The sequence below is a fragment of the Acidovorax sp. A1169 genome (assembly GCF_030704685.1).
In the GTDB taxonomy this organism is placed as follows: Bacteria; Pseudomonadota; Gammaproteobacteria; order Burkholderiales; family Burkholderiaceae_C; genus Acidovorax.
The window spans coordinates 113,704-154,641 of sequence record NZ_JAUZDX010000017.1 but is presented as its reverse complement, the minus strand read 5'-3'; the positions used below and the strand labels follow the sequence as shown (position 1 = coordinate 154,641).

The following is a 40,938-nucleotide window of genomic DNA, read 5'->3' as shown; positions in this document are numbered from 1 at the left end:
CTTGCTAGTTCAGCGTGCGAACACTCTGGACTATGTCGGCGTAAGTGCGATTTTTGAAGGCCCGTCGAAGACTTTCATCTATCCAGACCTCATGATGAAATGTCGGCCCAGGGACGATATACGTGCGAAATTTCTTTACTACGCACTAAGTTCGGACAGCGTCAGAAAGTACTTCCGGGACAACGCAACAGGTACCGCCGGCAACATGCCGAAGATTAACCAGCAGACAGTTATGTCGGCACCATTAGTTATACCGTCCCTTGCTATTCAAGACGAAATAGTAGAGCGCGCAGAATCATTGCTCAGAATGGCTGAACGCATTGAACGCAGCTATGTTGCAATAAGGCAAAAAACTGACCGCATAGCCCCACTTACGCTCGCCAAGGCCTTTCGCGGCGAGTTGGTTCCTCAAGATCCCGGAGACGAACCCGCTAGTGCCCTACTTGAACGCCTAGCAGCCGAGCGCAGCCAAGCCGGTGCAGCACCTAAGGTGCAGAAAGCACGCGCCTCGCGCTCTGGGCAAACTCCTCAATCAAAGTCCTATTCCAGCAAAACCATGCCCACCAAGAGCCGCCAAGACGAAGACGTGAGGGGCCAGCCTTATCTCGCTGGCCATCTGCGTCGTCTGAGCCAGCCTGTTGACGCCAAGACCTTGTACGAAGCCTCTGAGCTACCGGTAGTCGACTTCTACAAGCAACTCGCTTGGGAAATCGCCCAAGGCCATGTGAACGATGCCGAACCGCTGCTGGAGCCCGCCCGCCATGCGGCTTGATCGTGTTTGCATCGATGGCTTCAAGAACCTGAAGGGTTTGGCGTTGGACCTGGATGAGCGCCAGCTCACCACGGTGCTGATCGGCCAGAATGGAGCGGGGAAATCCAATCTGATAGAGGCCTTGGTGCAGGTTTTTCGCTGGGTGGATCTGCGTCGCCAAGCGCCTCTTTTTCGTTACCGGGTGGACTACCGTATCCGGTCGCAGGACCGCGCTGGCGTCGTCAACGAACCCCTGCGCATCACGCTGAGCAACCACCTCGGCGAGCCAGAGTTGGCTGTAGAGGGACGCGCTGTTACGCGCGCCGAATTCGAGCGCAACAAGACCCACTGGTTCCCTGACCTCGTGTTTGGCTACTATTCGGGCGGTAGTCGGCGATTGGAGTCGCTGTTTGACGCGCACCAGCGGCGTTATTACGACGCGATCAAGCTGGAGGATGACCCGATGCTGTGCGCAGCCGCTCAGAGTGAGCGGCGACTATTTTATTGCCGGCCCATTCACGGCGTGCTGGCACTGATCGCTTTGTTCGCTTTTCCCGACGAGGCAGTCACGCGTGAGCTGGGCGACCGGCTGGGCATTGAGGGGTTTCACTCGTCGTTGGCGCATTTGCGCCAACCTTGGTTTGCGAAGAGCAAGAGCAAGGGGGCGGACCGGTCCGCCGATAACCTGTGGGGCGCATCGGGGCCGGCAGGGCGTACAGCTCGTGCGTTCAAAGCTTCGGCCTTTCACCCGTTCGCCCTGCAGGGCAACGCGATTGACGACTACCGTGACAAGCAACAGAGTGAATCGCAGTACGCGGCTTATCTGCGCTCACCCACCGCCCTGAGCGAGTTCGCCAAGAACTTCCGAAGTGAACGTGAGCTGTTCTATGCGCTGGAAGCCATGGACATCTCGGACCTCATTCGCGACATGCTGGTGTGGGTGGTGCGCGGCAATGACGCATCGGGCGACGTGGGCTTTGCCGATCTGTCTGATGGTGAACGCCAGCTTCTGATGGTGCTGGGCTTGATCCGCGTCTCCAGTGGACAGAGGGCGCTCTTCCTGTTGGACGAGCCGGACACCCACCTCAACCCGCATTGGCAACACAGCTACTTGAAGTTGATCCAGGACTGGACTGGCATTGCGTCAGATGCAGACAACTGCCACATCGTATTGACCTCGCACAACCCGCTGACGATCTCGGCGCTGACGCGCGACGAGGTGCGGGTGATTACGCAAGAGGCTGATGGACGGGTTACGGCCGCCCCACCTTACGCGGACCCGAAGGGCATGGGTTTTACCGCGACGTTGACAGAAATATTTGGTCTCTCAACCAGTCTGGATGTGGAAACGCAGCGCCAAGTGGATGAGCGCAATGAGTTGGCTCATAAGGAGGTGCTGACCGACCAAGAGGCTCTTCGCTTGGCTGAACTGAATGTTGCACTAGCCAAGCTGGGCTTTCTCTTCGACAGCCGGGAGCCCCTCTACAAGGACTTTTTGCGTAGCTGGCATGACCTGCGTTATGCAGATCGCCCGCCACTCACTGCCGAGCAGGCGCTGGCCAGGCGGAATGCAATGAAGGTATTGCTGCAGCAACTGATTAACAGGGAGGTAGAGCGTTGATACTAGTGCGACGAGATCCCAGTCTGATTCCTATCAAATTGCTGGCGGTGGCACAGCGAGCGCAAGCCGAACTCGAAAGAGCACTACCAGCTGACCGCAAGGAATTGATAGAGCGCAAAGGCTACATCTGGCGCCGCTTCGGCCGCTACCTAAGCACGATGTCTTACGGCAAATGCTGGTACTCCGAGAGCAAGGACGTACACGCGTTCATGGATGTCGACCATTTCAGGCCAAAGAAGTCCGCCAAGCGCTCTGAGGACGATACCGACGACGGCTACGCATGGCTTGCTTTTGACTGGGAGAACTTTCGGTACTCATCACAGAGGTCGAATCGACTGAGTGCCGACGAAGACACCGAAGAAACGCACGGCAAAGGCGATTGGTTCCCAATAATGCCGAACAGCAAGACTGCCACATGGGCTGATAGGTGCGTGGCGGAGGAGAGGCCGTTGCTGCTGGACCCGACGAGGCTGGAGGATGTGCGCTTGATCGAGGTGAAGGCCTCCGGCCTTATGGGCCCGAGCCGGCTGTGCATGGGCGTGGCTCAGCGCGACCGAGTCAATAGAAGCATCAAACTGTTAGGGCTGGACTTGCCGGGAATCGTCGAGGCCAGGCAGGTCGCCATGCGGGCTGCCGATGCCTTGCTGAACGACGTTGAGAAAGCCGTTGAGACAGCCGATCTTCTCGGTGAAGCTGGGGCGATATTGGCAGAGAACATGCCCGTCGTGCCAAAGGTGCTTGAACTGCAGGAGATGACCCGGCCGAAGACACCCTATGCCGCAGCGGTGAGAGCGCAGCTCAGAGAGCGAGGCTTTGCCGAGTACTGTCTGCGCGAAGAAGAGATGGGGCATTGAACGATGAGCGATATCAAGCTCTTCCGCCTCCAGTCGGGGCATGCCACCGAGCTTCAAGGCGACGCCTCGGATTTGGAAAAGCCGCTGCAGAACCTCATTGAGGCCAACCTGGAAGTTCTGCTGGGCATCCGCTTCCTGGCTACCGAGTACTCCACCGGCAAGACGCATGGCGGTCGCATCGATACGCTGGGCCTGGACGAAAACGACTGCCCGGTCATCCTCGAATACAAGCGCTCGGTGGGAGAGAACGTTATCAACCAAGGCCTGTTCTACTTGGATTGGTTGATGGACCACCAGGCCGAGTTCAAGCTGCTGGTGCTGGAGAAGTTCGGCAAGGCGGCCGCAGACGGAATTGACTGGAGCGCCCCACGCTTAGTGTGCATTGCCGCGGATTTCACGAAGTACGACGGCCATGCAGTGCAGCAGATCAATCGCAATATCGAGTTGATTCGCTATCGTCGATTTGGCGACGAACTCTTGCTGTTTGAATTGGCGAACGCATCGTCAGCCTCTGCGTCAAAAACTGCAGCTACAAAGATCACGAAGGCGCCGAAGGATCTGAAGGAAGCGGTATCAGAAGAGAAAGCCGTTGGTCCCGACAAGGCATATTCAGAAATCGTGGCAGCCCTGCCGCAGGGGCTCATAGACCTGCTTACCTCATTGGAAGACTACACCTTGTCTTTGGGCGACGATGTGCAGCGCAAGGAATTGCGGCTGTACATCGCTTTCAAGCGGCTCAAGAACTTTGCGACGTTAGTCGCGCAGCGTGGGCGCTTGCTGCTGTATCTGCATCTTGATCCAGCCAGGGTGGTCACGGCTTTGCCAATAGCGAGAGATGTTTCGCAAAAAGGCCACTGGGGCACTGGCGATGTGGAGATTGCGTTGACCACGCTGGCTGATTTGGAGGCTGCAAAGCCTTTTATTGTCGAAGCCTACGAAGGCCGTTCGCAGACCAAGGTCAGCAAGATCATTTCTGAAGCTGCGGTCGATGCTCTGGACACTCTAAAGGGCTCAACGTCTCTTGAATAGAATTTGTGAAGCGTCTCAATTTCCGCTGGCGCTTCTTTCTTTGAATGGCACGCGGACTACAGTGCGCCGTACTTCCGGCTGTTGCCCGTCGCTTGGTTCGCAGGGTATTTCTGCCCATTGATCTCCACCTTCGCATTCGCCGCCCCGATCAAATCCACATCCAGCGCCGTGGCCATCTGCACCAGGTACAGCAGCACATCCGCCATCTCATGCGCAACGGCTTGCTTCTTGTCCGCCGGCAGGTTGCGGCTCTGCTCCTCGGTCAGCCACTGAAAGTGCTCCAGCAGCTCAGCAGTCTCCACGATCAGGGCCGAGGCTAAATTCTTGGGCGAATGGAACTGGCCCCAGTCGCGCTGCTGCGCAAACTCCTGCAGGCGCAGGGCCAGTTGCTGGAGTGATGCGGGGTCTTGGGACTGGGGCATGCCGAGTGATCGTCTTTCTCCGCGTCAGCGGCAGTTCTCCGCCACGTCACGCTGTGCCGCAGCCATTTCCGATTGGCGCTTGCTGTCTTCTAGGTACTGCTTGTCGCCCTTGTTGTCGTACTGGAACACGGGGCGCGCTGTCTTGAGGGCGCCCAGGTTGCGGCGCGCAGTGTTGCAGCGCGATGAGCGGTTGTACGCCTCGGCCTGCTGGCGTGCCTGTTGCGCGGCCTGGGCGTCGGCGGTTTGCGTGCTGCCCGTGCCGGCGCCGGTGCTGCCTGCGTAAGGCGAGCGCTGCCGCGCAGGCGGGGCGCTGGGTGGAAGGGGGTCGCTGGAGGGCGGGGTGACCTTGATGTTCACACTGCCCCCGGTGCCGCCGCTCATGTGGCAGGGCTGGTCCTGGAAGGCGGTCTTGCCGTCAGGCTGGGTGCATTTGTACGTTTGCGCCCAGGCGGGCGATGCGGCGGCGGTCAGTGCCAGTGCGGCAACAGCGGCAGCGATGGTGGTGAGTGGCTTGGGCATGGTGGCGAGTCGAATGATGGGGGTGGCCAACAAGGTCGAGGTCGAGACGGGCCTATTACAGCACCAGAAAGAAGAACGCCCGGCATGGGCCGGGCGTTTTCAGGTCAAGCGGTACTTGATGGGTGTTGATCGGATAGCTAACTATCCAACTATCAAACGTCGATGTTGCCAGCGCGCAGCGCGTTGGTCTCGATGAAGTCGCGGCGCGGCTCCACCTCGTCGCCCATGAGCATGGTGAACACGCGGTCGGCCTCGATGGCGTCGTCGATCTGCACACGCAGCAGGCGGCGCACGTTGGGGTCCATCGTGGTTTCCCACAGCTGCTCGGGGTTCATCTCGCCCAGGCCCTTGTAGCGCTGGCGGCTGGTGCTGCGCTCGGCTTCGCTGATCAGCCATTTCATGGCCTGGCGGAAGTCGCCCACTTTTTCTTCCTTGCGCTTTTCGCCTTCGCCGCGCAGGGCCTTGGCGCCCTCGCCCAGCAGGCCGCGGAAGGTGTTGGCGGCCAGTGCCAGGGCGCCGTAGTCGGCACCGTGCACAAAGTCTTGCGTGATCACGCTGCTCTTGATGTTGCCGTGGTGGCGGCGGCTGATGCGCAGCACGTGCTTGTCGGTGCGTTCGTCGAACTCGCTGGCCACTTCGGCCGGGGCGCCGGTGGTGTTCAGCTCGCGCAGCTTGGCTTGCAGGGCCACGGCGCTGGCTTCGGATTCGGCGGCCGCATCCAGGTTCAGGGCCACGCCGTCGGCAATGGCGCGCAGGGCCTCGGGGTCCATGAAGTTGCTCAGGCGTGCGATCACGCTCTCGGCCACCTGGTGCTTGGTGGCCAGGTCGGTCAGGGTGTCGCCGCTCAGCGTTTGCGGGTTGTCGCCGCCGGTGCTCACGCTGGCGTGGTTCAGCGCAATGCGCAGCAAAAAGCCGTCGAGCGCGGGCGCGTCCTTCAGGTACAGCTCTTCCTTGCCGGCCTTCACCTTGTACAGCGGTGGCTGGGCAATGTAGATGTGGCCGCGCTCCACCAGCTCGGGCATCTGGCGGTAGAAGAAGGTGAGCAGCAGGGTGCGGATGTGGGCGCCGTCAACGTCGGCGTCGGTCATGATGATGATGCGGTGGTAGCGCAGCTTGGCCACGTCGAAATCATCGCCCCCGGTGGTGCCGCCGGCCTTGCCGATGCCGGTGCCCAGGGCGGTGATCAGCGTCAAAATTTCGTTGCTGGTCAGCAGCTTTTCGTAGCGGGCCTTTTCCACGTTCAAAATCTTGCCGCGCAGCGGCAAGATCGCCTGGAACTTGCGGTCACGCCCTTGCTTGGCAGACCCACCGGCGGAGTCACCCTCCACGATGTAGATTTCGCACAGCGAGGGGTCTTTTTCCTGGCAGTCGGCCAGTTTGCCGGGCAGGCCCATGCCGTCGAGCACGCCCTTGCGGCGGGTCATTTCGCGGGCCTTGCGGGCGGCTTCGCGGGCACGGGCGGCCTCCACGATCTTGCCGCAGATGATTTTTGCGTCGGCCGGGCGCTCCTGCAGGTAGTCCGTCAGCAGCTTGCCCACGATGTCTTCCACCGGGGCGCGCACTTCGCTCGACACCAGCTTGTCCTTGGTCTGGCTGCTGAACTTGGGCTCGGGCACCTTCACGCTCAGCACGCAGCACAGGCCTTCGCGCATGTCGTCGCCGGTGACTTCGACCTTGGCCTTCTTGGCGAACTCGTGCTCTTCGATGTACTTGTTGATGACGCGGGTCATCGCGGCGCGCAGGCCGGTCAGGTGGGTGCCGCCGTCACGTTGGGGGATGTTGTTGGTGAAGCACAGCACCTGCTCGCTGTAGGCGCTGTTCCACTGCATGGCCACTTCCACGCCGATGTGCGTGCCGGGGATGCCGCCGTAGGTCTCGGCCGGGCGCTCGCCTGCGGCGTAGAACGAGTTGGGGTGCAGTACCGTCTTGCCCTTGTTGATGAACTCGACAAAGCCGCGCACGCCACCGGCGCCCGAGAAGTCGTCTTCCTTGCCGGTGCGTTCGTCCTTGAGGCGAATGCGCACGCCGTTGTTCAAGAAGGACAGTTCGCGCAGGCGCTTGGCCAAAATCTCGTAGTGGTAATCGTTGTTCTCTTTGAAGATCTCGGTGTCGGGCAAAAAGTGCACTTCGGTGCCGCGCTTTTCGGTATCGCCCGTCACCCGCATGGGCGACACTTCGATGCCGTCAATTTTGTCGAGCAGGCGGTCTTGCACGAAGCCGCGCGAAAACTCGATCTGGTGCACCTTGCCTTCGCGGCGCACGGTCAGGCGCAGCCATATGCTGAGCGCGTTCACGCAGCTCACGCCCACGCCGTGCAGGCCGCCCGATACCTTGTAGCTGTTCTGGTTGAACTTGCCGCCGGCGTGCAGCTCGGTCAGTGCGATCTCGGCGGCGCTGCGCTTGGGCTCGTGCTTGTCGTCCATCTTCACCCCGGTGGGGATGCCGCGGCCGTTGTCGGTCACGCTGATGGAGTTGTCGGAGTGGATGGTGACGACGATGTCGTCACAGTGGCCGGCCAGGGCCTCGTCGATGGAGTTGTCGACCACCTCGAATACCAGGTGGTGCAGGCCGGTGCCGTCGCTCGTGTCGCCGATGTACATGCCGGGGCGCTTGCGCACGGCCTCCAGGCCTTCGAGGATGGTGATGGAGCCTTCGCCGTAGCTTTCGCTGGCGCCAGCCTGGTTGGTGTCGATCTTGTGCGGAACGGGCTCACCAGTGCCGGTAGGTTCTTCTTGCTCGGGCAGGTTGTTGTCAGCGGTCATGGTGGGCCTTGGGATCCGGGGAAGCCGGGGTCGGCTTCCAATGTGTCTGTCGAAAAAGGTTCAAATAGGGCTCTGGTCCCCATCATGTGGGGGCGAGCAGCTATCAAATCAATAGCTCATGCGGGGTGCCCGGCGCGCAATGCGGGGGCACGGCGCAGGGCTAGATGCGCATCGGCATCACCACGTACTTGAAGCTTTCGTTGTCGGGGATGGTCAGCAGCGCGGAGCTGTTGCCGTCCGAGAGCTCCACCTTCACCATGTCCTGGCCCATGTTGGCCAGGGCGTCGATGAGGTAGGTCACGTTGAAGCCGATCTCGATGGTGTCGCCACCGTAGTCGATGTCGAGCTCGTCCACGGCCTCTTCCTGCTCGGCGTTGTTGGACGCCACGCGCAGGGTGCCGGGCTCCAGGTTCAGGCGCACACCCTTGAACTTGTCGCTGGTCATGATGGCGGTGCGCTGCAGGCTGGCCAGCAGCGGGGCACGGCCCAGGGTGATGCTGTTCTTGTGGTTCTTGGGGATGACGCGGTTGTAGTCGGGGAACTTGCCCTCGACCAGCTTGGTCACGAACTCCATGCCGCCGAAGGTGAACTTGGCCTGGTTGTTGGCGAACTGCATCTCGATGTGGGGCTGGTTCTCGCCGCCGGCGTCGGACAGCAGGCGCTGCAGCTCGATCACGGTTTTGCGCGGCAGGATGACTTCCTGCTTGGGCACTTCCACATCGAGCGTGGCGCTGGCGAAGGCCAGGCGGTGGCCGTCGGTGGCCACCAGGCTCAGCTGTTTGCCCTCGGCCACGAACAAAATGCCGTTGAGGTAGTAGCGGATGTCCTGCACGGCCATGGCAAACGACACCTGGCCCAGCAGGTCCTTCAGGGTCTTTTGCGGCACGGCGAACACGGGGCCGAAGGCGGCCGACTCCTGCACCAGCGGGAAGTCCTCGGCCGGCAGGCTTTGCAGGGTGAAGCGGCTCTTGCCACCCTTGAGGATCAGCTTGGACTGGGCGGATTCGAGGCTCACCGTCTGGTCGCTGGGCATGGTGCGCAGGATGTCGATGAGCTTGCGCGCACCCACGGTGGTGGTGAAGTCGCCCGTGTCGCCACCCAGCTCTGCGGTGGTGCGGATCTGGATCTCAAGGTCGCTGGTCGTCAGCTGCAGCGCGTTGCCGGTCTTGCGGATCAGCACGTTGGCCAAAATGGGCAAGGTGTGGCGGCGCTCCACGATGCCAGCCACCGATTGCAGAACCGCGAGTACCTTGTCTTGTGTTGCCTTCAGGACGATCATGTCATCAACCCCTTGCTTGTGGATCTTTTTTGGAACGGTGCGGGCAGCGGCACGGGTTGTGCCCCCCTGCTGCCCATAACCCCCCATTTTGCCTTGTAAGGACGTGTTCTATTTGTCCGTGTGGCGCGGAACAGGTTCTTACAAAAACGGGCTGGGCGTATTGCACGGTCATCAGCCCTTGAGGGTCTGTTCCAGCACGTGCAACTGCTGATTCAGCTCGGTCAGCTGCTGGCGCTCGCCCGAAATCTTGCGCACGGCGTGCAGCACGGTGGTGTGGTCGCGCCCGCCGAACAGCTCGCCGATCTCGGGCAGGCTCTTTTGCGTCAGCTCCTTGGCCAGGTACATGGCAATCTGGCGCGGGCGGGCAATGCTGGCCGGGCGCTTCTTGCTGTACATGTCCGCCACCTTGATCTTGTAGTAGTCGGCAACGGTCTTCTGGATGTTTTCCACAGAGATCTGGCGGTTCTGGATGGAGAGCAGGTCGCGCAGCGCCTCGCGGGCCAGCTGGATGGAAATCTCTTTCTGATTGAAGCGCGAGTACGCCAGGATCTTGCGCAGCGCGCCTTCGAGCTCGCGCACGTTGGAGCGCACGTTCTTGGCCACAAAGAAGGCGACTTCCTCGGGCATCTCGGTGCCTTCGACGCGGGCCTTGTTGATCAAAATGGCCACGCGCATCTCGAGCTCGGGCGGCTCGATGGCCACCGTGAGGCCCGAGTCGAAGCGCGAAACCAGCCGCTCGTGGATGTTGGCCAGGCCCTTGGGGTAGGTGTCGCTGGTCATCACGATGTGGCTCTTCTTGGCCAGCAGGGCTTCGAAGGCGTTGAAGAATTCTTCCTGCGTGCGGTCCTTGTTGGCAAAGAACTGCACGTCGTCGATGAGCAGCAGGTCCAGCGAGTGGTAGCGCTCCTTGAATTCGTCGAAGGTGCGGCGCTGGTAGGCCTTGACCACATCCGACACGAATTGCTCAGCGTGGATGTAGAGAATTTTGGCGTCGGGCTTGTCGGCCAGCAGGCGGTTGCCCACAGCGTGCACCAAGTGGGTCTTGCCCAGGCCGACGCCGCCGTAGATGAACAGCGGGTTGTACAGGTGGCCGGGCATGCCCGCCACGTGCATGGCGGCCGAGCGTGCCATGCGGTTGGCCGTGCCCTCCACCAGGGTTTCGAAGGTCAGGCCGGCGTTCAGGCGGTTGCGGAAGGCACCGGCCGATTCGTCGGAGGTGCTGCTGCCGCTGTTGCTACTGTTGCCGTTGCCGGAGCTGTTGTTGTTGCTATGGCTGCCCTGCCCCTGGCCCTGCTGGTCATTGTGGGAAACCGGGGTCTGCGTGCCCGCAGCGTTGGGCCGCACATAAGTGCGGGTAACGGCCTCACGCTGAGCGAGCGCTAACTCCAGCGTGACGGGCTGGCCGTACAGGTCTTCGAGCAGCAGCGAGATGCGCTTGCCGTACTGCGCACGGATCCAGTCGAGCTTGAAGCGGTTGGCGACGAACAGCGTCACCTTGGAGAAGTCTTCGGTCACCTGGGCCACCAGGGGCTTGATCCAGGTGTTGAACTGCTGCTCGGGCAGGTCTTGCGCCAGTTGTTCGATACAGGCCTGCCACAGGCCCTGGCCGGCGTCTGCCCCGGGGTTGGATGCGGAGCTGCTGGAGGGTTCCTCGGTCATTTATAGGCGGATTCTTGTTGTGGATAGGAGGAACGGAGCTTGGCCTCGCATTGTAGCTTGTCAAGGAGTTATCCACAATTTGGAAAGGCCCCCTGACAGAGGGGATCAGGGCCCTGGGGAGGCGGGCCAAAAGCACATTCTGAACCCCTGATTCGGGCACGCCACAGGGTCTTCCCGCAGAGGGGCATTGCCAGCACTGAAGAAGCCTGCGATAATTTTGGGTTTCCCTGAATGTGTTCAGGGTGATTTGACCCGGCGTGCCGCTATTTCTGCGCAACAGTCCGGAACTGAACCTCAAGGAATAGAGCACCATGAAACGTACTTACCAACCCTCCAAGACCCGCCGCGCGCGCACCCACGGCTTCCTCGTTCGCATGAAAACCCGCGGTGGCCGTGCCGTTATCAACGCACGCCGCGCCAAGGGCCGCAAGCGCCTGGCCGTCTAAGGCCGGCCAGGTCTGGGTCTGCACTTCGCTGCACCCCGGTTTGCACCGTCAGGTACCAAACGGGGCGTTTGCATGCAACGGCTGAAAACCCGTCCGCAGTTCCAGGCCGCCATGGCGGGGGGCACCGTTTCCCGTACCGCCCATTTTGCGCTGCACCGTCTGGTGTTGGGCGCCGACGGCACTGCCACGACTGGCGGTGCCGTTGTTGCGTCTGGCGATACCAGGGCGGCATCGGTGACCCCGGTTGCCGATGCAACAGCAGCCGCAGCAGCTAAAGCCGCAAAGACGGAATCCCCTTCAGGGCCCGGCGCTTCGCCGCAGGCCCTGTTTGCCGTTCCCGACGTGTGGCTGGGCGCCATGGTGCCCAAGCGCTGGGCGCGCCGCGCGGTCACGCGCAACGCCATCAAGCGGCAGATCTACACCGTGGGCGCCACCTTCGAGGAGCGCCTGCCCCAGGCCGCGCACGTGGTGCGCCTGCGCAGCACGTTCGACCGCAAGCAGTTCATCAGCGCCACGTCCGATCAGCTCAAAGAGGCGGTGCGGGCCGAGTTGCTGCAGTTGTTCGGCTACGCCGCCAAGCGTTCGGGCCATGGCCAAGGTAGTGGCCAGGGCACCGGTGGCGAGGCCGGCAAAGCCAGCGGCGCTAGCAGAACCGACAAAAGCCCCAGCGCGCCACGGGTGTCGGTGACTGCGCCATGATGCGTGCGCTGCTCATCGGGGTGGTCAAGGGCTACCGCCTGTTTCTGAGCCCCTGGCTGGGCTCGGCCTGCCGCTTCGAGCCGACCTGCTCCGTCTACTCGCTGCAGGCGCTGGAGCAGTATGGCGCGGCGGCCGGCAGTTATCTCACGGTGCGCAGGCTGGTACGCTGCCACCCCTGGTGTGACGGGGGCCATGACCCGGTCCCGCAGGAATTGCCGCGCAGCATGCGGTTGTTCTCGCGGCTTCAACCTTCCACATCATCTTCACCAAAGAAGTCTTCATGAACGACATTCGCCGCACCATACTGTGGGTGATTTTTGGCTTTTCCATGGTTCTGCTGTGGGACAAGTGGCAGTTGCACAACGGCAACAAGGCCACCTTCTTCCCCACCGCAGCACCCGTGGTCGCGCCTGCACCTGCGGGCACCGCCTCTGCCGCATCGGCAGGCGCTGCGAGCGTGCCTGCCACCACCAATGCATCGGCGCCTGCAACCGCATCGGCCCAGGGCGCATCGGCCGTACCCGGCCAGCCCGCTCCCACGGCAGCCCCTGCCACCCGTGAGCGTGTGCAGGTGACGACCGACGTCTACCGCCTGACCTTCGACAGCGAAGGCGGCTCGCTGACCCACGCGGAGCTGCTCAAGCACGCCGACATCGGCGACAAGAGCGGCAAGAACTTCCTGCTGCTCGACGAAAGCGCGAACCGTGTGTACGTGGCGCAGACCGGCCTGATCGGCGGCAACTTCCCCACGCACAAGACGTTGATGACGGCCGTGGCCGGCCCGCGCGAGCTGACGGACGGGCAGGACGAGCTGACCATCCGCTTCGAGTCGCCCGAGCAGGGCGGCGTGAAGCTGGTCAAGACCTGGACGGTGAAGCGCGGCGCCTACGACATCGCTGTGAAGCATGAAGTGGTGAACACCGGCACGGCCCCCGTGTCGCCCGAGCTGTACCTGCAGCTGGTGCGCGACGGCAACAAGCCGCCAGGCGAGTCGTCGTTCTACTCGACCTTCACCGGCCCTGCGGTCTACACCGAGGCCAAGAAGTACCAGAAGGTCGAGTTCAAGGACATCGAGGCCGGCAAGGTCGACATCCAGAAGGATGCGACCAACGGCTACGCCGCCATGGTGCAGCATTACTTCGCCACCGCCTGGCTGCTGGCCGATGGCGTGCCGCGCAACCTGTTCATGCGCAAGGTGGACACCAACCTGTACTCGGTGGGCATGATCACCCAGCTGGGCGCCATTGCCCCCGGCGCCACCAAGACCCTGGACGCGCGCCTGTTCGCCGGCCCGCAGATCGAAAAGACGCTGGAATCCCTGAGCCCCGGCCTGGAACTGGTGAAGGACTATGGCTGGCTGACCATCCTGTCCAAGCCGCTGTACTGGCTGCTGGACCAGCTGCACAAGATTCTGGGCAACTGGGGCTGGGCCATCGTGGCGCTGGTGCTGCTGCTCAAGATCGCCTTCTACTGGCTCAACGCCAAGGCCTATTCGAGCATGGCCAAGATGAAGGCCATCAACCCCAAGATCATGGAGATGCGCGAGCGCCTGAAGGACAAGCCGCAGCAGATGCAGCAGGAGATGATGCGCATCTACCGCGAGGAGAAGGTCAACCCCATGGGCGGTTGCTTCCCCATCATGATCCAGATCCCGGTGTTCATTGCGCTGTACTGGGTGCTGCTGTCCAGCGTGGAAATGCGCAACGCGCCGTGGATTCTCTGGATCCGCGACCTGTCGGCACCGGACCCGTTCTTCATCCTGCCCCTGCTGATGACCGTCAGTTCGCTGCTGCAGACCGCCCTGAACCCCGCGCCACCCGATCCGCTGCAGGCCAAGATGATGTGGTTCATGCCGCTGATCTTCAGCGTGATGTTCTTCTTCTTCCCGGCCGGCCTGGTGCTGTACTGGCTGACGAACAACATTCTGTCCATCGCGCAGCAGTGGCTCATCAACACCCGCATGGGCGTGCCGCCGCAGTTCAACCTGCCCAAGTTCAAGTGATCACTGCTGATTGCTGATTCCCCCGAAAGGCCGCGCAAGCGGCCTTTTTCAATCCTGCCCTGTAAAGTCCTGTCCTATGCTTGCCCGCCACGCCGACCCCATCGTTGCCATTGCCACTGCCCCGGGGCGCGGCGCCGTGGGCATCGTGCGCGTGTCGGGCAAGGGCATCGCGCCTCTGGTGCAGGCCTTGTGCGGGCGCGACCTGCGCCCGCGCGAGGCGCACTACCTGCCGTTTCGCGATGCCGACGGCCAGGCCATAGACCAGGGGCTGGCGCTGTACTTCCCCGCGCCGCACTCGTACACCGGCGAAGACGTGCTGGAGCTGCAGGCCCATGGCGGCCCGGTGGTGCTGCAGCTGCTGGTGGCGCACTGCCTGGAGGCGGCGGCTGCCGTGCAGGCCGATGGGGGCGCGGCGGTGCTGGCAGGCCTGCGTGTAGCCGAGCCGGGTGAATTCACCGAGCGCGCCTTCCTCAACGACAAGATCGACCTGGCCCAGGCCGAGGCGATTGCCGACCTGATCGACGCCTCCACCTCGGCGGCGGCGCGCAGTGCGAGCCGCTCGCTCACGGGCGCCTTCTCGAACGAGATCCACGCGCTGCGCGATGCGCTGATCCACCTGCGCATGCTGGTGGAGGCGACGCTGGACTTCCCCGAGGAGGACATCGACTTTTTGAAACAGGCCGACGCCCAGGGCCAACTCGACCGCCTGCAGCAGACCCTGGCCCGCGTGCGCCAGCGCGCGCAGCAGGGCGCTCTGCTGCGCGAGGGCATCAAGGTGGTGATCGCCGGCCAGCCGAATGCGGGCAAGAGCTCGCTGCTCAACGCGCTGGCGGGGGCGGAGCTGGCCATCGTCACCCCCATTGCCGGTACCACGCGTGACAAGGTGCAGCAGACCATCCAGATCGAGGGGGTGCCCCTGCACGTGATCGACACCGCCGGCCTGCGCGACAGCGAGGACGAGGTGGAGCGCATCGGCATCGCCCGCGCCTGGGACGAGATCGCGGGGGCCGATGCGGTGCTGTTCCTGCACGACCTGTCGCGCGCCGACACGGCGGACTACGCGGCCAGCGATGCAGCGATTTCCAGGGACATGGCCGGGCGGCTGCCCGCTTCGGTGCCGGTGATCGACGTGTGGAACAAGACCGACTGCGTGGACGCGGCCACGGTGGCCCGGCTGCAGGGCGAGGGCCGCTCCGTACGGCTGTCGGCGCGCACAGGAGCGGGCCTGGAAGAATTGCGCCGCACGCTGCTGGAAGTGGCGGGCTGGCAGTCGGCACCCGAGGGCGTGTACATTGCCCGCGCCCGCCACGTGCAGGCGCTGCAGGCGGTGGCCGCCCACCTGGGCGAAGCGCATGCGCAGTTACAGGCGAAAGCCCCCGCGCTGGACATCCTGGCCGAGGAGCTGCGCCTGGCCCAGAACGCGCTGGGCGCCATTACCGGCGAGTTCACGTCCGATGACCTGCTGGGCGTGATTTTTTCGAGCTTTTGCATCGGCAAGTAGCGGGGTGCGGTGTGCCGGGCACCTTCTTTTGTTGTAAACGGACGTAAACAGCGCTTGTGCGCAACCTGTAACAAGGTTACTTTAAGGTGACCATGAATGTCCTTTCCCCCGCTGCCACCAAAGCCGATCTGCAGGGCCTGATCGATGCCATCGCCCAGGCCAGCGCAGACGACAGCATGACCAACCCGCTGACGCCCGCGCAGTGGGATGTTGTCGCCTCTTACCTGCTGCCCTGCATCATCCCCATGGGCCACGTGCTGTTCACCCAGGGCACGACCGACCGCACCCTGTACTTCGTGGAGAGCGGCAGCCTGAGCGTGCACTTCCAGGATGAGAAAGAGCGCCTGCGCCTGGCCATCGTCGGCCCGGGTTCGGTGCTGGGCGAAGGCGCCTTCTTTTCGCACCGGGCCCGCAGTGCCACGGTGCAGGCCAGCGGGCCGTGCAAGCTGTGGAGCCTGACGGCCATCCGCTTCACCGAGCTGACCAACCGGCAGCCTGCGATTGCGTTGGGCCTGGCCATGGCGGCCGGCTCCGTACTGGCCAAGCGCCTGGGCAATCGCCGCCGGCGCGTTGCTGCGACCTGACATCCCTGTCAGCCGGCAGCCCTTTCGGTACCGGTGGCGTCGCTGGGGGTGCAGTGCTCGCGGTACACTCGAATCGGACAACTCAATGCAGGCGCACCCCGAGGAAAGCAAGCCATGTCACTGTTCAGCTGGTTCAGCCGCAAACCGGCACCGCCCAAGCCCCGGCCCAATGCGGCATCGGAGACTTCGGGTCTGCTCAACGCCGATGCCACTGTGCCTTTTCCCGCAGGCCGCCAGGGCAAGCCCATGCTCGAACCGGTGCCGCCCGAGCACGCCGCCAACCGCAAGAACGAGCGCATGGAGCGGCGCGAGCTGCTGTACACCGTGGTGCGCGATGCCATGGTGCGGGCGGGTGTGCTTTCGGCCAGTTACAAGTTCAAGGTGCTTTCGCTGGACCAGCGCGGCCGCCAGTTCCTGGTGATGATGGACCTGGCGCGCGAGTACGGCGGCGAGACCGTGCGCCTGTCCGAGATCGAGGCGCTGATCGCGCAGACCGCGAAGACCCGCTACGACATCCTGGTGACTGCCGTGTACTGGCGCATCAATGACCATGTGGCGGTGGGCATTCCACAAAAGGGCATTGCCCCGCTGGGCGCAGCCCTGCCTCTGGGTACGCAGCAGGCCCCTGCTGCTGCCGTGCGGCGCCCGCTGCCACCGGTGTCGGCCCCTGCCCCGCTGACCGCCACGGCTGCTGCTCCCCTCTCGCGCCCGGCGCCCTTGCGGTCTGCAGCCCCCGTGGCAACGGCCCCGGCCCCGCTGACGGGAACGATCGCACCGCGCCCCCCCGCGCCGGTGGACTACGAAGCCACGCGCCCCGTGCCTCGCTTCGAGCCCATCGAGGCCGACGAAGTGGCCGCCTTCAAGCGCGCCCTGGCCGATGCCGCTGGCACCAACCCTGCGCCAGTCGTCCCGGCACGCCCCGGCGGCGCCCCGGTGCGCTCGGGCCCCATCCGCCCCCGGCCGCCCAATGCGACGGGCTTCGAGGATACGGAGATGCCCGGTGCCGAAGAGCGCGGCCCGGACCTGAGCAGCACGCAGTACGGTGAGTTGCGCTGAGGATCTTTCGCACAGCGGAAAAACAAAGGCGGCCTTCGAGGCCGCCTTTTTCATTTGGGAGGATGGATCGCTCAGGCTTTGACGTCGAGCAACGAGCCCATCATCTGGTCCTGGGTCTTCACCACCTGCAGGCTGGCCTTGAAGGCGTAGGTGGCCGAGATCTGCTCGACGGCTTCCTTCTCCAGCGCCACGCCCTCTTCCTGGCTGCGGCGCACGGAGCCGGTCACGCCGGCACCGCCCGGGGCGGCTTGCTGGTCCACCACCTCGCTTTTGTAGCGAGGCGTGTTCATGTTGGCCACGTTGTTGGCCGAGGCATCGAGCCGCAACTGGGCGGCCTGCATGCCGGAAGAACCGATCGAGGAAATGGAGGCCATGGTGGAGTGCTCGCGGTGGCGAAAAATGGCTGGATTATCCAGCGCCACCCGATTTCGCGCACGACCACCCATCTTGCCGTAATGGTCACTGGCCCCAGAAGTGGTCCTCTTGCTCCGGGTCGCTGGAGAAAAGAAACACCTCGGCGACCTGGCCATCCGCGATGCGCAGCAGGTCCACGCCCGTCTGGTCCAGGCTCGCGCCTGCGCGCTCGCCCCGGAAGGCGGTGGTGACGGCAACCCAGTCCCCGTTTTGCATGTAGTGCCGGGCCTCTGTGATGGCAAATGTCCCTTGGGAGACTTCCATCATCTTGCCGATCATCGCTCCCACGGCGGCCAGGCCCTGGTGGGTGCCGGAAAACCGGTTGGCGCCGGGCTGGTGCCAGACCACGGTGGGCGATACGGTACTGGCCAGCAGGGCCTGATCGCCCGTCTGGGCGGCTCGGATGTAATTCTTGGCGATGTCGATGGGGGACATGGAGGCTTTCTGTAGGTGTTGAAGATGGGGTAATTATTGGACTCCGGGTGCGAGAAAGCACGATAGCTCCAAGCCGTAGAAAGATACTTATCGGACAAAATGCAGTGAGCATCCAACCAAGGAACGTGATGACCCCGAAGCAGGCATGGAACGCCGACATCGAACGGTTCGACTACCGGCCGCCCGGGGCCTACGGGCTGGACTTGGAGGTCTTCCCGATGTCCGATCTGAGCCAGCGCGGCCCCGAAGGCGAGGTCCACCGCACCCACCGCTATGCCTTCCACATGCTGGTGCTGGTCACCCGGGGAAGCTGCACGCAGGTGGTGGATTTCGAGCCTGTGCCCTGTGCACCCGGATCGCTGCTGGCCATCCGGCCCGGGCAGGCCCACAACTTCGGGCTGGCAGAGGATTGGGAGGGGTGGGTCATGCTGCTGCGCCCGGAATTCCTGCTTGCGGCCGGTGCTGCGCCGGCCAGTGACCTGCGCCTGGTGGTCGGGCTGGAGCGGTTTCCCGTGCACCTGGCCCTGGGCGACGGGGAGGCCCGCACGGTGGCGGATGCCATCGTGCAGATGCGCGAGGACGCGGCGGCCGATGCGCCAGCGCAGGACCTGCATGCGCTGCTGCGCTACCAGCTCTATGCCCTGCTCACGCGGCTGGCCATCGCCCACAACCAGCTCAGCCAGCGCGGTGGCAACCGAGAGCCTGCGAACCACCGCGCCATGCAGCGTTTCGAGCATTTTCGGCAATTGCTGGAGCAGCGGTTCGCCGAATGGCACCAGGTGGCGGACTACGCCGGCCCGTTGGGGTGCACGGAAAAGAGCCTGGCGCGCGCCACCAGCGCTGCGGCCGGCACCAGTGCCAAGGCCTTCATCGCCGCGCGCATCTGCCTGGAAGCCAAGCGCCTGCTGCTGCACACCGGCGTGCCCGTGGCGCGCATTGCCGAGCGCCTGGGCTTCGACGAGGCGACCAATTTCAGCAAGTTCTTCCGGCGCGAAACGGGCTGCACCCCGGCGGAGTTCCGCCGGCAGCAGGTGCCTGCACCCGGCAGTTGATGAAAGCCCGCAGTCAGCCCACGCCGTGGGCCTGCACCAGGCATTGCTGGAACGCCTGCGCCGCGCGCGAGGGCTCGGGCGAGCGGCGCAGCAGGCCCACGAACTGGCAGCTGTAGCGCAGCAGCGCGGGCTGCACCGCCTGCATCAGGCCGCGCCGCTCGTAGACCTCGGCATAGTGGTCGGGCAGAAAACCGAGGTAGCGGCCCGAGAGGATGAGCGTGGCGATCGACTCCTGGTCGAAGCCCGTGGCGGTGCGTGACAGGCGCGCCTGGTGGCTCAACTCCATGTTGGGCGAGTGGTAGCCCAGCCCGGCGAAGGGCTGGTTGCGCAGTGCCTCCCAGTCGAGCGAGGCATCGCTGGTGCCGAACAGCGGGTGGCCTACACCGCAGTACAGCAGCATGGTCTCGTTGAACAGGTCGGTGTACAGCAGGCTTTGCGAGGCGCGGTGCGCCGGGATGATGCCGACCTGGTAGGTGCCGTCGATCACCCCGCGTTCGATGGCGTTGATGGTGCCCACGTGCATCTGCAGGTGCACGCCGGGCGCCTGCTGCGCAAATGCGGCGATGGCCTGGCCGATGCGGGCGGCGGGGTTGGTGGCCGTCTTGTCGAACACGGCCACGGCGAGCTGCCCGCCCATGCGCGCATGGATGTCGTCTACCGCATTGCGAAAGCCCTCCACCGAGGCCAGCAGGCGCAGCGTCTCGTCGTACACGCGCTGGCCCTCAGGGGTGAGGGCGAAACCGGCGCGCCCGCGCCGGCACAGGGTCAGGCCCAGGCGGGTCTCCAGGTCCTTGACGTGGCGGCTCACGGTGCTGGTGCCGATGTTCAGCTCCAGCTCGGCGGCCGACATGCCGCCGCACTCGGCCACGGCCTTGAACACCTGCAACAGGCGCAGGTCCATGTCGCTGAGCTGGCCGAGCACGGCGCGGTTTTTGGTGGTGGTCATCGTTCAGGGTCTTTACTTGCATAAATCAGCAAGTAAACATTGATATTGCTCTCTTTGAGAGATTAACACCGGGGACAACAATCCGCACCGAGACCTGCTTTTTTGCCCGGCCTGCTCCTGCCTTTGCGGCCGTTTTTTGCACTGGAGATTCCCATGAGCTTCGTCAACATCGAAAAACCCGCTTCCGACGCTGGCGGCGACCGCCTGGACGCTGCCTGGCTCGACGCGCACTGGATGCCCTACACGGCCAACCGCCAGTTCAAGGCGGCACCGCGCATGATCGTGGAAGGCAGCGGCGCCTACTACACCGATTCGGACGGCCGCAAGATCTTCGACGGCCTGTCGGGCCTGTGGTGCACGGGCCTGGGCCACGGCCGCCGCGAAATCGCCGAGGCCATTGGCAAGCAGGCGATGAAGCTCGACTACGCGCCAGCGTTCCAGTTCGGCCACCCGCTCTCGTTCGAGCTGGCCAACCGCATCAAGGCCATCACGCCCGACGGCCTCGATTACGTGTTCTTCACCGGCTCGGGTTCCGAGTCGGCCGACACCTCGTTGAAGATGGCACGCGCCTACTGGCGCGCCAAGGGCCTGGCCAGCAAGACGCGCCTGATCGGCCGCGAAAAGGGCTACCACGGCGTGAACTTCGGCGGCATCTCTGTGGGCGGCATCGTTGCCAACCGCAAACTCTTCGGCCAGGGCATCGAAGCCGACCACCTGCCCCATACACAGCCCGCAGCCGGCTCCTTCCACAAGGGGATGCCGCCCACCGGCAAGGAACTGGCCGACCGCCTGCTGGACGTGATCGCGCTGCACGACGCATCGAACATCGCGGCGGTGATCGTCGAGCCTTTCTCCGGTTCGGCCGGCGTGGTGATCCCGCCCGTGGGCTACCTGCAGCGCCTGCGCGAGATCTGCACGCAGAACAATATCCTGTTGATTTTTGACGAAGTGATCACGGCGTTTGGCCGCTCGGGCGCCTGGACGGGTGCCGAGGCGTTCGGCGTGACGCCGGACATCCTGAACTTCGCCAAGCAGGTCACCAACGGCGCGCAGCCCCTGGGCGGCGTGGTGGCCAGCAAGGACATCTACGACACGTTCATGGCCGCGGGTGGCCCCGAGTACATGCTTGAGTTTCCGCACGGCTACACCTACTCGGCCCACCCCGTGGCCTGCGCCGCCGGCATCGCCGCGCTGGACCTGCTGCAGAGCGAAGACGCCATCGGCCGTGTGAACGCGCTGAGCCCGCATTTCGAGCAGGCCGTGCACAGCCTCAAGGGCAGCAAGCATGTGCTGGACATCCGCAACTACGGCCTGGCCGCAGGCATCACCATCGCCCCGCTGCCGGGCGAGCCGGCACGCCGCCCCTACGAGATCGCGATGAACTGCTGGAAGAAGGGCTTTTACGTGCGCTACGGTGGCGACACCATCCAGCTGGCACCGCCCTTCATCAGCGAGAAGGCCGAGATCGACCGCCTGGTCAACGCCCTGGGCGATGCCCTGGCCGAGACCGCTTGAGCCTGCCACTTTCCATCCCAATATTGTTGCCATGAACCACGACAAGAACGTCACCACCACCGTCGGCCACCTGATCGACGGCCAGATCGTTGCCGACACCGAGCGCACGCAGCCGGTCTTCAACCCGGCCACGGGCCAGTCCACCACCAACGTCGCTTTGGCCAGCAAGGCCACGGTGGAGCGCGCCATCGCCTCGGCCGAGGCAGCCTTCCCGGCCTGGCGCAACACGCCTCCGCTCAAGCGCGCCCGCGTCATGGGCAAGCTCAAGGTGCTGCTCGAAGAGAACGCCGACAAGATCGCCGCCATGATCACGGCCGAGCACGGCAAGGTGCTTAGCGATGCGCACGGCGAGCTGCAGCGCGGCATCGAGAACGTGGAGTACGCCAGCTACGCGCCCGAGCTGCTCAAGGGTGAGCACAGCCGCAACGTCGGCCCTGGCATCGACTCGTGGAGCGAGTTCCAGGCACTGGGCGTGGCGGCGGGCATCACGCCCTTCAACTTTCCGGCCATGGTGCCGCTGTGGATGTGGCCCATGGCCGTGGCCTGCGGCAACACCTTCGTGCTCAAGCCCTCCGAGCGCGACCCGAGCAGCACGCTGTTCATCGCCCAGCTGGCGCTGGAGGCCGGCCTGCCCCCGGGCGTGCTGAACGTCGTCAACGGTGACAAGCTGGCCGTGGACACGCTGCTGCAGGATGCGCGCATCAAGGCCGTGAGCTTTGTCGGCTCCACCCCCATCGCCGAATACATCTATGCCGAAGGCTGCAAGAACGGCAAGCGCGTGCAGGCCCTGGGCGGCGCCAAGAACCACGCCATCGTGATGCCCGACGCCGACATCGGCAACGCCGTGAGCGCCCTCATGGGCGCCGCCTACGGCAGCTGCGGCGAGCGCTGCATGGCCATCCCCCTGGTGGTGGCCGTGGGTGACGAGGCCGGTGACGCGGTGGTGGCGGGCCTCAAGGTGGAGATCGCCAAGATGAAGGTCGGCCCCGGCACCGACAACGGCAACGACATGGGCCCGCTGGTGACGAAGCCCCACTTCGAAAAGGTCAAGGCCTATGTGGACAGCGGTGTGGCCGAAGGCGCCACGCTGGTGGTGGACGGCCGCGGCGTGACGGTGCCCGGCCATGAGGAGGGCTACTTCCTGGGTGCCTGTCTGTTCGACAACGTCAAGCCCGGGATGAAGATCTACCAGGAAGAAATCTTCGGCCCCGTGCTCGGCGTGGTGCGCGTGAAGACGCTGCAGGAAGCCATGAAGCTCATCGACGAGCACGAGTACGGCAACGGCACCTGCATCTTCACGCGCGACGGCGAGGCTGCACGCTATTTCACCGACCACATCCAGGTCGGCATGGTGGGCGTGAACGTGCCCCTGCCCGTGCCGGTGGCCTACCACTCGTTCGGCGGCTGGAAGCGCAGCCTGTTCGGCGACCTGCACGCCTACGGCCCCGACGCCGTGCGCTTCTATACCAAGCGCAAGACCATCACCCAGCGCTGGCCCTCGGCCGGTGTGCGCGAAGGCGCGGTGTTCGCCTTCCCCAGCAGCCGCTGATCCCGGCGTGCCCACGCAAGAACGGCCCCTCGGGGCCGTTTTTCATGGGCGGTTTGCTTAGCAGGCGCTGCGACAGCGCTTGCCGTCGGTCCAGGTAGCACCTTCGAGCAAGGCGGCGTCCAGGTCCACGTTGACCATCTTCGCGCCCGAGAGGTTGGCGCCGCGCAGGTCGGCCTGCTCCAGGCTCACGTTGACCAGCTCGGCGCCGCGCAGGTCGGCGCCCGAGAGGTTGGCGCGCGACAGGTCCACGTTGGTGAACTTGCGGCCGGCCAGCTGGGCGCCCGCGAAGTTGCGGCCCGAGAGGTCGCTGTTCACGTAGTCCCCGTTCTTGCCGCCCTTGCCGGGCTTGGCATTGGAGGACGTGGTCACCGTGGTCGACGCCCCCTGCACCACCACGCGGCCGCTGCCGCCGCCGATGGTGGTTTCCACGCGGGCGTTGCCGTCCGTGGCGGTGATGATCTGCTGGCCGTTGACCACCACCGAGGCGTTGTTGTCGCCGGCGATCACCGTACCAGAGCCATTGGAGGCCAGGTTGCGCTGTGCGTGGGCCATGGGCACGCAGGCGGCCAGGGCGGCCAGGCCGACCAGTGCGTTGGCAAAGGTGTTGTTCGTCATGTGTCGGTTTCCTTCCGTCGGTTGTTCGATGGGCCAGTGTTCAGGCCCGCTCCCACCCAGGAGCGCGGGCTGGACTTTAAGGCGGTGTGGCTGCTTCGCCGGTAACAGGCGGTGTCCAACGTAAGCTGGTGAGATTCCACAGCGGGTCTTCGCTGCGCCGGGGGCGGTCGGACATCAGATCCCGGCCGTCCTTGCCGCCCGTGCCATCGGTCCTGGCGCTGATGCGTGCGGCCAGTTCCTCCATCCAGGCGGCGTCCACGCCGCGCGCCGAGTTGTCGCGCGAGGAGCGGCTGAATACCAGCGCCAGGAATTCGCGGGCGCTGCGCGAACCACCGTCGGCCGCGCGCCGGTACAGCTGGATGGCCTGGGCGAAGTCACGCTGCACGCCGCCCTTGCCCTGGTGGTACAGCTGGGCCAGCTGCAGCGTGGCATCGGCGTTGCCGTCGTCCGACAGGGTGCGCAGCCGGGCCAGCGTGGCCGATTCGCTGGAGCGGTTCTGCCGCTCCAGGCGCAGGTAGTTGGCGCGGGCCGGGTTGTACCCCTGTGCCGCCGACAGCACATACATCTCGCGCGCCCGCTCCACGCTGCCGTCGAGCTCCCAGGCCACGGCCAGGTCGTTCATGGCCAGGGGGTCGCCGTCCTGGGCGGCCTGCTCCAGCAGGCGGCGAGCGTCGCGCAGCTTGCGCGGGCCGGTGATCTGGCCTTCGAGCAGCGACTCAATGTAGGTGGCGCGCACCAGGCCGGCAGCGCGGGCCTTTTGCAGCCATTCGCGGGCCACCGACAGGTCGCGCTGGCCGCCGGCATTGTCCACGCCCAGCAGGTAGCCATAGCCGGCCATGCCGCGCACGTCGCCGGCATCGGCGGCGCGGCTCCACCAGCGCCGTGCGGTAGCCGCAGCCTGGGGCAGGCCAGGGTTGGCGTGGTAGTACATGCCCACCTGCACCATGGCGTCGGCATCACCGGCGTTGGCAGCCTCGATCAGGCTGTTGAGCACCTGTTCGGTGTTGGCCGAGGGCAGTCGCAGAGAGCCGCCGGGGGTTTGGGGCGTGCGGCTCGCGCCGCCCTGGGCGGCTGCGGCGGGCTGCGAGGGCAGCTGGATCACCGCATGCGCGGCGCCGGCGGCGGCCACGCAGCAGGCGGCCAGGGACCAGCGCAGGGCCGTCCTGCGTGCCCGGTCGGCGGGCGCGCCCTGGGGTTGCAGTGGGGCGGTTTTCATTTGCGGGGCCGGTTCGGGGTGTTGCCGCGGATGGGCTCTGCGGCCGGGGCCTGCACGTTCCAGTCGAGCGAGGTGCTCATCACGCCGACGCCGGCCTGTTCGAAGGCGCCTTGCACCTGGGCCAGGCTGGTCACGCTCTTGATCGGCTCCAGATTGGCGCTGGTCAGGGCGGCAGGGATCTGGCCCTTGAGCGGCTGGGCCGTCATGGCGCAGAACATGTTCTCGGTGCCGCCACGCGCCGTCTCGATCAGGAAGGAGTTGGGCTTGCTGATGTCGGGAATCAGCACGCTGGTGCGCCCCTGCACGGTGGCCGACGGCTGCATCGGGTTCGGGTAGACCTGGCTGATGGAGCCGCCCGCGTCCTGGTAGTAGCAGTACAGGTAGCCGGTGCGCGGCGGTACCACCCGCACCACGATGGATTCGCCGACCTTGAGGTCGCGGTCCTTGCGGCCAACCATGCTCAGCGCGATGCTGCGCGGGTCGGGCTCGTTGGCCGGCAGGCCGCTGGGGCGCACCACCAGCTTGTCATTGGCGTACTCGGGCTTGCGCAGCTTGCCTTCGGCCGACATGCCCACGAAGCTGCGCATCAGCCGGGTGTAGGTCTCGAAGTTGACCACGCCCACGGGGGTCAGGTCCTGCGAGGCCTGGTACTGGGTGACAGCCTTGCGAAAGGCAGGCGAATCCGTGCCGTCGGCCGTGCCGTTCCAGATGCCATGGGTCTGCAGCACGCGCTGCGCCAGGGTCCAGCGCTCGGCCACGCTGGCCTCGTCGAACCAGGCGCGCATCTGGCGCAGGAACTCGGGGTGGTTCTGCTCGTAGTCGATGCAGTCCCAGTACGGCACCTTGGCCCACTTGCCCACCAGTTCGATGGCGGCCAGGTCCACCAGCAGGCGGATGGCGGCACCGGCGCCCTGGTTGTTGTCGGCAGCCACTTCGTACTGCACGCCCACGCGGTAGATGTGCTTGGGCAGGCCCGTGGCCTTGGCGCCGATCTCCACCGCCTTGCCGCCGGTGGCCACAATGAGCTCGTTGGCCGACTCGATGCCCGAGTACAGCGTGCGCGTGTTCATGTCCCCCAAGTGCAGGTCCAGCCCGACTGCGCTACCCAGCACGTCCCAGCTGTAGCCGGTGTCGGTGGCGGCGGTGGAAATCCCCAGGCTCTGGCGCTTGGAGACCACGGTCTTGTCGCCGAAGCTGATGGCGCCCGAGATGTAGATCTGTGGCTTGCGCAGCTCCATCTGGTTGTTGTTGAGCAGCAGGCTGGTGAGGGTCTGCACCGTGTCCTGGCGCAGTGCGTCCACCTCGTAATCCACCACGCGGAAGGCCTGGCTGGTGCGCGACATGCGCGACAGGGCCGTGATCAGCATCTCCTTGGTGCCTGTGCTGAAAAGGCCCGACGGGTCGGGGATGGATTTGACGGCGATCAGTGTGGTGGGCGTGTTCTCGGCGGCCAGCATGCGGTCCATGCAGGCCAGGCCTTCGCGCAGCACGGAGCCCGATTTGCTCGGGGTGACCAGGGGCGCCTGCTCCACGGTGCCCTGCTCGATGATGTTCACGCGGTCGCTCACGTTGGGCTGGATCGCGCAGCCGGAAATCAGGAGCGCCAGGGTCGACAGGGTCAGAAGGTGGCGCGGGCGGCGCGGGTGGTGGGTGCTGTTGTTGTTCTTCATGCTGGAAACCGATGGTGGTGGGGTTATTTGCAGAGATTGATCACGGGGCCTTGCACCACGATGACCTGGTCGTTGTTGGCAGTGCCGAAGCGGTTGCCGATGCCGCTGTCGCCCTCGGGCACCTTGGGCGCGCCGATGTTGGTGGCGCAGCTGCTGCCGCTGGGGCCGGTGACGAGCTTGCGGTCGACGGTGGCCAGGGTGTCCTCGGCATCGATGCGGGTGCGCGAGAGCACATTGGTGACCTTGGTGCGAGAGGCCGGGTCCAGGCCGCTGCGCCCGGCTGGGGGCTTCTGGACGGGCGTCTGGGCCAGAACGGACAAAGATGCGGCGGCGGCGCAGGCGCCTGCCAGGCACAGCGCAGCGAGACGATGGGTTTTCATGGTTGTTTCTCCTCTTTGGTACCTGTGCAAAGCCCTCGGCACCCGGGTCGATGCCTGGGCAAAAAGGCTTTGGACAGGTAGGCCAAGGGCGCGCAGCAGCGCTACTGCGCGCCTTGTTCTTCTGTCTTGAGATCAGGGCGACGAACGCGCCCTGGAATTACTTGCCGTCGTTGGAGGCGAGGTTCTGTTCGGCCTTGGAAGCACCGAAGGCCATGTTGGCGACGGCGCCGTTCTTCACGGAGACTTCCTGGTTGTTGTTGCCGCCGATCTTGACGTTGCCCTTGTTGGAAGCCAGGTTCTGCTTGGCAGTGGAAGCACCGAAGGCCATGTTGGCGACGGCGCCGTTTTGCACGGTTACCTTCTGGTTGTTGTTGCCGCCGATTTTCACTTCTGCGTGGGCAGCGCCAGCGACGAGGACCAGAGCGGAAATAGCCAGTGCGAAAGTCTTTTGCATAATGAACTCCATTGATAACGATAAAAGAAAGGCGCCAAATAGATAATGGCTGCCACGGGGAAATCCGGTTGATCTTAAATAACCTACCGGAGGTTTTGACGGGATTACCTCCCGCCAATATTCACGACACTTCTCACACCCTTGCCAGCGGCCTGGTTGACGACGGGGCCCTGGATTGATATGACCTGGCTGCCGGAGCCGGCACCGGGCCCCGTGCGGGAGGCGATATTCAATTCGCTGTGGGCACCGAAGGTCGCGGCATTCAGGACGGCGCCGCGCACCACAACCTGCTGCGAATTGCCGCTGATGACCTGGGCGCCCTGGGTCGACGAAATATTCATCACGGCGGTGCCGCCCGTAGCGGCCACGTTCGCGGCGCCGCCGCTCAAATCGACCGTCTGTTGATTGCCGCCGCTGTAGGCGAATACGGGGGTCAATGCCACTGCCGCGATCCAGGGAGAAATCAGATGCTTCATTCCAGATGTCCAATCCACTGATGTTCTGCTTGCTGTTAATCGCATTCAGGTCGCTGCCTGTTTTTGTGCCGCGCTGTGTTTGCGATTTGTTGGACGAAGATTAACAAGGAACTTTTTGATCTGTTCATGTCCAAGGGCAGTTTCCAGCCCGTTCGTGACAAATTCATTAAATTCGCACGGTTTTCGCAGAAGTCCCTCTATTTGCGGAAAACTTCTCGAAATCAGTCGATACGCCCCATTTGCGTTGAAACATATGCAACAAAATGAAAGAAAAACGCAATATCCATTAGGTCAAACAAACGTCTGGATGCAACTCACAAAAATACATACATATGTGACAACTGCATCTCGCGGCTTTGGGGCGCTTTCGCACAGGGGCTGCTCCCCTCATCTGTCGCAAAAAATCTTTGCGTCAGCTTTCGTCGGCGATCTGCGGGGGGCGTGGCGCACCGGAGGCCGGTCCGGCGAGGGGGCGTGGCACTGCCCGGCCGATAAGGTCAATGGGCGGGGGTGGCCGGCTATGCGTGGTGGGCGAAAGCACCCCGACCCTCCTTCGCGGTTCACCGGCGTGGTGGGGCATGGGCCTTTGCACGGTCGAATGCATGCATTGCAATTTGGCAATTTCTTCGTTGACCGTACGCACGCCAGCGCCATAGCATCCGGCGCCTCTCACCCACTTTATTGAAGGAGCCTTCATGGATGCATTTATGGGCATGATCATGCCGGTCGCGTTCCAATACGCGCCGCGCGGCTGGATGTTCTGCAATGGCCAAACGGTGCCCATTGCCCAGAATTCCGCGCTGTTTGCACTGCTGGGGACGATGTATGGCGGTGATGGTCAGAACACCTTTGGCTTGCCGGATCTGCGGGGGAGGGTTCCTGTCGGCTCCCAGGGCCCCGGACCGGGCATTGCCACCGTCGCCCAGGGCGAAAAGGCGGGAACCAACAATGTCACCGTAATTGCCACCGGCGCGGCGACGGTGACGTTGGCCATTGCCAATCTGCCTGCCCACGACCATACGGCCACCGTGAATCCGACAGCGATCAAAACCACCTTGCAGGCATCCACCGGCACGACCGGTACCAGCACCTCTCCGGCCAATGGCTCCTACCTGAGTGCGTCGCCCGGCGGCCCCGGCAGTGCCTCCATTTACTGCCCTACTGTGACCGGGCCGGTCAACCTGGGTGGCGTCAGCACAGCGGCCGAGACGGGCGCTGTGACCGTGGGCTCTACGGGGGGCGGCCAGGCGCTGCAGGCACCCGTGCAGACGAGCGCAACGGCATCCATCATGCAGCCTTACCTGGGTCTCAACTACATCATCTGCGTGGAAGGCATCTTCCCGTCCCGCAACTGAGGACGGTCGGCGCCAGGCCTGGCATTCAGCCCGGGCTGCGCGCCAGTCGCCATTGCTCCAGTTGCTGGTAGCACCTGGTCGCCTCGTCCAGGCGCTCGGGTGTGGGCGGGCTCGGTGCGGCGCTCGCTTGCGCAGGGTCTCCCTGGAACCGGCTGCCCGAATGTTTGGAGTGAAAGCCTGAGCGCGCCTGCAGCGTGGCCAGTTCAGTGGGGGTGCACTCCATCCCCAGGATGTCCAGCAGCCCGTTCCAGATCACGTGGGGAAGCTGCCCATAGTCCATCAGCACCAGGTCCGAGGCGGCTGACATCTCCAGCCCGCAGCGGTACAGGCTTTCGAGCACCCGTGTCGCATGGCCGTCCAGGTCTCCGGGCGCCAGTTCCAGAGCGCCGGGCCGCTGCACCAGGTCCGCCAACCGCGACAGATCGATCAGCCCCGGCACCATCTGCCGGCCGCGCTGGCGGCGGTGGGAGGCGAGCACTTCGCTGGGCTCGCGGTACAGGAACACGATGGGAGTGCCTGGAAAAGCCGCCTGCACGAAGGGAATCCAGGGCAGGTGCCAGCAGTCGAACTTGATGACCAGGTGCCGCTCGGCCGGGTGGCGCTTTTGCCCCAGGGCCGCCACCAACCGCCTCAGCGTGTGCGTGCCGCCGCTGTGCTCCGGGTGCCGGTGGTGCAGCCGGAAGAAGGCGTCGAGCGCCGGGGGCTCCGACATCACGATGCACTGCGGCAAGGTGGCCAGTGCCTGCGTGAGCAGCGTGGAGCCGCAGCGCGAGACGTGGAAGATGAAGGCTGCCGGCGGCACGCTCTCGGGCAGATCGTCCAGCGCGGACAGGGGGGTGGTGCAGACCCTGCGGTCCTGCACGGCCTGCGAGGCCAGGCTGTCTTCAAAGAAGGGGGCCGTGAACCGCTGGCCACCCAGAAAGCGCCACCAGACCGTGGCCGGGTCGTGCTGCAGGCTCACCGGGAACCAGCCGTGCAGCGACTGCCTCTCGGCCGGGCCCACCTCACGGCCGCGCAGCAGTGCCTGTTCTGCGAGCATGGGTTTCCTGCAATCGGGTGGCCAGTTGCACACCGGCGGCATGGCCGCTGGCGCGCAGCCCGGCAATCACCTGTAGCACGTTGCCGTCATCGATGTTGGCATCGCCATACGGCGGGCTTTCGCGCAGGACCCCGCCAGCTGCATGGAACAGCTGCGTGAGCCACGGGTTGGTCACGCAGTCGATCATGAGGTGGATGCGGGCCTGCGGGCTGCGGTTTTCGGCGCCATGCAGGCAGGCGGCATTGAGGTACCAGGCATGGCCCGCCGAGAAATGGACTTCTTCCCCGTCGATGCGGAAGGTGGCCAGCGGGGAGGTCTGCAGGGGAATGTGCAGGCGGGTCAGGCCGTCCTCCAGGGCGCCGCCTTCGTCACGGTGCTCATGGATCACCGCTGCGGCCTCCAGCCCCATCAGGCGCACGGAGGTCTTCTCGCACTGGAAATGGTCGATGGCCTGCCGGAAGTACGGACAGCGGGCGAGGATGGGGGTGTCCTCGAAGCGGCCGCCATTCACCGGCATGATGTGGTCCGTGCGGCCGTCGACGGAGCGCAGCGGGACGCAGCCCCAGCCTTTTTCGTAGGCCGAGGTGTTGAAGTGGCCGATCCAGTCCGCAGGGGCGATGCGCCGCAGATCTTCCTGCAACCGGGCCAGGTCGAAGGCAATGGGCAGCTTCAGGTAGCGGGTGGGTTCCATGGCGGCAGTCATGCAGGTGCCCCCTGCCAGACCATCTGCGCGAGCAAATCGTCTTCGGATGCGGTGGCGAATCCCCGCTTGCGGTACAGGCTTTGCGCTGCGTGGTTGGTGTGGGCCACGGCCAGGCACAGCGGCAGCCCCTGTGCCAAGGCATGGGCCTGCAAGGCCGCCAGCACGGCGGTGGCAGCGCCGCTGCGGCGGGCTTGCGGGGTGATGGCGATGTCCACCAGGCGCAGGGCATGCTGCCCTGTGTCCACCACCACACGGCCGATGGGCAGGCCCGAGCGCAGCAGCAGGAGCTGGCGGGCCTGGGGAAACCGGTAGCGGAACCCGGTTTCCTGCGCGGTCTGCTGCATGGCCACCAGCTGCTGCAGCAGCGCGGGGTCCGGCAGGGCCTGCTGCAGGTCTTCGCGGGTGGAGAGGTACAGCGCCTGCAGGAAGGCATGGTCCGCCTCGGTCCTGTCCCTCAGGGCAAATGGTTCTGGCAATGGGTACACAGTGGGTTACCGGCGGTACGATGTTTGGGCAGATCGTGGAAACCTGCCCATTCTGGCAAGGGAATGGCCGGTGTCCAAATTTTGAATCACTCTCCTACGGACGCAACCGATGAGTACCACTTTTGAACCTGTCAGCGCCGTGGTGGGCAGCCGCTTCGTCGCGCATACCCAGCATGGCCCCGTGGAACTGGTCCTGACAGAGGCCACGGAACGCGAACGCGGCCATCTGCCCGAGCAGTTTCGCACCCCATTCTCCCTGCTGTTCCATGGCCCCGACGAGCCCAGGCTGTCGCAGGACACCTACACACTGGACCACCCGGAGCTGGGGCGATTGCAGTGGATGCTGGTGCCGGTCATGCCCGATACCAGGGCGCCGAACGTGCCGCGCTATGAGGCGCTGTTTGGCTAGACAGCATTGGCTTGTCCCAGCGGCGCGCAGGGATTTGGGGTGATCCCGCGCCCCAGGGGGACGACCGCTTTCCAACCTGGATCGCAAAGCTGTCTCACCCAACTAAGCAGATTCGCTTACTAGGGTTTTTACCGAACGCGGCCTACAATCCCTTCCCCCGGAACGTGTAAGCATGTTCCTACAAGAGCTGACTGACCCCTTGCGCACCCCCCAAGCTGGAGACAATTGAATGCCCGAGAACACCACGGCCGAGAACAACAACAACCATCCTGACAAGCGCGCCCAGCTGCGCCGCGCCGCTCTCGAGTACCACGAGTTTCCCAAGCCCGGCAAGATCGCGATCGCTGCCACCAAGCAGATGATCAACCAGCACGATCTGGCGCTGGCCTACTCGCCCGGCGTGGCCTCGCCCTGCGAAGAGATCGTCAAGGACCCCAATGCCGCCTTCAAGTACACCGCGCGGGGCAACCTCGTCGGCGTGGTGACCAACGGCACGGCCGTGCTGGGCCTCGGTGACATTGGACCGCTGGCGGGCAAGCCGGTGATGGAGGGCAAGGCCGTCCTGTTCAAGAAGTTCTCGGGCATCGACGTGTTCGACATCGAAATCAACGAGAAAGACCCCGAGAAGCTGGTCGAGATCATTGCCAGCCTGGAGCCCACCTTCGGCGGCATCAACCTCGAAGACATCAAGGCGCCCGACTGCTTCTACGTCGAGCGCAAGCTGCGCGAGCGCATGAAGATCCCGGTCTTTCACGATGACCAGCACGGCACGGCCATCGTGGTCGGCGCGGCCATCCTCAACGGCCTGAAGGTGGCCGGCAAGGACCCCAAGACCGTCAAGCTCGTGACTTCGGGCGCCGGTGCCGCCGCCCTGGCCTGCCTGGGCCTGCTGGTCAAGCTCGGTATCCCGCGCGAGAACATCTGGGTGACCGACCTGGCCGGCGTGGTCTACGAAGGCCGTACCGAGCTCATGGACGAGGACAAGATCCAGTTCGTGCAGAAGACCTCGGCGCGCACGCTCAGCGAAGTGATCGAGAACGCCGACATCTTCCTGGGCCTGTCGGCCGGCGGTGTGCTCAAGCAGGACATGGTGCGCAAGATGGCACCGCGTCCGCTGATCTTTGCACTGGCCAACCCCAACCCCGAGATCCAGCCCGAAGACGTGAAGGCCGTGCGCGACGACGCCATCATGGCCACCGGCCGCACCGACTACCCCAACCAGGTCAACAACGTCCTGTGCTTCCCCTACATCTTCCGCGGGGCGCTGGACAGCGGCGCCACCACCATCACGCTGGAGATGGAGATCGCCGCAGTGCACGCCATCGCCCAGCTGGCCCAGGCCGAGCAGAGCGAGGTGGTGGCCGCTGCCTATGTGGGTGAGCAACTGGCCTTTGGCCCCGAGTACCTGATCCCCAAGCCGTTCGATCCGCGCCTGATGATGATGATCGCCCCGGCCGTGGCCCAGGCCGCCGCCGACAGTGGCGTGGCCCTGCGCCCCATCACCGACATGGATGCCTACCGGGACCAGCTGCAAAGCTTCGTCTACGCCTCGGGCACCATGATGAAGCCGATCTTCGCTGCCGCCAAGGCCGCCACGAAGAAGCGCGTGGCCTATGCCGAAGGCGAGGAAGAACGCGTGCTGCGTGCCGCCCAGATCGTGGTGGACGAGCGCATCGCACGCCCCACGCTGATCGGCCGCCCCGCCATCATTGCGGAGCGCATCGAGAAGTTCGGCCTGCGCCTGCGCGAAGGGACGGATTACGACATCGTCAACGTCGAGCAGGACCACCGCTACCGTGACTTCTGGCAGACCTACCACCGCATGACCGAGCGCAAGGGCGTGACGGTGCAGATCGCCAAGATCGAGATGCGCCGACGCCTGGCGCTGATCGGTTCCATGCTGCTGCACAAGGGCGAGGTCGACGGCCTGATCGTGGGCACCTGGGGCCACACCGCCCTGCACCTGAACTACATCGACCAGGTGATCGGCAAGCGCGCCGGCGTGTGCACCTATGCCTGCATGAACGGCCTGCTGCTGCCCGACCGCCAGGTGTTCCTGGTGGACACGCACGTCAACTACGACCCCACGGCCGAGCAACTGGCCGAGATCACCGTGATGGCGGCCGAAGAGATGATGCGCTTTGGCATCAAGCCGCGCGCCGCCCTGCTGTCGCACTCCAATTTTGGCAGCAGCAACCAGCCCAGCGCCGTGAAGATGCGCCAGACCCTGGAGCTGCTGCGCGTGCAGGCCCCCTGGCTCGAAGTCGATGGCGAGATGCACGGCGACGTGGCCCTGGACGGCAAGGCCCGCGCAGCCATCATGCCGCACAGCGATCTCATTGGCGACGCCAATCTGCTTGTGCTGCCCAATATTGATGCGGCCAATATTTCCTACAACCTGCTCAAGACGGCGGCGGGTGGCAACATCGCCATTGGCCCCGTGCTGCTGGGTGCCGCCCAGCCGGTGCACATCCTGACGGCGAGCACCACCGTGCGCCGTATCGTGAACATGACAGCACTTACCGTGGCCGATGCGAACGCATCGCGATAAGCCACGAATCGATAGCAGGCACTAACTTATATTGCTTGTAACACCCCCCAGCGCCTGCCCAATCTTTGTGCAGGCGCTTGCTTTTTGGGGATCATTGAGTCACACTACGGGCTCGAAATTTCGGGTTAACCCGTAGTTTCTGAAAGGTGTTGTTGATGCTGAAGGCTGTAGCCACCCGGGCGCGCAAAGCAGGGTTTTTGTGTGTGGTGGGTGTTGCGTTTGCTCTTTCCCCGATGGTGGGGCAGGCCCGCCAATCCCCCTCCACCCACGGTTCGACCACCCCTATCGCACTGGCCGACTTGCCGCCCCAGGGGCGTGCTACGTATGCGCTGATCCGTGAAGGAGGCCCGTTTCCGTACGACAAGGACGGATCGGTTTTCGGCAATCGAGAACGGCTGTTGCCCGCCCAAAAGCGCGGCCACTACCGTGAGTACACCGTCAGAACACCAGGTTCGCGCGACCGGGGAGCCCGGCGTATCGTGTGTGGCGGCAAGCCCCGGGTACCGGACGCCTGCTATTACACCAGCGACCACTACGCCAGTTTTCGCGAAATCATCGAAAAATGACGCCCGACGCACCACGTACCGGCCGGTCTTTCCGGCGGTGAGCGGTGCGCGCTCTTGAATCCCCCAACCGGCAGTCGGCCCCCGTGGACTGGCGGATACCCCAAGTTTTTGGACTTTATTAAGAAAGAGTAGCGGAGATGCAGACGCCACTTCGTAAAGACCTGGAAACGCCCCTTCGTGGCGTGCGCACCAACATCGTGCAGTCCATCCGCGCCTTCCGCGTGCAGGACCTGCAGGATGCGGCCACTTCCCTGGGTCAACATTTCCTTTATGCCAATCTGGCCCACGCGCAGTCCAAGCAGGATGTGCTGGACCTGATTGCAGGACAGTTCACCTTCCCGTCGCACTTCGGCAAGAACTTCGATGCGTTGTACGACTGCATGACGGATCCCTTGCACAAATCGGGCCCGCAGCCCGGCTTCATCGTAGTGCTGGAGCAGATTCCGGCCACGGGTAAGTTCGACAAGGAAGCGCGTGAGCAGCTTCTGGACATCTTCCGTGACGCTGCCGACTACTGGGGCGACCGCAAGATCCCGTTCCGCTGTTTCTATTCTTTTCTGTAGCCCGTTCTGCATCCACCAGCCAAGCAGAACGGGCGAACGAGGCTAACGAAGCACAGACCAAGGTCCAGGGCATCGAGATCCCCGCCGACCCCGCCGCCGAAACGATGCCCACTGACAAGTTGGTGGACGTGTCCCCCCTGGCGCTGCGCATGAGCAGCCCCTTCAACGCGGGCTACTGGCTCAGCGCGGCATGATTCCTGCCGCCTCAGGCGGCAGTTCCTCAGCACCCCACCCCGACGCCTGCAAAGCAGGCCTGGGTGCGGTGTGTCCAATCAGGTGCTCTGGCCCATCGCGGCAGCCAGGGCCACAAACTCGGCCACAGGCACCTCTTCGGCGCGGCGCTGCACGTCGAACACGCCCGGGTAAGCCTTGGCTTCGAGCCAGCGGCCCAGTGTGTGGCGCAGCAGCTTGCGGCGCTGGCTGAAGGCGACCTGCACCAGTTCTTCCAGCAGGCGCTCGTTCAGGGGCACCGGTGCCTCCCGGGGCACCATGCGCACCACGGCGCTGTCCACGCGCGGGGGCGGGTCGAAGCTCTCGGGCGGCACGAACAGCACGTTCTCCATGGCGTAGCGCCACTGCAGCATCACCGACAGGCGGCCATAGTCCGAGGTGGAAGGATGGGCCACCATGCGGTCGATGACTTCCTTTTGCAGCATGAAATGCTGGTCTTCGATCACCGCCACATGCTCCAGCAGGTGGAACAGGATGGGCGTGGAGATGTTGTAGGGCAGATTGCCCACCACCCGCAGCTTCAGGGCCGGCTGCTCCACGCGCGCACGCCAGTCCTGGGCGAGCTGCGTGAAATCCACCTTGAGCACGTCTGACTCGATCACCTCGAGCTGCCCGTGTAGGCGCAGCCGCAGCGCCAGGTCGCGGTCGAGCTCGATCACCGTCAGGCGCCCCAGCCGCTCCACCAGCGGCTGCGTCAGCGCCGCCAGCCCGGGCCCGATCTCCACCATGGGCTGGCCCGCCTGCGGCGCAATCGCGTCCACGATGCCATCGATGATGCCCTTGTCGGACAGAAAATGCTGGCCGAAGCGCTTGCGGGGAATGTGTTTCATATCAGGTCCGCAAGGCGTATGCGCCCAGCATAGGGAAGGATTCGAAAAGCAGCGCGTCCGATGGGAACGCTGCCGTCGAGGGGGGAATGTTCGCACCTTCTGTGGGTGCCCAAAGCTGGCGGCTCCGCCGCCGCGCCGGGCCGCCCCAAGCAAGGCGCGGCCCCATCGGGGGGCCGCGAACCACACGCAGTGGGGAGCGTGGGGGCCTTATTGCGGTGGGTCGCGGAACTCGACATAGGCGCGGCCGCGCAGCTCCTGCGCCCACGTGGCGTAGGCCTCGTCCAGCTTCTTTTCGCGCACGGCGTCGCGCACCATGTCGCGCTGTTCGCGCTGCGTGAGCTTGGCTTCGCGGCGTTCCATGAGCTGGATCAGGTGCACCCCGAAGCGTGAGACCAAGGGTTCGCTGATGTCGCCGGGCTTGAGGGTGCTGAGCGCCTGCTCGAACTCGGGCACATAGCGGCCGGGGCTGGCCCAGCCCAGGTCGCCGCCCTGCTTGGCGCTGCCATCCACCGAATTGTCGCGCGCCAGGGCCGCAAAGTCGGCCTGGCCGGCCAGAATGCGGCGGCGGTAGTCGGACAGCCGGGCTGCGGCGGCGGCCTCGGTCAGCTGCGCGCTGGGGCGCAGCAGGATGTGGCGCGCATGGTTCTGCACCACGGTCGATGGCAGGCCGGCGACATTGCGCTCCACCACCTTGAGGATGTGAAAGCCTGCCGGCGAGCGCACGGGGCCCACGATGCCGCCCACGGGCAGGCCCTGCACGGAATTGACGAACAGGTCGGGGTAGCGGTCGGCCGGGCGCAGGCCGAGCAGGCCACCGGCACGCTTGCCTTCGGGTGCATCGGAGAATTCGGCCGCCACGGCGGCAAAGTCGCTGCCTGCGGCACGCGCCTTGTCGGCCGCGCTCTGCGCGCGGGCCTGCAGCTGTGCCGCCTGGGTGGGCGTGGCGTTCTCGGGCACCAGGATCAGCACGTGGCCCAGGTTGATTTCCATGGCCGAGGCGTCGACGCCCGATTGCTGCTCGCGCAGGAACTGGTCGATGTCCTGGTCGCTGACCTTGACCTTGGCATCCACATCGCGCTCGCGCAGGCGCTGAATCAGCAGCTGGCTGCGCAGCTCTTCGCGAAAGCGCTCTTTGCTCGTGCCATCGCGGGCCAGGCGCCGGTGCATGTCTTCCAGCGTCATCCCGTTCTGCTGGGCAATGTTCTGCTCGGCCTGGTTAAGGGCGAAATCCTCCACCTTCACGCCGCTTTCCTTGGCCAACTGCATCTGGGCCTTCTCGATGATCAGGCGTTCGAGCACCTCGCGCGCCAGCAGCTCGCGCGGCGGGCGGTTGCCGCCCTGCTGCTGCGCCAGTTGCTGTTCAGCCCGCGCCAGGCGCGAGCGCACTTCGTTGTTGGTGACGGGCTCGGAATTGACCACCGCCACGATGAAGTCGGCCGATTGCGGCCCCTGCGCCGTTGCGGGTGCCGGCAGGCTCAATGCCGGGGCGGCAGCCGGGCGGCCTATGCCGGCCCCGGCGCTGCCCGGCATGCGCAGGCCCTGCGCGAATGCGCCCCCGCAGGCGAGGGTGGTCAGGCAGGCAAGTGCCAGTGCAGATACACGGTGGTTCATGGCGGTGTCAGTCAGTCGTAGTTGCTGAAGCGGCTGGGCGAGCCAACCTGGTCGCGCAGGTTCTGGTAGCGCGGCACATTCTGCTTGAAGGTATCGAGGGGGCTGGAGCCCAGGCTGAGGCGGGAGAACCCGACGAACTCGATCTGGAACAACAGGCGGGTGTTGGAGGTGGAAACGCTGTTCTGCAGGCGTTCCAGCACCACGCGGCCGATCCAGCAGCAGCCGTCGTATTCGAGACCGACCACGCTGTCCACCAGCTTGCGGTCCTGCATGCTGAAGTTCAGGCGGCCGATGGTGTACCAGCGGCCGGGGCCCTGGCCGCGGCCGGGCCCGAGGTCCTTGCCCTTGTCGCCCCACAGGTCGTTGAGCGGCCACTGCCAGCCGATGTCGATCTGCTCGCTGGTGCCGCGCTGGAAGCGGTAGGCGGTGCTGATGGTGCGGTAGTTGCCCGGGCTGTAGCGTGCGCCGACGGTGGAGCGGATGGAGCGCCGCGTCTTGGGGTTGTACTGCACCGTGGAGTCGTAGGCCCAGTTCTTGGTCCAGTTGATGCCGGCGCCCACCAGGATGTCCGAAAGGCGGTCGTTCACCGGCGCGGCGCCCGGCAGAGTCACCTGCTGGTCGGTGAAGCGCACGCGCTGCGCCACCCCGAAGCGCGCAGCCTCGGCGCCCGAGTCGGGGTCGATCAGGCGCGTGGTCACGCCCATGGTCAGGAGGTTGTTGTCCGCCAGCCGGTCATTGCCGCCGAACGAGTTCTCGGTGTAGATGGTGGCAAAGTTGAAGTCGTTGAGCGCCGTGTCGTACAACGGCAGCTTGCTCTGGTCGCGGTAGGGCGTGTAGGTATAGAACGCCCGGGGCTCCAGCGTCTGCAGGAACGAGCGGCCAAAGAAGCTCGCATCGCGCTCGAACACCAGGCCGCTGTCCAGGCTGAAGGTCGGCAGCGTGCGGTTGGCCGAGCGCGAGCCATCGCTGAGCGGGCCGTCGAACTGGTACTGCGTGGTGTGCAGCTGCAGGCGCGGCGTGATGAAGCCGGCGGGCGCAAGGAACGGCCGGCTGATCTGCGCCACCGCGAACGAGCGGTTGGCATCGGGCTGCTTGGTCAAGAAGCGGTCGGCCTGGAAGCGCGTGGCATCAAGCTCCACACTGGCGTCGAAGCCGCCGGGCAGCATGCTCGGCTCGTAGCGCCATACCAATTGCGGCATGCGGTCGTACGGCGGCACGATGGGCGCCGACACGTCCTGCAGCGTCTGCCACTTGAGGGCCCGGGCCCGCACCGACATGTCGCCGGCGCCCCAGCTCAGCGTGGCATCGCCGGGCAGCAGGCGCTGGCGCAGCGGCTCGGAGACGCGGCCGAAGTCGCGCCAGTAGTTGTCGTCGCTCACCCGGTTCAGGTTCAGGCTCAGGTTCAGGCCGCCCACGGGGGAGGCGATCAGCGCGTCGTGCTTGCCCGTGAAGCCCCAGCGGTCGCGGTCGCGCAGGCGGTCCGACGGCATGTAGTCACCGCTGATCTCGCCCTTGTAGGTGGGTTCCAGGTAGCGGAACTCGCCGCCCAGGTTGGCGCCGCGCTTGGACAGCAGGGCCGCGCGCAGCGTGGCATCGCGGTTGGGCGCGATGTTCCAGTAATAGGGCTGCGAGTAGGCCACGCCATCGCGGCTGTCCAGCCCGAAGGACGGGGGCAGCAGGCCCGACTTGCGCTTGTCCGACAGCGGGAAGGTGATGCGCGGGATCGGCAGCAGCGGGATGCCTTTGAACTCCAGCACCGCATTCTCGGCCGTGCCCACTTCCTCTTCGCGGTCGATGCGGATGGTCTTGGCGCGCAGCACCCAGTCGGGCTGCCAGGAGGCCTCGTCGCCCTTCTGGCAGGTGGTGTAGGTGGCGTCGTGGACGATGGAGCGCTGGCGGTCGATGAAATCCACGCGCGAGGCGTCCCCATGGGCCTGCGTGGCCAGGAAGCGGTAGCGCGCGTCGTTGAAGAAGCCCTCGAAGGCCTCCACCCGCAGGTCGAGCGCCGTGCCTTCGTAGACGTTGCCGGCGCGGTTGATGCGCACCGAGCCGCGCGCCTTGGCCAGGTCCTCGGGCACGTCATAGTCCAGGCGGTCGGCGCGGATGACCGTGTCACCCCGGCGCAGCTCGGCGTTGCCTTCGATGGTGGCGTTCAGGTCCGTCTGTCCGCTGATGTGGTCGCCGGTGACGAAGATCGGCAACTGCGGCCGCACGGGCTCGGGAATGTTTTCCTGCAGCAGGGGCGAACTGCGCAGGGCCGGTGGGGCATCCCAGGCACTGGGCGTGGCGTTCTGTGCCTGGACGGCCAGCGGCAGGCCGCACCAGGCCAGCGCCACACCATAGGCCAGGGCACGCGGCACGGGGCGGCGCAGCCGCTCCCCGGGTGCCGTGGCGGGCCGGGTCCGGGAGGAAGGGGTCTGCACGGTGGGGGGCTTGCGGCGTGGCACGTGGGACGGTATGGGCTGAATCAGAAGAGGGGAACCCGTGCCAGGGAACGGGTTTGTAAAATCGGATTATCCATGAGCCACCCTTTCCCCCCATCTTCCTCTTCCCCACCCACCGGTGCGGCGGCGGCAACGCCCTCTTCTTCCACCGTCACCTGGCCTGACGCCGAACGCCAGCGCGCCTTCGACGCCTGGCTGGTGCCCCTGGTGGGAGGCCACCAGCTCAAGCCCGAAACGCTGCGCCC

40 protein-coding genes (1 of these 40 only partly in view) are annotated in these 40,938 nt (G+C 64.9%); 20 read left to right on the top strand and 20 right to left on the bottom strand.

Annotation, left to right across the window (positions count from 1 at the left end; all coding sequences use genetic code 11):
• From QYL93_RS23845 to QYL93_RS23830, 4 genes are all read left to right on the top strand, one after another.
• On the top strand, positions 1-772 hold a 772-nt coding region (locus QYL93_RS23845), incomplete at its 5' end, for a restriction endonuclease subunit S (protein WP_305745979.1).
• Positions 762-2,372, top strand: a complete 1,611-nt coding sequence (locus QYL93_RS23840; RefSeq protein WP_305745978.1) for an AAA family ATPase — start codon at positions 762-764, stop codon at positions 2,370-2,372. The genes QYL93_RS23845 and QYL93_RS23840, both read left to right, overlap by 11 nt.
• 158 nt (positions 2,373-2,530) lie before the next feature.
• A complete protein-coding gene (locus QYL93_RS23835) occupies positions 2,531-3,226 on the top strand; it encodes a hypothetical protein (protein ID WP_305745977.1) in 696 nt (231 codons plus the stop codon).
• Between the two features lie 3 nt (positions 3,227-3,229).
• On the top strand, positions 3,230-4,255 hold the full coding sequence (locus QYL93_RS23830) for a DUF5655 domain-containing protein (protein WP_305745976.1): 1,026 nt from the start codon (positions 3,230-3,232) through the stop codon (positions 4,253-4,255).
• 56 nt (positions 4,256-4,311) lie between these two features.
• On the opposite strand, the gene QYL93_RS23825 is transcribed toward QYL93_RS23830, so the two are convergent.
• The 5 genes from QYL93_RS23825 to dnaA form a co-directional block, all read right to left on the bottom strand.
• Positions 4,312-4,677 carry a nucleotide pyrophosphohydrolase gene (locus tag QYL93_RS23825; protein ID WP_305745975.1) on the bottom strand — a complete coding sequence of 122 codons (366 nt, stop codon included), beginning with the start codon at positions 4,675-4,677 and terminating at the stop codon, positions 4,312-4,314.
• Between the two features lie 24 nt (positions 4,678-4,701).
• Complete coding sequence (locus QYL93_RS23820) at positions 4,702-5,196, bottom strand: DUF4124 domain-containing protein (RefSeq protein ID WP_305745974.1); 495 nt, start codon at positions 5,194-5,196, stop codon at positions 4,702-4,704.
• 152 nt (positions 5,197-5,348) lie between these two features.
• Positions 5,349-7,958 carry a DNA topoisomerase (ATP-hydrolyzing) subunit B gene (gene gyrB / locus QYL93_RS23815; RefSeq protein ID WP_179682796.1) on the bottom strand — a complete coding sequence of 870 codons (2,610 nt, stop codon included), beginning with the start codon at positions 7,956-7,958 and terminating at the stop codon, positions 5,349-5,351.
• 160 nt (positions 7,959-8,118) lie between these two features.
• Positions 8,119-9,237 (bottom strand): DNA polymerase III subunit beta, encoded by a 1,119-nt coding sequence (dnaN, locus tag QYL93_RS23810; protein WP_007854794.1) that lies wholly within the window; start codon positions 9,235-9,237, stop codon positions 8,119-8,121.
• 171 nt (positions 9,238-9,408) lie between these two features.
• Entirely contained in the window at positions 9,409-10,896 is a 1,488-nt protein-coding gene (gene dnaA, locus QYL93_RS23805; protein WP_305745973.1) for a chromosomal replication initiator protein DnaA, read from the bottom strand.
• A gap of 311 nt (positions 10,897-11,207) precedes the next feature.
• Here dnaA and rpmH point away from each other — a divergent pair, with 311 nt between their 5' ends.
• The 7 genes from rpmH (at position 11,208) to QYL93_RS23770 (ending at position 17,184) form a co-directional block, all read left to right on the top strand.
• Positions 11,208-11,342, top strand: coding sequence for a 50S ribosomal protein L34 (gene rpmH / locus QYL93_RS23800; RefSeq protein WP_005798102.1), 135 nt, complete (start codon positions 11,208-11,210; stop codon positions 11,340-11,342).
• A 72-nt stretch (positions 11,343-11,414) separates the two neighbouring features.
• Positions 11,415-12,041 carry a ribonuclease P protein component gene (locus QYL93_RS23795; protein WP_305745972.1) on the top strand — a complete coding sequence of 209 codons (627 nt, stop codon included), beginning with the start codon at positions 11,415-11,417 and terminating at the stop codon, positions 12,039-12,041.
• Positions 12,038-12,325, top strand: coding sequence for a membrane protein insertion efficiency factor YidD (yidD, locus tag QYL93_RS23790; RefSeq protein ID WP_057266919.1), 288 nt, complete (start codon positions 12,038-12,040; stop codon positions 12,323-12,325). The genes QYL93_RS23795 and yidD overlap by 4 nt, the downstream gene beginning before the upstream one ends.
• Positions 12,322-14,043 carry a membrane protein insertase YidC gene (gene yidC / locus QYL93_RS23785; protein ID WP_305745971.1) on the top strand — a complete coding sequence of 574 codons (1,722 nt, stop codon included), beginning with the start codon at positions 12,322-12,324 and terminating at the stop codon, positions 14,041-14,043. The genes yidD and yidC overlap by 4 nt, the downstream gene beginning before the upstream one ends.
• 76 nt (positions 14,044-14,119) lie before the next feature.
• Positions 14,120-15,544, top strand: coding sequence for a tRNA uridine-5-carboxymethylaminomethyl(34) synthesis GTPase MnmE (gene mnmE / locus QYL93_RS23780; RefSeq protein ID WP_305745970.1), 1,425 nt, complete (start codon positions 14,120-14,122; stop codon positions 15,542-15,544).
• A gap of 92 nt (positions 15,545-15,636) precedes the next feature.
• A complete protein-coding gene (locus QYL93_RS23775) occupies positions 15,637-16,128 on the top strand; it encodes a Crp/Fnr family transcriptional regulator (RefSeq protein WP_057200494.1) in 492 nt (163 codons plus the stop codon).
• A gap of 114 nt (positions 16,129-16,242) precedes the next feature.
• On the top strand, positions 16,243-17,184 hold the full coding sequence (locus QYL93_RS23770) for a hypothetical protein (RefSeq protein ID WP_305745969.1): 942 nt from the start codon (positions 16,243-16,245) through the stop codon (positions 17,182-17,184).
• A 71-nt stretch (positions 17,185-17,255) separates the two neighbouring features.
• On the opposite strand, the gene QYL93_RS23765 is transcribed toward QYL93_RS23770, so the two are convergent.
• Together QYL93_RS23765 and QYL93_RS23760 are read right to left on the bottom strand one after the other, a co-directional pair.
• Complete coding sequence (locus QYL93_RS23765) at positions 17,256-17,558, bottom strand: flagellar basal body protein (protein ID WP_179682802.1); 303 nt, start codon at positions 17,556-17,558, stop codon at positions 17,256-17,258.
• Positions 17,559-17,643: 85 nt separating this feature from the next.
• Positions 17,644-18,033 (bottom strand): nuclear transport factor 2 family protein, encoded by a 390-nt coding sequence (locus QYL93_RS23760; protein ID WP_305745968.1) that lies wholly within the window; start codon positions 18,031-18,033, stop codon positions 17,644-17,646.
• A 128-nt stretch (positions 18,034-18,161) separates the two neighbouring features.
• On the opposite strand from QYL93_RS23760, the gene QYL93_RS23755 reads away from it, so the two are divergent.
• Positions 18,162-19,085 (top strand): AraC family transcriptional regulator, encoded by a 924-nt coding sequence (locus tag QYL93_RS23755; RefSeq protein ID WP_305745967.1) that lies wholly within the window; start codon positions 18,162-18,164, stop codon positions 19,083-19,085.
• A gap of 13 nt (positions 19,086-19,098) precedes the next feature.
• Here QYL93_RS23755 and QYL93_RS23750 read toward each other — a convergent pair whose 3' ends face one another.
• Complete coding sequence (locus QYL93_RS23750; RefSeq protein ID WP_305745966.1) at positions 19,099-20,031, bottom strand: LysR family transcriptional regulator; 933 nt, start codon at positions 20,029-20,031, stop codon at positions 19,099-19,101.
• Positions 20,032-20,184: 153 nt separating this feature from the next.
• On the opposite strand from QYL93_RS23750, the gene QYL93_RS23745 reads away from it, so the two are divergent.
• Positions 20,185-21,546, top strand: coding sequence for an aspartate aminotransferase family protein (locus tag QYL93_RS23745; RefSeq protein ID WP_305745965.1), 1,362 nt, complete (start codon positions 20,185-20,187; stop codon positions 21,544-21,546).
• A 31-nt stretch (positions 21,547-21,577) separates the two neighbouring features.
• Positions 21,578-23,095 (top strand): CoA-acylating methylmalonate-semialdehyde dehydrogenase, encoded by a 1,518-nt coding sequence (locus QYL93_RS23740; protein WP_305745964.1) that lies wholly within the window; start codon positions 21,578-21,580, stop codon positions 23,093-23,095.
• Between the two features lie 57 nt (positions 23,096-23,152).
• Here the strand turns inward: QYL93_RS23740 and QYL93_RS23735 are convergent, their stop codons facing one another.
• The 6 genes from QYL93_RS23735 to QYL93_RS23710 all read right to left on the bottom strand — a co-directional run bounded on the left by QYL93_RS23735 (position 23,153) and on the right by QYL93_RS23710 (position 27,906).
• Positions 23,153-23,710: a pentapeptide repeat-containing protein gene (locus tag QYL93_RS23735; RefSeq protein WP_305745963.1), complete on the bottom strand. Its 558-nt coding sequence runs from the start codon at positions 23,708-23,710 to the stop codon at positions 23,153-23,155.
• A 76-nt stretch (positions 23,711-23,786) separates the two neighbouring features.
• Positions 23,787-24,926: a tetratricopeptide repeat protein gene (locus QYL93_RS23730; protein WP_305745962.1), complete on the bottom strand. Its 1,140-nt coding sequence runs from the start codon at positions 24,924-24,926 to the stop codon at positions 23,787-23,789.
• Positions 24,923-26,596, bottom strand: coding sequence for a DUF4384 domain-containing protein (locus QYL93_RS23725; RefSeq protein WP_305745961.1), 1,674 nt, complete (start codon positions 26,594-26,596; stop codon positions 24,923-24,925). Before QYL93_RS23725 ends, QYL93_RS23730 begins: the two co-directional genes overlap by 4 nt.
• A 23-nt stretch (positions 26,597-26,619) precedes the next feature.
• Positions 26,620-26,976 carry a hypothetical protein gene (locus tag QYL93_RS23720; protein ID WP_305745960.1) on the bottom strand — a complete coding sequence of 119 codons (357 nt, stop codon included), beginning with the start codon at positions 26,974-26,976 and terminating at the stop codon, positions 26,620-26,622.
• A gap of 157 nt (positions 26,977-27,133) precedes the next feature.
• Positions 27,134-27,430, bottom strand: a complete 297-nt coding sequence (locus QYL93_RS23715) for a hypothetical protein (protein ID WP_200961075.1) — start codon at positions 27,428-27,430, stop codon at positions 27,134-27,136.
• Positions 27,431-27,534: 104 nt separating this feature from the next.
• A complete protein-coding gene (locus QYL93_RS23710; protein ID WP_305745959.1) occupies positions 27,535-27,906 on the bottom strand; it encodes a hypothetical protein in 372 nt (123 codons plus the stop codon).
• Positions 27,907-28,601: 695 nt separating this feature from the next.
• Between QYL93_RS23710 and QYL93_RS23705 the strand changes: the two genes are divergently transcribed.
• Complete coding sequence (locus QYL93_RS23705; protein WP_305745958.1) at positions 28,602-29,261, top strand: phage tail protein; 660 nt, start codon at positions 28,602-28,604, stop codon at positions 29,259-29,261.
• Between the two features lie 25 nt (positions 29,262-29,286).
• Here the strand turns inward: QYL93_RS23705 and QYL93_RS23700 are convergent, their stop codons facing one another.
• Genes QYL93_RS23700 through QYL93_RS23690 form a run of 3 tightly spaced genes read right to left on the bottom strand, consistent with a single transcriptional unit; the run spans position 29,287 to position 31,479 of the window.
• Positions 29,287-30,300, bottom strand: a complete 1,014-nt coding sequence (locus QYL93_RS23700; protein WP_305745957.1) for a hypothetical protein — start codon at positions 30,298-30,300, stop codon at positions 29,287-29,289.
• Positions 30,266-30,991, bottom strand: a complete 726-nt coding sequence (locus QYL93_RS23695; protein WP_305745956.1) for an aspartyl/asparaginyl beta-hydroxylase domain-containing protein — start codon at positions 30,989-30,991, stop codon at positions 30,266-30,268. Before QYL93_RS23695 ends, QYL93_RS23700 begins: the two co-directional genes overlap by 35 nt.
• An 8-nt stretch (positions 30,992-30,999) precedes the next feature.
• Positions 31,000-31,479 (bottom strand): GNAT family N-acetyltransferase, encoded by a 480-nt coding sequence (locus QYL93_RS23690; RefSeq protein ID WP_305745955.1) that lies wholly within the window; start codon positions 31,477-31,479, stop codon positions 31,000-31,002.
• A gap of 118 nt (positions 31,480-31,597) precedes the next feature.
• Between QYL93_RS23690 and QYL93_RS23685 the strand changes: the two genes are divergently transcribed.
• The 4 genes from QYL93_RS23685 to QYL93_RS23670 all read left to right on the top strand — a co-directional run bounded on the left by QYL93_RS23685 (position 31,598) and on the right by QYL93_RS23670 (position 35,577).
• Entirely contained in the window at positions 31,598-31,897 is a 300-nt protein-coding gene (locus QYL93_RS23685; RefSeq protein ID WP_305745954.1) for a hypothetical protein, read from the top strand.
• A gap of 229 nt (positions 31,898-32,126) precedes the next feature.
• A complete protein-coding gene (locus QYL93_RS23680) occupies positions 32,127-34,448 on the top strand; it encodes an NADP-dependent malic enzyme (protein ID WP_305745953.1) in 2,322 nt (773 codons plus the stop codon).
• A gap of 155 nt (positions 34,449-34,603) precedes the next feature.
• Complete coding sequence (locus QYL93_RS23675) at positions 34,604-35,014, top strand: ribonuclease (protein ID WP_305745952.1); 411 nt, start codon at positions 34,604-34,606, stop codon at positions 35,012-35,014.
• 137 nt (positions 35,015-35,151) lie between these two features.
• Positions 35,152-35,577: a barstar family protein gene (locus QYL93_RS23670; RefSeq protein ID WP_057200514.1), complete on the top strand. Its 426-nt coding sequence runs from the start codon at positions 35,152-35,154 to the stop codon at positions 35,575-35,577.
• A 272-nt stretch (positions 35,578-35,849) separates the two neighbouring features.
• Here QYL93_RS23670 and rsmA read toward each other — a convergent pair whose 3' ends face one another.
• The 3 genes from rsmA to QYL93_RS23655 form a co-directional block, all read right to left on the bottom strand.
• The gene (gene rsmA, locus QYL93_RS23665) at positions 35,850-36,638 is read right to left on the bottom strand and encodes a 16S rRNA (adenine(1518)-N(6)/adenine(1519)-N(6))-dimethyltransferase RsmA (RefSeq protein WP_305745951.1); all 789 of its coding nucleotides are present in this window, start codon (positions 36,636-36,638) and stop codon (positions 35,850-35,852) included.
• Positions 36,639-36,845: 207 nt separating this feature from the next.
• A complete protein-coding gene (locus tag QYL93_RS23660) occupies positions 36,846-38,249 on the bottom strand; it encodes a peptidylprolyl isomerase (protein WP_305745950.1) in 1,404 nt (467 codons plus the stop codon).
• 11 nt (positions 38,250-38,260) lie between these two features.
• Positions 38,261-40,672, bottom strand: coding sequence for an LPS-assembly protein LptD (locus QYL93_RS23655; protein ID WP_370877029.1), 2,412 nt, complete (start codon positions 40,670-40,672; stop codon positions 38,261-38,263).
• Between the two features lie 96 nt (positions 40,673-40,768).
• Between QYL93_RS23655 and QYL93_RS23650 the strand changes: the two genes are divergently transcribed.
• A protein-coding gene (locus tag QYL93_RS23650; protein WP_305745949.1) for an aminoglycoside phosphotransferase family protein crosses the window boundary here: on the top strand, positions 40,769-40,938 show its start. It continues 973 nt past the right edge of the window; the window shows 170 of its 1,143 coding nt (coding positions 1-170); it begins with the start codon at positions 40,769-40,771; its stop codon lies off the right edge, out of view.

Bases quoted from the DNA above. Each gene is read 5' to 3' on its own strand.
- QYL93_RS23745 (WP_305745965.1), top strand. From the start codon at position 20,185: ATGAGCTTCGTCAACATCGAAAAACCCGCTTCCGACGCTGGCGGCGAC.
- QYL93_RS23660 (WP_305745950.1), bottom strand. From the start codon at position 38,249: ATGAACCACCGTGTATCTGCACTGGCACTTGCCTGCCTGACCACCCTC.
- QYL93_RS23765 (WP_179682802.1), bottom strand. From the start codon at position 17,558: ATGGCCTCCATTTCCTCGATCGGTTCTTCCGGCATGCAGGCCGCCCAG.
- QYL93_RS23795 (WP_305745972.1), top strand. From the start codon at position 11,415: ATGCAACGGCTGAAAACCCGTCCGCAGTTCCAGGCCGCCATGGCGGGG.
- QYL93_RS23760 (WP_305745968.1), bottom strand. From the start codon at position 18,033: ATGTCCCCCATCGACATCGCCAAGAATTACATCCGAGCCGCCCAGACG.
- QYL93_RS23830 (WP_305745976.1), top strand. From the start codon at position 3,230: ATGAGCGATATCAAGCTCTTCCGCCTCCAGTCGGGGCATGCCACCGAG.
- QYL93_RS23695 (WP_305745956.1), bottom strand. From the start codon at position 30,991: ATGGAACCCACCCGCTACCTGAAGCTGCCCATTGCCTTCGACCTGGCC.
- gyrB (WP_179682796.1), bottom strand. From the start codon at position 7,958: ATGACCGCTGACAACAACCTGCCCGAGCAAGAAGAACCTACCGGCACT.
- QYL93_RS23700 (WP_305745957.1), bottom strand. From the start codon at position 30,300: ATGCTCGCAGAACAGGCACTGCTGCGCGGCCGTGAGGTGGGCCCGGCC.
- QYL93_RS23715 (WP_200961075.1), bottom strand. From the start codon at position 27,430: ATGCAAAAGACTTTCGCACTGGCTATTTCCGCTCTGGTCCTCGTCGCT.
- QYL93_RS23750 (WP_305745966.1), bottom strand. From the start codon at position 20,031: ATGACCACCACCAAAAACCGCGCCGTGCTCGGCCAGCTCAGCGACATG.
- QYL93_RS23680 (WP_305745953.1), top strand. From the start codon at position 32,127: ATGCCCGAGAACACCACGGCCGAGAACAACAACAACCATCCTGACAAG.
- mnmE (WP_305745970.1), top strand. From the start codon at position 14,120: ATGCTTGCCCGCCACGCCGACCCCATCGTTGCCATTGCCACTGCCCCG.
- QYL93_RS23670 (WP_057200514.1), top strand. From the start codon at position 35,152: ATGCAGACGCCACTTCGTAAAGACCTGGAAACGCCCCTTCGTGGCGTG.
- dnaN (WP_007854794.1), bottom strand. From the start codon at position 9,237: ATGATCGTCCTGAAGGCAACACAAGACAAGGTACTCGCGGTTCTGCAA.
- QYL93_RS23675 (WP_305745952.1), top strand. From the start codon at position 34,604: ATGCTGAAGGCTGTAGCCACCCGGGCGCGCAAAGCAGGGTTTTTGTGT.
- QYL93_RS23825 (WP_305745975.1), bottom strand. From the start codon at position 4,677: ATGCCCCAGTCCCAAGACCCCGCATCACTCCAGCAACTGGCCCTGCGC.
- QYL93_RS23820 (WP_305745974.1), bottom strand. From the start codon at position 5,196: ATGCCCAAGCCACTCACCACCATCGCTGCCGCTGTTGCCGCACTGGCA.
- QYL93_RS23710 (WP_305745959.1), bottom strand. From the start codon at position 27,906: ATGAAGCATCTGATTTCTCCCTGGATCGCGGCAGTGGCATTGACCCCC.
- dnaA (WP_305745973.1), bottom strand. From the start codon at position 10,896: ATGACCGAGGAACCCTCCAGCAGCTCCGCATCCAACCCCGGGGCAGAC.
- QYL93_RS23725 (WP_305745961.1), bottom strand. From the start codon at position 26,596: ATGAAGAACAACAACAGCACCCACCACCCGCGCCGCCCGCGCCACCTT.
- yidD (WP_057266919.1), top strand. From the start codon at position 12,038: ATGATGCGTGCGCTGCTCATCGGGGTGGTCAAGGGCTACCGCCTGTTT.
- QYL93_RS23705 (WP_305745958.1), top strand. From the start codon at position 28,602: ATGGATGCATTTATGGGCATGATCATGCCGGTCGCGTTCCAATACGCG.
- QYL93_RS23735 (WP_305745963.1), bottom strand. From the start codon at position 23,710: ATGACGAACAACACCTTTGCCAACGCACTGGTCGGCCTGGCCGCCCTG.
- QYL93_RS23775 (WP_057200494.1), top strand. From the start codon at position 15,637: ATGAATGTCCTTTCCCCCGCTGCCACCAAAGCCGATCTGCAGGGCCTG.
- rpmH (WP_005798102.1), top strand. From the start codon at position 11,208: ATGAAACGTACTTACCAACCCTCCAAGACCCGCCGCGCGCGCACCCAC.
- QYL93_RS23755 (WP_305745967.1), top strand. From the start codon at position 18,162: ATGACCCCGAAGCAGGCATGGAACGCCGACATCGAACGGTTCGACTAC.
- QYL93_RS23835 (WP_305745977.1), top strand. From the start codon at position 2,531: ATGTCTTACGGCAAATGCTGGTACTCCGAGAGCAAGGACGTACACGCG.
- rsmA (WP_305745951.1), bottom strand. From the start codon at position 36,638: ATGAAACACATTCCCCGCAAGCGCTTCGGCCAGCATTTTCTGTCCGAC.
- QYL93_RS23770 (WP_305745969.1), top strand. From the start codon at position 16,243: ATGTCACTGTTCAGCTGGTTCAGCCGCAAACCGGCACCGCCCAAGCCC.
- QYL93_RS23740 (WP_305745964.1), top strand. From the start codon at position 21,578: ATGAACCACGACAAGAACGTCACCACCACCGTCGGCCACCTGATCGAC.
- QYL93_RS23730 (WP_305745962.1), bottom strand. From the start codon at position 24,926: ATGAAAACCGCCCCACTGCAACCCCAGGGCGCGCCCGCCGACCGGGCA.
- QYL93_RS23840 (WP_305745978.1), top strand. From the start codon at position 762: ATGCGGCTTGATCGTGTTTGCATCGATGGCTTCAAGAACCTGAAGGGT.
- yidC (WP_305745971.1), top strand. From the start codon at position 12,322: ATGAACGACATTCGCCGCACCATACTGTGGGTGATTTTTGGCTTTTCC.
- QYL93_RS23685 (WP_305745954.1), top strand. From the start codon at position 31,598: ATGAGTACCACTTTTGAACCTGTCAGCGCCGTGGTGGGCAGCCGCTTC.
- QYL93_RS23720 (WP_305745960.1), bottom strand. From the start codon at position 26,976: ATGAAAACCCATCGTCTCGCTGCGCTGTGCCTGGCAGGCGCCTGCGCC.